This window comes from Desulfovibrio sp. ZJ200, assembly GCF_011039095.1.
In the GTDB taxonomy this organism is placed as follows: Bacteria; Desulfobacterota; Desulfovibrionia; order Desulfovibrionales; family Desulfovibrionaceae; genus Desulfovibrio.
This window is the reverse complement of record NZ_JAAKEH010000001.1, coordinates 57,672-114,488: the sequence shown is the minus strand read 5'-3', so window position 1 is coordinate 114,488 and position 56,817 is coordinate 57,672. Positions and strand designations below refer to the sequence as shown.

The window sequence follows — 56,817 nt, the reverse complement described above, 5'->3', positions numbered from 1 at the left end:
TTGCAGGTTTTCCGCCAGCAGCCGGGCTTTGAACAGGCCCACGCCCGGCAAAAGCAGGGCATAGCGTCCGGGCCCCAGACTGCCCAGGCTGTCGCAGGCCTCCAGACCTTCGTGCAGGGTTTCGGCCAGCAGGCTTTCCAGTCGCTTCAGCGTGCCCTCGCCCAAAGCCACGAGCAGCCGCTGGCGCTCGCACAGGGCCGCGCAGATCAGGGTCAGCTCCCCGCCGCTGCGGGTGAGCCGGAGGATCTCGCGGTTAAGCTGGGCTGTGAAGAGTTCCACTGCCAGCGCCCTGGCCAGACTGTCCGGCGGCAGATCCGGGGGCAGCGGCCCCTGAACGTCCGGGCGCAGATCCGCCACCCGGCTCAGCGCATGGTTTTCGGACAAGGGCAGGGCGCACCATTGGCTGGAGGGAAAGGATCGGCAGAATTCCTGCCAGCGGTTCCGGGACAGGCCCCGGACCAGCCGGACCACGAGCATGGCCTCGCGAGCCTGCGCTCCTGCGTCCTTGCAGGGCTCCTGACGCAGGGATTGCAGCTCGCGGGCCAGGGACTCGAATTCAGCGTTGCTGTTCATGGCGGTACAAAAGGTAGTCGTGTTGGAATTGATCTATCTGGCCGTCAAGGACTGCGTCCACGTCGCCGGTCTCGGAGCCGGTGCGGTGGTCTTTGACCAGGCGGTAGGGTTGCAGGGTATAGGTCCGAATCTGGCTGCCAAAGGCGATGGCGTCCTTGCCCGCGTACTGGGCCTGCCGCTCGGCTTCGCGCTTCTGCACTTCCAGATTGTAGAGGCGGGCCCGCAGCACGCGCAGCGCGGTCTCCTTGTTGTGATGCTGCGACTTTTCATTCTGGCACTGGGCGGAAATGCCGGTGGGCAGGTGGGTCACGCGCACCGCGGAGCTGGTGGTGTTTACGCTCTGGCCGCCGGGGCCGCTGGAGCGGAAAATGTCGACGCGCAGATCCGACTCCTTGATGTCCAGCTCAATATCCTTGCCCGCATCCGGGATCACGTCCACCGAGGCAAACGAGGTATGCCTCCGACCGGAAGAGTCAAAGGGGGAGATGCGGATCAGCCGGTGAATGCCGCGCTCGCTCTTCAAAAAGCCGAAGGCGTGCGGGCCCGCGATGCGCAGGGTGACGCTCTTTATGCCCGCCTCGTCGCCGGGCAGAAAGTCCATTTCCTCCACAGCGTATTTGCGCCGCGCGGCCCAGCGCGTATACAGGCGCAGGAGCATTTCGGCCCAGTCCTGTGACTCCGTGCCGCCGGCCCCGGGGTGGATTTCCAGGATGGCGTCCTGGCTGTCCTCCTCCGCGGAGAGCAGCATCACAAGCTCGGTCTCGTCCAGAAGCGCGGCGAGATCTTTCTGCTGCTGCTCCAGGGATTCCAGGGCTTCGGCTTCTTCGCTTTCCGAGGCCAGCGCCAGCCATTCCTGCATGTCGTCATGGCAGGTCCTGAGCCGGAGCAGGCGGTCGAGCTCATCTTCAAGACGGCTTTTTTCCTGCAGTACGGGGGTCAGGGCCTCGGGCTTGTCCCAGACGCCGGGGCGGGAAAGCTCCGCTTCGATCTCGCTCAGGCGTTTCTGGTCTGCGGCAGCGTCAAAGACGCCCCCAAAGGTTGTCAAAACGTTGCGACAGAGACTGGCAGGCAGCGCGCAAATCACTCAGGTGCAGCATAGCGGGTACAGTGGGTTAAAGGTGTATGCTTCAGGATTCCGTTACCGGCATAGAGCATTTTCTCTTTGAAAATGCTCTGCTGACGCGAAAGCGGCAGCCGCCGCAACGCGGCGTACATTCAGGCGAAAACCGCGTTTTTCGCCTGAATGCCACCTTTGACTTTCATAAAAAGTCAAAGGTAATCTGCTCTAGTTCGGGCCGGGCTGCGACCGTCAGCGCCGTCAGCCGTTCGCGCACAAGGGGGCGAAAGAGGCTTGAAGCGTTGCGGCGCAGGCTTGCGATGGCTGAAAATTCAAGAAAACAGCGTTTGAAGACCGTCGGCCACAGGCGGCATACAGGCAAAGCATCGGCCTTGTCCGCGCTCGCGCCCTGGAGCATTTTCAAAGAGAAAATGCTCTAAGGCGGCCAGGAGCGGCAGCGGCGGCTTCAAAAGACCATACCCCCTCTGAAACCGGTACAAGCCCATTCGTCCGCGCTTCAGTCGTTGCCGCGCGGAGCGTTTTTCGATCCCTTTGGACCGAAGACAAGCAGCGCAATACACAATAAAGCCGCAATGGGCAAAATCAAGGGCGCAATGCGATGATAGAGGCTCGGCGTTGCCACAAGCCCGGCTCTGGCCCACAGGGCTTCGGCCTGAAACTGGTTGCCGCGCATGGTCAGGCGGCCGCGCGGGTCCGCTACCGCGGAAATGCCGGTATTGGTGCCGCGCAGGAGCCAGCGGTTCTGCTCCACGCCGCGCAGCACGGTCAGGTACAGATGCTGCCGCGCTGCGGGGGTGCGACCGAACCAGCCGTCATTACTGATATCCACCAGTATTTCGGCTCCGTGCTCCACACGGGTCTGGGCAAGCCAAGGGAATATGCCTTCATAGCAAATCAACATGCCCAGGGCAAGATTTCCGTAGCGCAGCGGCGCGACGGCCGTGCCTGTCTCATAGACGCCCACGCCCTGCAACAGCGCGGAAAGAAAACCCCAGTTGAGCCAATCCGGCAGATATTCGCCGAAAGGCACCAGATGTTCCTTGTCATAGTGCGCCAGCGTGGCGCCGTCCGGGCCCAGCAAAAAGGCCCGGTTGAAGATTGCCGGTTCCCTGCCCGGCCTCTGCTCCATGCCCGGCGCGCCGAACAGCAGCGGACTTTGGGCGTCGGCCGCCAGTTCCCGGATACGCGGAGCGTGCAGCCGGTCGGTTTCAAAAAAGAACGGCAGAGCGGTTTCCGGCCAGATGATCAAGGGCTTTTGATCCGGGCGCTGCTCCAGAGCCTGTCGGGTGAGCCTCAGGTACAATTCCACTGTTTGCCGTTGAAAGGCGGGCAGCCATTTTTGATTTTGATCAATATTGCCTTCCACAAAGAGAACGGCGAGGCTTTTCTCGCCTGTGGGCTCGGCAATGCAGGCTTGTCCGTGCAGCCGCCAGCCGCCGTAGGCCAGCAGGAGCGCGGCCAGGCCCAGACCCGCGGCCGGGCACAGCCATTGCCGCGCGCCCGTCTCCGCGGCCTGCCTGTTTTGCCGCGTGCCGCGCGCGCCGGGCAAAGCCGGGAGGCAGAGAAGCACGGCCAGCACCCAGAGCCCGCCTGTAGCATAGGCTCCCACCAGATCCGCGGTCTGGATCAGCAAGGGCTGAACCGCCAGGGCGCCGGCCAGGGGCAGCCAGGGAAAACCCAGGGCCAGGGCGTATGCCGCTTCCAGCAGATACCAGATCAAGGCCAGCAGCACGGCGGCGCAGGGGGGGGGCCGATGCCGCAGCAGATGCGCGGCCAGCGAAAACAGGCCGCTTGCGCTGGCCAGGCACGCCGCAATGAACAAAGCGCAGGGCACGGCCAGCAGCCAGGGCAGGCCGCCCACATTGTGCACAGGCAAGGCCAGCCAGTAGAGGGCGGCCACGCCGCCCGCAAGGCTGGTGAACCAGCCCCAGCGCAATGCCGTCACGGGATCGGCGGCGCGCCGGCCCAGCAAGGCAAGCGATGCGGGCCAGAGCAGAACCAGCGGCGGAAGACTGAGAAAATCATTGGGAAAACCCAGCCAGACAGCCAAAGCTCCCATCAGGGCCAAAGGCCAGAGCAAGGGTTTTTCCCCGGGCAGGGCGCTCATGCCTCGGTAGCGTCCCCGCCGCCTCGCGCGCCGGAGAAGGTCTGTTCAGCCGCCCCGGCCCTGCCCGCCGGCTCCATGCGCAGGCGGCGGATCAGCTTTTTGTCCGCATCCAGCACAGTGAAGGTCCAGCCGTCCAGGGTGAAGCTTTCGTCCGGGGCCGGCACATGCCCGGCTTCCATGCTCAGATAGCCGCCGATGGTGTCCACCTCGTCGGAGCTGAGAGCAACGCCCAATTCTTCCAGGTCTTCCAGCAGGGCGCGACCGGTGAGCTCATAGACGCGATCCCCGAGGGGGCGGATGTCCTCCTGGCGGGGCGTATCGTGCTCGTCTTCAATGTCGCCCACGATCTCCTCCAGCACGTCCTCGATGGTGATCAGGCCCGAAGTGCCGCCGTATTCGTCCAGAGCGATGGCAATGTGCTGCTTGCGCGCGCGGAATTCCTGCAAAAGCGTGCGGATGGATTTGGTTTCCGGCACAAAAAAAGGTTCGCGCATGACCTGGGGCGCCGTTGGCGCGGCCACGGCAGGATCGATAAGGCAGCGCAAAAGGTCTTTGGCGTGCAGAATGCCCACCATATTGTCGCGGGTGTCCCTGTAGACCGGGATGCGGGAATGGCCCGATTCCACAATGACGCGGGCCACTTCGGGCAAGGGCATGTCGTCGGGCACGCAGTCAATGTCCGTGCGGGGGATCATGGTGTCCTGCACCTGTAAATTATTGAAGCGCAGAATGCCCAGCAGCATGGACTCCTCGTCCGGTTCCACCTCGCCTTCGGCCCTGGCCTCCTGGATGGCTTTTTCCAGTGATTCCTCATCGTCGTGCCCGAAAAATCTGCTCAGGCGCGACCAGATAGTACTGTGACTGTCTGAGCCTCCGTCCAAAATAACCTCCTTGAAAAGTGTATTTTTTTCATTTTGCCGATGCGAAAGCCGTGCGCCTTGCAGAGCCGCAGAGCAAACTCACAAAAGCTTTCGCTGTTCCAGATCCATGCGCATGACCCACTGCGCAAGGCCCCACGTCGCGCGCGGGCGGGCTGTGGAGCCGGTGGATCGCGGACTTGCCCTGCTCCGGCACGGCCCGGCTGGTAAATTCCACCCCCGGAATCAGCGCGGGCGGCGGATCTGCCTGACGACGGGCAGTGACCACTTCGCAGGCCACCAGAAAGTAATGAGCTTTTCGCTTTTGTCCATCGCACAGATGAGCAGACAAAGCAATCGGGAACCCGTGTTGAAGGATTCACTTTCAGAGCCACTCATATATAAATCCCTGGAGTGCTCTCACGATACATTAAAAATATGCTCTAAGTATCCGCAGATTTTCCGGCGCGTCGTCCACAATCAGCACGCGGCTTCGCGTTGGAGCAGCGTGCGCTGCGCTCATAATCGGCCCTTGATCAGCGGTGGCAACTTCTCGCTCAAATGCTCGGCCATGCGGCGCACCAGGCGACTTTCCGCATCGACCAGCCGCGTATAGGTCTTGCCCTGCACCATTTCCTCGGCTGCGTAAATGCCGCGGCCAAGAATCGCATCCCCCGCGCCCGTGAGAGTCCAGCGGGCCTCCAGCACGGCCTTGGCGTCGAAATTGGCGTCCAGGCGCTGCACGTCCAGCAGCAGGGTATAGTCGCCGCGCGCTTCATCGCCTTCAGGCAGCACAGCGACGCCCGCTGCGAGCAGGGGCGGGGTGAGCGTCTCCCGCGTGACGCGTCGCACGCCCTGGCTCAGCGGTTCGGCCCAGAGATGGAATTCGGCCACAATGATTCTGCTTTCTCCCTGCACCCGGCTGACGATGCCGTTGCGATCCAGATACTCGGGCACATTGACCTGAGCCACCCGCAGGCTTTTGCCCGGCAGGGATTGGGCCTCAAGCGGGGGCTGGCCGCTCTCCAGAAGGTAATAATTGCTGGGCGTGCTGCGGCCGCAGGCCACAAGCAGGCCCAGCAGCGCGATAGCCAGGTAAAGAAGTGGGCGTGACATCAGCGTGTTCCTTTTTTGCCCCGCAGCAGGGCTTCGGGATTGCGTTCCAGCATGGTGGCCAGCTCGCGCAGGGAGCGCGCCGTCGCGATGCTCTCCTTGAGCAGCCGCCGCACATCGTTCATGGTTGGCGAGTCGCGTCTCAGAACATTCTGGGCCGAAGCCGTGGCCAGGCGCAGTTGCTCGGCCGCCAGCCCCATATTTTGCATGGCCGTGCGGAAAGATGCAAGCGTGCCGGGCAGTTCGGTCTGGACGGCAGCGGCCGCGCTATCGATCCGTTGCAGCACGCTGTCCGCCGTGTCTCGCATTTCGGCGGCGTTCAGCAATATGTCGCGGGCTGCCTCAAAAGTTTCGTCAAAGGCGGCCAGGCCGCGTTCCAGCTTGCCGTCGCCCAGGGCCTTGGACACGCTTTCCAGAATGGTGCCCAGGGAATGCACCATCTGCTCCAGGGGCAGCCGCGCCAGGGTCCGTTGGATGGTGTCAATGGGCGAAGGAATGGTGGGGATTTCCCGATCCGGCGTGGAAGAGCGGAAATTGGCCGGCGTACCCGGATGAAAATCAAGCACCACGCGATATTGCCCGGTGATCAGGCTTTGCAGCTGGAGCTGCGCGCGCAGGCCGCGCTGGACCATGCGCCGGATGATTTCCTGTTGCAAAGCCTCGGAAGGATTGCCGCCGTTGGCGCGCACGATGCTTTTCTCATCTATGCGGATAAGCACGGGAATGGTCACGTTGGAATCACGCGCATTGGCCACCAGGCTGATCCGTGTGACGCTGCCCAGGGGCACGCCGCGAAAGACCACGGGCGCGCCGATGGAAAGACCGCTCACCGAGCCGTCAAAATAGAGCACGTACTCAATGTCGCTGTTGAACAGGCGGCCGCCGCCGAGCACGATGATGCCCAGGGCAAGAAGGGCAAGCCCCCCCAGCACAAAGGCGCCCACCGTGGTTTTGTATGCTTGCAGGTTCATAATGCCAAGTCCTTGTGCGCATCGTTTTGCCCGTCCGGCGCATGGCCGCGCGCGTCGTCCTTTTCGTCGCGGGGGCTGCCCCTGGTGAGGAAAAGCCGGGCGTGCTCTTCCGTATGCGGATCGCGGGCAAGCTCGCTGGGGTTTCCCTGAGCCGTGACCGAACGGCTTTGGGCGTCCAGAAATATGCTGTTGTCGGCAATGGCGAAAATGCTGGCCAGATCGTGCGAGACAATCACAACGGTGGTATGCAGCGTTTGCTGCAATTCCAGAATCAGATCATCCAGCAGCCGCCCGCTCACCGGGTCAAGCCCGGCCGAGGGCTCGTCCAGAAAGAGTATCTGGGGGTCCAGAGCCAGCGCGCGGGCCAGACCGGCCCGCTTGCGCATGCCGCCGCTGATCTCGGAGGGGTAATAGTCTTCAAAGCCCGCCAGCCCGGCCAGGGCCAGCTTGAGGGAGGCCTGCTCGCGAATTTCCCCGGCGTCCAGATCCGTGTATTGTTGCAGGGGCAGCCCCACGTTTTCAGCCAGAGTCATGGAGCTCCACAGAGCCCCGCCCTGAAAAAGCACCCCCGCATGACGCATGACCCGGCGGCGGGTCTGCTCGTCGCCGCCCCAGAAATCCACATCGCCGTAAAGGATCTGCCCGGCCTGGGGCGACTTGAGCCCCATAAGCACACGCAACAGCGTGCTTTTGCCCGAACCCGAGCCGCCCATGATCAAAAAGACCTCTCCGGCGCGCACGTCAAAGCTGACGTTGCGCATCAGCACAAATGAGCCGTAGCCCACAGTCAGATCCCGCACGCTGATCCGGATTTCGCGCGCATCGTCAGACCTGGCGGCGGGCTTTTCTTCCGGCAGGGAGGTGCCGGTATGTTTTTCAACGCCGCTCATCTCACACTTCCAGCACGTTGCAGATCACGGTAATGACGGCAGTGGCCACAATGATCCCCACAATGGCGTGCACGACGGCCGTGGTGGTGGCAAGACCCACGGCCTGCGCGCTGCGGCCGCAGCGCATACCCTGGTAGCAGCCGGCCACGGCAATGATCACCCCGAAGACCGTACCGTAAACCAGACCAATGAGCACATGCTGGAAGGGCACCATGCGGGTAGTGGCGTTGAGGTATTCCAGGGGGTTCAGATCCAGCATCAGGGTACCCACCAGATAGCCGCCCAGAATGCCCATGAGATCGGCATAGAGAGTGAGCAGCGGCACCATCAGCGTGAGCGCCAGCACGCGCGGCAGCACCAGAAAATCAACGGGCGATATGCCCAGGGTGGAAAGGGCATCCACCTCCTCATTGACCTGCATGGTGCCGATCAGGGCGGCGTATGCCGCGCCCACCCGGCCGGACATGACCACGCCCACCATGACCGCGCCCATGACCCGCAGCATGCCGATGCCCACCAGACCCGCCACATAGATTTGCGCGCCGAACTGGGTCAACTGCACCGCGCCCACAAAAGCCAGGATCAAACCGAAAAGCAGGCTGGTGACTGAAATGATCGGCAGGGCCTGCACGCCGCTTTCATACATGGCCGCCACAAAGTCCTGGCTGCGCATCTTGGCCCGGCCCAGGAAAAGATGCCAGACAGAGAGCGTGATCTCGCCGAGAAAGCTGAGAAAATCCGCCAGCTTGGGCGGAAGTTTCAGCACGCTTTCGCCCAGGTTCGATAAAAATGAAGTTTTTGCGCCCTTGCGCGCGGCGCCTTCCTGCGGGGGCACGGCGAAAGCAAGTTGCAACAGACGGGCCAGGCCGTCGGGCAGGTCCGCGTGCACCGGCACTTTGCGGGAACGAGCCGCCGTGACGATCTGCACGAGAAAAACCAGCAGACTGGTGTCCCACGGGCCGAGATCCGCAGCTCCCAGGCGCACTTCGCGCACGCGTTGGTCCGCAATGTCCGCCAGGGCGTCGTCGGCCTCCTCGGGCCAGGGGGTCTCCATGTGCCATTGGCCGCCCACGCTGATCTGCAAGAGCGATCCCTGAACTGAAGCTGTTACTTGCGGACTTGTTCCCATCACTATACTATACCCGCAGCCTGTCCACTGTGCAAGCCTGCCGCGCACCCTTAACCCATTTGCAGCCATGTCACTTAAAGAACGCCTGCGCCTTGACGCTGACCCCATATTTTTGATGGACGGTTCCGCCTTCATTTACCGGGGTTTTTTCGCCAACAAAAATATGCAGCGCACCGACGGTTTCCCGACCAATGCCCTGGTGGTGGTGACCCGCGTGCTGTTGCGCATTCTGCGCGAGGAGCGGCCCCGCTATTTCGCCTTTGTCAAGGACGGCAAAGGCAGGAACTTCCGGCACGAGATCTTTCCGCTCTACAAGGCCAATCGCGAGGCCATGCCCGAGGATCTCGCGCGTCAGATAGAGCCCATTCAGCGCATGGTCCGCGCTCTTGGCCTCCGGCTGGAGATTTCCGAGGGCTGCGAGGCCGATGACTGCATCGCTTCCCTGGCGGCCCGTTTCTCGCCCGATCATCCGGTGATTATCGTCAGCGGCGACAAGGATCTGAAGCAATGCCTGGGTCCCAATGTCTACATCTGGGATCCTGCGGCGCGCGAGGAGAAGCTGTTCGGCGAAGCCGAGTTCAGGGCCGAAAGCGGCGTCAGCCCTGCCCAGTGGCCGGACGTGCAGGCTCTGGTGGGCGACGCCAGCGACAATATACCGGGGGTGCCCGGCATCGGTCCCAAGACCGCGCGCCAGATATTCGAGATCTGCCCGAGCCTGGAAGATATCCGGGAACATTTCGCTTTGCTGCCGCCCAAAATTCAGGACAAGCTGCGCGACCATCTGGAAGCCATGTTCGTGTGGCGAAAGCTGACCACGCTTTGGCGCAAGGCCTGCGAGAGCCTGACGCTGGAGGATCTGGCGGTGGGGCCCCTTGACGCGCCGGAGTGCGCGGCTCTGGCTGAAGAGTTTGAACTCCATGCCGTGCGCAGGGAAATGGCGGCCCTCGTGCGCCGTCAGAACGAAACCGCGCCCCCGGCGCGCTCTGCGGCAGGGGACGGCGGCGCAGGCGATTCTGCAACGCAGGCCGCACCCGCGCCGCAGGCGGGCCGGGCCGTCGCAGGCGCTGCGCCAGCCCGGCTTGGCGTAGCGTCGCGGCCGTCCGCGCGCGCGGGGGAGCAGATGAGCCTTTTGGAGAGCCCGCAGGCGCCTGCGGCCCCTGAGCTGCGAGATCGCGAAAACCTGCCGGACTGCGCGGGCCGCGCAGCGGCCCTGATCTGGCCGCAGGGAATGTCCCGGCCCCCGCATCTGGCCGTGCAAGGCGGTGAGGAATATCTCTGGGCCGGGGGCCTGGATGCCCTCTGTGCCTGGCTGGAGCCCGCGCGTCGTCTGGTGACGGCCGATCTCAAGGGGCTCATCAGGTCGGGGCACTGCCGGAAGGATCTGCTGCTGGGCGAGACGCCGCCGCGCTGTTTTGATCTCGGTCTTGCCGCCTATCTGATTAATCCGGAGGAAAGCGATTACGGTTGGCCCCGACTGGCCGCGCGCTGGGGCGGGGCGCTGAAGATCGAAGGCCAGGGCCCGGCCCGCCAGGCTCTGGTCATGGCCCGGGCCCTGGAAGCCCGGATGACGCAGGACGGGCTTCTGGAGCTTTACAATACGCTGGAACTTCCTCTGACGCCGGTGCTGGCCGATATGGAGGAGCGCGGCGTGGCCATTGACGCCGCTGCCTTTGAAGCCTTTCTCTCCGATGTGCAGGGCGAGCTGGACAGGCTCACGGCCGAAGTTTACGCGGCCGCGGGCACGACTTTCAATATTCGCTCCGCGCAGCAGCTCGGCGACGTGCTTTTCAACACCCTGCGCCTTCCCTCGCCGCGCAAGACAAAAGGCGGCCAGGCTTCCACCAGCCAGCAGACCCTGGAAAAACTGGCAGGACGCCACGCAGTGGTGGACAGTATTCTGCACTACCGCAAACTGGAAAAAATGCGTTCCACCTATCTGGACCCCCTGCCGCGTCTGGTGGACGCGCAGGGCCGCATCCACACCACCTTTAATCAAAAGGCCACGGCCACAGGCCGGCTTTCCTCCAGCAATCCCAATCTGCAGAATATCCCGGTGCGCGGCCCGCTGGGCAAACGCATGCGGGCCTGTTTCATTGCCGGGCCGGGTCAATGCCTGGTTTCCGCGGATTATTCGCAGGTGGAGTTGCGCGTGCTGGCGCATATATCCCAGGATGCGGCTCTGCTGGACGCCTTCCGCCAGGGGGAGGATATTCACGCCCGCACGGCTGCCCTGATTTTTGATCTGCCGCCCGAACAGGTCAGCCCGGATCAGCGCCGCAACGCCAAGACCATCAATTTTGGCCTGATCTACGGCATGGGCGCGCAAAAACTGGCCCAGGAACTCAAGATCAGCACTGCCGAGGCCAAGGATTTCATTGGCCGCTACTTTGCGCGGCTCACGGGCCTGAAGGCTTTTTACGAAAATGTGGAAGCCACGGCAAAACGACAGGGTTTTGTGACCACCCTGGGCGGCCGCCGCCGTCTTTTGCCGGAGATCCTCTCAGCCAGCGGCCAGGCCTTTGCCCTGGCGCGCCGCCAGGCCATAAACACGGTTATTCAGGGTTCTGCCGCGGACATCATCAAACTGGCCATGCTGGCCGTGGCGCATGATCCCCAGTTGCGCGAGATGAACGCGCGTTTGCTCTTGCAGGTGCACGACGAATTGCTGCTGGAGGCCCCGGAAGACACGGCCAGAGCCGCGGGCGCGCGCGTGGCCGAACTGATGAGCGCGGTGGCCCCGGGCGGCGAGCGGCTTTCCGTGCCTTTGGCCGTGGATTGGGGCACCGGACATGACTGGGGCACGGCCCATTAGAGCGGTTTGCCAGAGCGGTTGCCGTTTTCAACAGCAAACCGCTCTATCTGCATCTCCGGCGAGGTTCTGCGGTCCCAGTCGCGCAGGACGATGTAGACCTGCCCGGCATTTTGTCCGGCCCCGATGAGCGAATAGCCCGCGACGGTGAGAATGTTGCGCACCACGTCCGCCTCTTCGGTCAGGATATAGGATCGGATGTCCGCGAGAACGACGTGTGAAGCGGAGCAGCCCGGAAGGCCTCAACGTCAATCGTCACTCTCTTCCCATGTCCACTGTCCCTGGGGCTGGCTATGGAGCTTCCAGTTCAGCTCAGCGACATGGGCGGCTTCCGGGGAGCGGGGGAAGACGGCCTTCGTGACGTTCACACTGGCGATATGCACATTCTGCTTTGCGAAGTCGGCAAAAAGCGCTTCGGTCATGTTGCGGATGCCCGCCTTCGCGACGCCGAGCGCCCGATATTCAGGAGCGGGGCGCAAGGCCAGACGCCCGCCCGTAAGCAGAATGGTGCCCGCTTTGCGGGCCAGCATGGCGGGCGCGAAGGCTTTGAGGGCGTAAAGACAGCCGGTGATGCCCACCAGCACGTCTTCGGCAAGATTGGCGTACTCCGCCTGGCTCAGGGATTGCCCGTGCACGATGGCCGCGTTGTAGTGCAGTACGTCGACAATGGCATACCGTTCCGCCAGTGCCACAAGTTGCCGGTGGTCGCCCGCGTCGAGTCTGACGGCCTCCGCCTCCTGCCCGGTGGCCTGCCGCACTTCGTCCGCCAGCCCCCGCAACCGCTCCGGATTGCGGGCGGTCAGAACGGGGTGAAAGCCTTCTTTGGCGAAACGAATGGCCGTGCTGAGGCCGATGCCGGGGCCGGTGCCGATGCTGAGAAAGATTTTTTTCATGACGTAGCTCCTTTGTGACAGGTTAGTTTTCCATGGTTGGCTTGATGAACCAATTCAAGACGAACAGGGCCAGCATGAGCATTGCGCCCGTAAGAGCCACGGCAAGCCAGCCAAAATGACTGAAGAGCCAGGGGCCAAGGGCCGCACCTGCCGCCCCTCCGCAAAAATTCATGCTGATGTTCAGCGAATTAGAGCATTTTCACTTTGAAAATGCTCTGCTGACGCGAAAGCGGCAGCCGCCGCAACGCGGCGTGCATTCAGGCGAAAACCGCGTTTTTCGCCTGAATGCCACCTTTGACTTTCATAAAAAGTCAAAGGTAATCTGCTCTAAGACGCCCCCGCGATTCCGGCGGGGAAGCAAGCACGCTCCGCTGAATGGTGAGCGTGCTGACACTCCCGGCAGGGTCGATGAGAAGCGCCGCCACGACAAAAAACACGGCGAAAGAGGGCAGCCACAAGGTTAAAAGCCAGGCGGACGCGGCCAGCGCAGTGACCATACCCAGCAGGCGAAAACTCCATCCTCTGTCGAGCAGTCGGCCGGCAAGCAATACGCATGGCGGCGTGATGAGCCCGGCCAGGGCGAAAAGCGCCATTCCCTCATGCGAGAAATGCAGATTGTCCAGCAAATGGATGGGCGCGGCACTCCAAAACATACTGAAACTGAAAAAGCCCCCTGCGGAAAGCATGACTCTTGGCACCATGCGCGGCACGCTGAATAGCAAGCCTCCCATGCCCCGCAGCATGACGCCATAGCGCACACGCAGCCCCGCCGGTCTGACAGCCGGTAAAAAGCGCAGGAGCGCCGCGCCGAACGCCAGCATGAGCGCCCCGGCCCCAACGTAGAGTGTGCGCCAGCCCGCTGCACCGGCGATAAGGCTGGAGGCCGGACGGGAAAGCGCGATGCCTAAAAAAATCCCGCACGCCAGTATGCCGAGCACGCGGCCACGTTCGCTGTCCGCCGCCAAACCGGTGGCAAAGACCACCAGAATCTGCGTGGCGACGGCAAAAAATCCGATCAGGAACGTGCCCGCGCAGGGAAAAAACGGCTGACATGGGATGATCTTGAGGGAGAATCGCTTATGCTGGTCAGGCGCGGCGTGTCGCCCGTGCTGGACAGGATGCGCGACGAGATAGACCGGCATCATGCAAACATCCGTCTCATCGACATGCCCAATATCTATGATGCTGAAGTGTTCAACCAGTGCGAACAGCTTGGCTGCCTCATGGAAACGCCGGAAATCTGAGCGGACGTGCATCCTTCACTGGTGACGCTGCCGATGGAATGGGAATATACCATGCCGTATGGAGTGGTGTATGCGAAAAATCCATCCGCAATTTTTAAGGAGTTTATAAAAGTAATAAAGAAATATATAAAATAGAGAAAATTACTCTATTTTCCGGTTGTGCAACTCGATTGATTCCCCCTTGCGTATGTTCCGCGCGCCGTTAGAAAAAATCGGAAACATGAGGGTATTGTTCAGCTCAGTCCAAGAAGGAGTAATCTGCCCAAGAGTATCCGGTAAATGGTCTGCCCATACCATTTTTGAAAGGTAGCTTTCAGTGTATCAAACTTTTTTCAAAAAATTTTATCTTATTATTTAAATGAAATACTATACAAAACGAGCGTCAACTACACACGCGTGGGGGTAAACCGCGACTCTGGCTGACCAGATGCGGGTCGCCAACGGCGTATTCCTTACCTCCGTGGGGGATGAACCGGGCTACGGCGTTATGGGCTCTTCCACCTTGGCGCATGCCCACACTTGGGAGGTTGTGCCGGATAGTTGCGCTTGTTTTTAGCCGCCTTTTTTACTATACTGGCTGGTATCGAAAATCATACTGTGCCTCATGCTTCGTCATGCCCCAGCAGCCAGCGGCAGGATTGGCGGTCAAAGAGCCGGGACGGGCTCGCGCCGCATGCCAACGCTCTTTGCGCGGGCTGACGCGCGGATGGCCGTGCGTCTGTGCGGCCCCTTTCTGCCGCTCGGCACAGCCTGAAATCCGCGCCTGCCTGAGCGCCGGTGCGGCAAATCTTTGCTTGCAGCAGTTTCTAAAAGGCGGCACCGCATGGAAGAACTGCGTTTCTGGGCAAAAACCGCGGCTGACGGGCAGCCGGGCATTTGTGTGGCCGAGCATCTGCGCAATGTGGCCCTGGTGGCGGCGGTGCTGGCCCAACGCTATGCCTGTGTGCTGGCGCGCCTGGGGCTGACGGCGGATCAGGCCGCCTTTCTGGCGGCGTGTCATGATGTGGGCAAGATCAGCCGAGATTTTCAAAGCAAATGCCGTCCCTGGCTGGCGGAGCGGGGTTGGCTGGAACTGGCCGCGGCCGGAGACTGGGCACGCCGTGCCCGCGCGCACGGCGAGCTGACCAACGAGAGTCTGGCGCGCTTCTTGACGGAACGGGCCGTTTGCGGGGATCAGGGCGCGTCTTCCTGGGCCGCGGCCATCGGTTCGCACCACGGAAGAACGGTGCGCCCCACTGAGCCCGGTTTGCCCCCGCCGCCGGAAAAAGCCGATTCCGACACGCAGGTGGATTGGGAAGCCGCCCGCCGCTGTACGCTGGAAGAGGCCTGGCAGGCCTGGCAATGCCCGCGTCTGCCGGATGCCGATCCGGCCTGGCCCGGACTCTGGTTTCTGGCCGGGCTGGTCAGCCTGGCGGACTGGCTGGGCTCGGACGAGCGCTTTTTTCCTCCTGATTGCTCTTTGCCTCGGGCTGAGGCCGCCTGCCGGGCCCGGCAGGCCGTGAGCGGGCTGGGCCTGGGGCCTCTGCCCGTGCGGCGGGGCCTGAGCTTTGAGGATTTATTCGGTTGCCCGCCCTATGCCGTGCAGCGTCTGGCAGGGGAGGTCATTACCGGCCCGGGCGTGTACGTGCTGGAAGCGCCTATGGGGCAGGGCAAGACCGAGGCCGCGCTGTACGCGGCCTACAGGCTGCTGGAGCAGGGCCGTTCCACGGGCATATATTTTGCCCTGCCCACCCAGGCCACCAGCAACCGCATGCATGAACGCCTGGAGCAGTTTTGCCGCCGCGCCTGCCCGCAGGAGGCCACGTTGCGGCACAGCCCGCAGTTGATCCATGCCTCCTCCTGGCTGCGCGAGGACTGCGCCCAACCCACAGGCGGCGAGGTGGATCGGGACGGCGAGCCGGACGCCAACCGGCGCTGGTTCGCCTCTTCCAAGCGCGCCTTGCTGGCCCCGCTGGGCGTAGGCACTGTGGATCAGGCTCTGCTTTCCGTGGTGGCGGCCAGGCATTTTTTCGTGCGGCGTTTCGCCCTGGCCGGAAAGGTGGTGATTCTGGATGAAGTGCATTCCTATGACGTGTACACCGGCACGCTGATCGAAAATTTGTGCCGAGAGCTGATCCCGCTGGGCTGCACGCTGATCATTCTTTCCGCCACGCTTACCCCCCAGGCGCGCGCCCGCCTGCTCGGCATCGCGCCGCCGGACGAGGCGGCCTCCGAGCCCTACCCCCTGCTTACCGCCAGGCCCGAGGGCGCTGCCGCGCCAGACGCGCATCCCGCGCCGCCGCCCAAAGGCAAAACCGTGCGCATAGCCTTTGCGCCGCGCGAAGAACTGCTGCGGCGCGCCCGCGAGGCCGCGGCGCAGGGCGCGGTCGTGCTCTGGGTCTGCGATACGGTGGAGAGCGCCCAGCAAACCCGGCAGGAGCTGGCCGCTGACGCGCCCGCCTTTCCTGTTGGCCTGCTGCATTCCCGCTTTCCGTATTTCAAGCGCCAGGAGCTGGAAAAGCATTGGCTGGATCGCCTGGGCAGGAGCGGCTCCGGGCCTCGCGGCGGCATTCTGGTCTCAACCCAGATTGTGGAGCAGAGCGTGGACATTGACGCGGATCTGCTGATCACCGAGCTCGCGCCCTCGGACATGCTTTTGCAACGCCTGGGCCGTCTGCAGCGGCATGAGCGCGGCCCGCGACGCTGGCCGCCGCGCTGTCTGCTGGTGGAGGAAGCGGCAAGCCTGAATGATCTGCGCGGATTTGATGAACGGAGCATTTTGGCCGCCCTGGGCCCCAAGGCTCATGTCTATGCGCCCTATGCCCTGTTGCGCAGCCTGGAAGTCTGGAACGCGCTTGACGAGCTGAGCCTGCCGTCGGACATCCGGGACATTCTGGCGCAAACCTGGGAGGACAAGGCCTTGCCCCCTGCCTGGGAGCGCCTGCGCGATGAGGCCGACGGCAGGGGCTTTGCCGCAAAACAGATGGCCGCCCTGCGCCACAATATCTGGAATCTCTCGCAGGAGGATCGGGAAGGTCCCCTGACCCGCAACAGCGAGTACGAAACCCGGGTCGTCGCCCTCTGCGCGCGCAGACAAGGCCAAACCTGCACGCTGCTCAACGGCGAAAGCGTGCGCCTGCCGGAGGGCAAAAGCCGGGCGCGCTTTGATCTGCGGGCGGCGCGCGCTCTGGCGCGCAACAGCCTGCGCTTGCCCGCCTATTGCCTGGATCTTGCTTCCGCGCCGTTTCTGCAGTGCAATCATGTGGATGCCCTGGCTCTGCTGGAGGAAAAGGGCGTGTTGTCCCTGCGGGGTTTGAAATCGGAGTATCGTCTGTTGTGGGAGCCTGATCTGGGTGTGCGCCTGTGCAAAAACGCCTGAGAGCGTTTTGCTAATGAAATTAGAGCAATTTCACTTTGAAATTGCTCTGGCGTCCGCTCCCGCGGCCGCCAGAGCGTTTAGCTAATTTTATTAGCAAAACGCTCTAATTGCTGTCTCCATCCGTAGCTTCCTTCGTCGCAACGGCTGAAGCCTGGACGCGAAATGATGGCAGCGAAGTGATTGAAAATGGATATTTTCAATCAAAAAATGCTCTAGAGCATTTTCTCTTTGAAAATGCTCTGCTGACGCGAAAGCGGCAGCCGCCGCAACGCGGCGTACATTCAGGCGAAAACCGCGTTTTTCGCCTGAATGCCACCTTTGACTTTCATAAAAAGTCAAAGGTAATCTGCTCTAGGAGGCCCTGGTGACGGAAAAACGCTTCAATTTGGTTGACGAGGCCTGGATTCCTGTTCTGGACATGGCCGGCAAAGCCAGACTTGTGGGACTGGGAGCGTGTTTTGCCGAAAGTGCGAAAATCCGCGACCTGGCCGTGCGGCCGCACGAGCGGGTGGCCTTGTTGCGCCTTTTGCTCTGCATTGCGCACGCCGCCCTGGACGGCCCAAAAAACGGCGCGGACTGGCGCGTGGCCCCGCAACGTCTGCCGGCGGCCGCACGCGACTATCTGGCTGCGTGGCGCGAGAGCTTCTGGCTGTTCCATCCGCAACAGCCTTTTCTGCAAATCGCGGTTTTGCGCAAAGAGGGCAAAAAAGGCACGGAACCGGAAACGGCCCTGGCCAAACTGGATTTCGCCAGAGCCAGCGGCAATAATCCGCTGCTTTTTGATCATCTGGGGCACGCCGGAGCGCCCGCGCCAGAGCAACTGGCCCTGGATCTGCTCACATTTCAGAATTTTCACACCGGGGGCCTGATTCCCCAGGTTGTCTGGAACGGCCACCAAACCAGCAAAAGCGCGTCCGACGCGCCCTGCGTCTGCGGCTCCATGCTGCATGCCTTTTTGCGCGGCGAAAATCTGCTGCAAACGCTCTGGGCCAATCTGCCCCTGCCCCGCATCCTGGAGCTCCATTACCAGGGGCGTGGCCCGGACTGGCGCGGCAGGCCCATCTGGGAAGCGCCGCCCCAAGGCCCGGCGGATAGCGCCGCCGCCAACGCGACAGGTACCTATCTGGGCAGGCTTGTGCCGCTTTCCCGCGCCGTGCTGCTGCGGGACAGGGGCATGTTCCTGGGCGAGGCCCTGCTCTATCCCAATTGCAATAACGAAAAGAAGCCCTTTGAGGCCGAACCCAGCGCCACGCTGGTTTTGTCCAGGGCGCGCGGCAAGGAGGAACAACCGACTTTGCTGGCCTTTCGGCCGGATCGGGCCGTGTGGCGGGATCTGGCGGCCATCCTGGTCAAGACCGGGGCCGAGGAGCAGAGCCGGGCGCGCGGGCCGCTGGCCTTGGCGGCCCTGCAACAGGGGCATCTGCCAGGCTGCTGGGATCTGGTCATCTGCGGTCTGGCCAGAAATCAGGCCAGCGTGCTGGACGTGCGGGAGTCCGTCTACCATCTGAGCCAGGGCTTCCGGGAGGATCAGGGCCGCAAAAACTATGAGAACGGCGTGCGCGACGCCGAAGACATGTGCCGGAAACTGGAGTGGGCTGTAAGCACGTTCCGGGGCAGCCTGGACGGCGGCTGGAGCGGACGTTTGCGCCATGCCGGGGCCAGGCGCGGCGATCTTCTGGCCCGGCTGCACGGCAAGGCCCTGCTGGCCTACTGGACAGCCGTGGAAAGCGATCTGCGGCTGCTTTTCGATCTGGCGGAAGCCCGGGACGGCGGCCCGGCCGGGATCTGGCGGCGTCGGCTTCTTGCTCACGCGCGCGGCGCCTATGATCTGGTCTGCGGCGAGCTTTCCGATCGCCAGCAAAAAGCCTTTGTGCTGGGGCGGATGCGTCTCTCCCCCTTGCGCCCGACCGGGGAATCGGCCGACAGCGCCCCGGATTCCGAAACTGCGGAGAAGGAGGAAGCATGAGCCCACTTTTGGATTTTTTACGCAGGCATGAGCGCGATCGCGGGCTGATGGCCGCCTTGCGCTGCGGTCTCAAGGAAAGTCAGGAGGCCCGGGCCTGGCCTGTGCTGGCCCGCTTCTGCGATCTGGCCTCGCACGGGGAAAAGGACAGGCATCGCTGCCGGGTGGTCAGAACCGTGGCCGGGCTTTTCGCCACTCACCCCGCAGCAGGCGGCCAAGGCGATATGGGCGCGCTTTGCCTGGCCCTTTGCCGCGAGGACGAGCGGGCAGGCTTGCGCTCCTGGCGTTCGGGCAACGAAGGCGAACGCAACGAGGGCCCCATGGCCGCGCGTCTGCGCTCTCTGCTGGCGGCCGGGCCCGAGGAGATCTGCGCCCGCGTGACGCGCGTGGCCCTGTATGCCAAATCGCGGGATCTGCCGGTGGATTACGCGCAACTGGAAAAGGATCTGCTGGCCTGGCCCCGGTCGCGCCGGGCCTGGGCCCAGCATTTCTGGGGTTCGGCCGGGGCAGGCGCGCCGGACGCTGCAAGCGATCCTGAAGCAGCGGAGGGCGCGTCATGATCTGGCTTGCGCGCGCGGAACCGGATATGGCGCACGCCTTGCGGCACGGCCTGCGCGACGCCTACGACTGGCACAAGGCGGCCTGGCAATGCTTTCCCCATGCGCCCGAGGCCCGGCGTGATTTTCTGACCCGCCTTGATCCGCCGCAGGCCGGGATGCGGCATTGCCGTTTCTGGCTGCTTTCCGGGCGTTGCCCGCAACGCCCGGACTGGTGCCCGCCGGAGAGCTGGGGGATAAAGCGCGTGGCGCCCGGCTTTCTGGGGCATGAGCTCTACCGTTTTGACCTGTTGGCCAACCCCTGCCGCAAGCTCAGGGCTGCGGAGGCGGACGGCAGGCGCGGAAAAAACAGCCGCCGCAAAGCCCTCACGCGCCGGGAAGAACAACTGGACTGGCTGCGGCGCAAAGCCGCGCAACACGGTTTTCAGCTCCTGGAAGAGCAGGAAGGCGCAAACGTCGAGATCTTTCCCGCTGAAAATCATCACTTCAACAAGGCCGGAGAGCACGGGCTGATTGTGGGCGTGCGCTTCAGAGGCTTGTTGCGCGTGGTGGAACAGCAGGCTTTTGCCGAGGCTTTTGCGCGCGGCATCGGCAGCGCCCGCGCCTTCGGCTTCGGCCTGCTGATGCTGGAACCTCTCCGCTAGAGCATTTTGCTTTTGAAATTATTCAATTTCAAAAGCGGCGCTGCCATCATTTCCCCGCAAGCGGGACAAGTCCCCGCAAGCGGGACAAGCGCCTGAAAAGCGTGGTTTTCAGGCTCATTCGGCGCGGGCGTCCGCTCCCGCGGCCGCCAGAGCGGTTGCCGTTTTCAACAGCAAACCGCTCTAATCCCTGTAACCCGAAGAAGGAGATCGTATGCGTCATCTGGAATTGCATATACTTCAATCCGTGCCTGTGGCCTGCCTGAACCGCGACGATCTGGGTTCGCCCAAAACAGCGTTTTTCGGCGGCGCGCAACGTGCCCGCGTTTCCAGCCAGTGCTGGAAGCGGGCCGTGCGCGAATATGCCCGCGAGCTTTGCCCGCAAGGCTTTGCCGGGGAGCGCACCAAATTGGTTGTGGAGCCCCTGCGCCGTGAGTTGCAAGCCCTGGGCCTCAACGCTGACCAAGCCGGGGACGGCGCGAAAGCCCTGGCCGAAGCCCTGGGCAAGTGGGATGCCGATGGGGAAAAAAAGGGCAAATTGCAGATAAAAACCCTGTTTTTCACCTCGCCCAACGAGCTGCAGGCTCTGGCCAGGGCCTATGTGGAGGCCGGGGAGGCCAGGGATGCCGCAAAAAAAGCCCTGAAAAGCCTGAAGCCCGAGGATTTGCGCGACGCGGCGGACATCAGCCTGTTCGGCCGCATGGTGGCCGACGATCATTCCCTGACCCTGGAGGGCGCGGCCATGTTCAGCCATGCGCTCTCCACGCACCGCGTGGATACTGAAATGGATTTTTACAGCGCGGTTGACGACAAGCAGCCTGAGGACGAGTCCGGCGCGGGCATGATGGGCACTTTGGAATTTCAGAGCGCCACATACTACCGCTTTGTGGCCCTGAATCTGGATTTGCTGGCCGATGCGGAGCATCTGGGAAGCCTGAGCGCGCAGCAGCGGCAGGAGGTGGTCCGAGTCTTTGTGGAGGCCTGCCTGAAGGCTCTGCCGAGCGCCCGCCAAAATTCCATGAACGCGGCCACGCTGCCCGGCTATGTGCTGGCCGTGGCGCGGGACAAGGGGCATCCGGTGCAGTTGATCAACGCCTTTGAAGCGCCCGTGGCAAGCCGGAGCGGGCTGCTGGAAGCGTCAATCAAGGCTCTGGACGCGGAGTATGAAACTCTCAAAAAAGTATGGGGTCTGGAAGCCGTGGCGGAATACCGCCTGCCGGAAATGGATTTTCAGGCTCTGCTGACAGGGGTGGCCGGCCATGTGCGCTGAGCAGGCCTGCCTGGCTCTGCGTCTTTTCGGCCCCATGCAGTCCTGGGGCACGGAAAGCCGCTTCAATCGCCGGGATACGGCCCTGCTGCCCTCCAAAAGCGCGCTGGCCGGCTTGATCTGCGCCGCCCTGGGCGCGCGGCGCGGCTCCCCGCAGGAAGCTGCGGCCTTGCGCGCCCTGCAAGCCATGCCCCTGCTGGTCGTGGCCGTGCCGCGTTTCCTGCCCGGGCACGGCGGCGCGCAGGCAAATGCCGCGGGCCGGGGCCGTCCTCTGATCCGGCGGCGTCTGGAGGATTTTCATACCGTGCTGGGCACAAAAACGGCTGAAGGCAAAAAACGCGCGGACGCGGTGCTGACCTTGCGCCAATATTTGCAGGACGCGGCGTTTCTGGCCTTGTTCAGCGGCCCGGCGAGCGAGCTTGGCGGCATGGCCGCGGCTCTGCGCAATCCGGTCTGGGGCTTGTGGCTGGGCCGCAAATCCTGCATCCCTTCCCGCCCTGTGTTCGGCGGCCTGTTTCCCGACGAGGCCACTGCCCTGGCCGAGCTGCTGCCCGTGCCCCTGGCCGGCTGCGTCTATGCGCGCGAAGCCGGGGATTTTGCTCAGGGCACGGATTCCCTGCCGGATCAGCCGCTCTGTTTCGGTATGGGACGGCGCGCTTTTGCCCCGCGCCGGGTGACATTCCACGAACCGGAAAAGGAAGCTGAGGTGGACATGTGGACGGCCCTGGATGGAGAGGAGGCGGAGGATGCGCAGGGGGCAGAGTGGACAGAGAAAACACAATCCCGGCTTGCGCCGGAGGCCTGAATGCGGCTGCCGTCAGATATAATCAGCATCAAGGAGCGCAATTCCATGCTGTTTTTGCGCTGCGGACGGCTGGATGTGGAGGGCGGGGCTCTTGTTTTGGTGGACGAGCAGGGTGTGCGCGTGCAGATACCTGTGGGCGGCGTGGCCTGTCTGCTGCTGGAGCCCGGCGTCACGCTCACGCACGCGGCCGTGGCCCTGGCCGCTGATTGCGGCACGCTGCTCCTCTGGGTGGGGGAGGCCGGGGTGCGCCTGTATTCCGCCGGGCAGCCCGGCGGGGCGCGTTCGGACAAACTGCTGTATCAGGCCCGGCTGGCCTTGGAGGACGGCCCGCGTTTGCAGGTGGTGCGGGCCATGTACCGCTTCCGCTTCGGGGAGGAGCCGCCGGCCCGCCGCAGCGTGGAGCAGCTCCGGGGCATTGAGGGCGCGCGGGTGCGCGCGCTGTATCAGCAATTGGCCAGACGCCACGGCCTTGAGTGGAAGCGGCGCAGTTATGATCCCAAAGACTGGGATGCGGCGGATCCCTTGAATCAGGCCGTCAGCGTGGCAAACCACTGCCTGTACGGCGTGTGCGAAGCTGCGGTGCTTGCCGCGGGCTATGCTCCGGCCATCGGTTTCATCCACACGGGCAAGCCGCTCTCCTTTGTCTATGATATCGCGGACCTTTTCAAGTTCGACACGGTTATTCCCGCGGCTTTTCAGGCCGCGTCCCGCCCGGGCGACAACCTGGCGCGCGACGTGCGCCTGCGTTGCCGGGATATGTTCCGGCAACAGAAATTGCTGACCCGGATTATTCCGGTCATTGAGGACGTGCTTTCGGCCGGGGGCCTCTCCTTGCCCACGGCTCCGCCCGAGGCCGTGCCAGTGGCCATACCTGAAACAAAGGGGCTGGGCGATGCTGGTCATCGTCACTGAGGCTGTGCCCGAGCGCCTGCGCGGCTACCTCTCCCGCTGGCTGCTGGAAGTGCGGGCCGGAGTGTATGCAGGCTCTTACTCAGTGCGGGTGCGCGAGCGCCTCTGGCGCGTGGTGTGCGCGGAATGCGGCCAGGGCAATGCCGTGCTGATCTGGAAGGCGGATCATGAGTCGGGCTTTGCGTTCGTCACTGTGGGCAAAAATGCGCGCAAGCCGGTGGACTGGGACGGCATCCCCCTGGTGGCCTATGATCCGGCCCCGGAGCCCGGCAGTTGCCAAGACGACGGAAAAAATGCGGGAGCGGACGCCCGCGCCGGCGGTAGCCGTTAGCAAGTTTTGCTTGCGCCAGCCGTTGGCGAGTCTGCGAGCCTTACGGATGGCGACAGCGGTTGCGTTGGCTGGCTGTCGCAGTAACCAGTTGCTGTCTTCATCCGTAGCTTCCTTCGTCGCAACGGCTGAAGCAATGAGCCTGAAAACCACGCTTTTCAGGCGCTTGTCCCGCTTGCGGGGACTTGTCCCGCTTGCGGGGAAATGAAGGCAGCGCCGCTTTTGAAATTGAATAATTTCAAAAGCAAAATGCTCTGGCTGTCACACTGGCAGCTCATTCAAATCCGCCCTGGCTTCCTTCCAGTGCGAATAATAACGCTCCAGAAGTTCATAAAAGCGTTTGCTGTGTCTGGGTTCCAGCAGGTGGCACAGCTCATGCACGACCACATATTCCAGTAAATCTTTCGGCTTTTTCACCAGCTCCAGATTGAAGCGCACATAGCCCTTGTGCGGGGTGCAGCTTCCCCATTTGGTTTTGAGCCTTTGCACGAAAAACGCCTTCACCGTGACCCCAAGTTCCGCCTCCCATTTTCGGATGAGCGGCCCCAGTTCCGCGCGGAGCAGGCTCCTGTGCCATGCGCAGATAGCGCGCTCTCTCTCCTTTTTTGTGGCCCTTGGGCGCACCGTCAGCACAAGCTCTCTGGGTAAGATTTCGATGCCGGGCCGCGCGCCCTCCCTGACCACGAGCAGATAGCGGCGTCCCCACAGGTAATGGCTTTCGCGGGTGATGAAGTCGAGTTCCGGCGCCCTGAGCTGGGCGGAAAATTCCGCCTGCCGGGCCTTGATCCACGCAAGCCGGGTGAGCACAAAGGCCCGGATGATTTCGGTTCGCCGCCCCACTGGCGCGGAAATGGTCACGGCCCCGTCAGGGGGATAGACGGCGATGTGGACGTGCTTGATGTTCTTGCGGCTCACGGGAATGCGCAAACCGCCGACCTCAAGGATCTCCTGCGGCTCACACATAGAAGGGCCCGGCCTTGATGATTTCAAAAAGCGCCCGCGTGGCCTTTTCATCCTTATGCAGGAGCGGGTAAAGCTCGCCGAGGATAATATTTTCCCGGCTGGCCACGCCGCGCCATTTGTCCGGGGCCTTTTTGTCCATGACTTCCGTGATTTGCAACGCCAGTGCCGCCTTTTCTTCCGGGTCAACAGGGCAGATGAAGCTCTCAGCCGGCAAGGAAGCCAGATTGTTGAACACGGTAACGGTAAAGGGCGATTTTTTCACCGCTTCGGGCGTATCCCCCTCGCTGGTATCCCCGCTTGCCACCCTGGCGGCCAGTTCCTCCATCTTTTTCAGGAACGCCTCATAGGCCAGCGCCCCGCGCTTCCGCGCCGCCAGAAGGTCGGTCAGCAGTTTTGAGATCTTCTCGTAAAATTTGGGGTCCGTCTCCTTTTTGTCGTTCACGGCCTTGCGGATATTGTTGACAATGCCCTCGGCCACGGACGCGCGCGAGGTCTTTTCGTTCCACTTGCGGGCGATGGCGTCGTGGATGCCCGTCTTGACGATAAGCTCAAGGAGCGAATACTCCTCCAGCGAACCCTGGGGCCGTGGCTCATCGGCGCGGATATACATGTCGATGAGGTGCCGCATGTCCCGCTCATAGGGCTTGAGGTCAAGCTCCTCGCCCGCATATTTTTTGACGGCATCCCGCAGCTCAGTGAAATAGCGGAGCTCGCCCTCGATGGCCCGCACGTCCTCCGGCGAATAGCCGGCGGGAAGCAGTTGCTGCGCTATATCCGAATACGCCCGCAAGAGCCGGGCCGTGAGCTTGTAGAGCGCATCGCGCGAGGAGGCCTTTGCTTCCAGGTCTTCCGGCTGCGAAGCATCGCCGCAGAAGAAGGCATAGAAATTTTCCATCTCGCGCGGCGGGGGCACAGGATCGCAAAGCTGCTTCAAGGCCTCGCGGGCCTCATCCAGCTTTTCGCGGCCGGCCTTCAGAAGATCCTGCAGAAAGACATTATCCTCCGCGGCGTCCCCGCCGGACGGCTCCAGTTCGTCCGAGCTGTACACGGCGATGGAATCCTGCACTGATTTGAATTGCTCCTTGTAATCCACCACATGCCCGTAATCCTTGTCTTCTCCGTTCAGGCGGTTGGTGCGGCAAATGGCCTGAAACAGGCTGTGATCCCGCAATTTTTTGTCCAGATAGATATAGCTGCATGTCGGCGCATCAAAACCCACCAGCAGCTTGCCCACCACGATGAGCAGCCTGCAATTGGCGGGCTCCTCCCTGAAGCGCCGCTTCATCTCTTCTTCATATCTCGCGGTGGTGGGCAGGGCCGGGCTCAGCACATGCTGCCTGTAGGTTGTGAATTTGTAATGCTCCTCGCCGTGTTCCGGCTCGCGGGAGATGTCCGCCGCAGCAGGCTCGTAGGAGGTGATGATGCCGCATTTGCCGCTGAGGGGCGTCCCGTTCTGGAACTCGCGGAAATACTGGCAGGCGTCATAGATGCTGTCGGCCACCAGCATGGCCGTGCCCCGCTCGCTGGCGAGGCGCGGCTTGAGGTCAAAATCCATGCAGATGTCCCTGACGATCCGGCCCTTGCGCTCGCGGGAGCTCAATATGCGCTCCATCGTGCCCCAGCGCCGGCGCAGGAGCGCCTTCTGGTAGTCCGACAGGCCCGTGGTCTTGCGGGTGAACCATGCATCCACCTTTTCCGGCGAGGCCAGCTCCTGCGGCACGGTGCGGGCCTCGTATTTCAGGTCCAGCACCACGCGGTCGGCAACGGCTTCGGGAAATTTGTAGGTGTGGATATTTGTACCGAACACCGCACGGGTGGACCTGGCATCGGCCCGCAGCAGGGGCGTGCCCGTAAAGCCGATGAAGATGGCGTTGGGCAGCCACTCCTTCATTTGCTTGTGCAGGTCGCCGCTCTGCGTGCGGTGACATTCGTCCACCAGAACGTAAAAATCGCCATGCGCGTCCGGCGGGGCTTCGCGCCCCAGGTCGAACTTGTGGATAAGCGCGCAGAGCAGGCGCGGGCCCGGCGCCTCAAGTTTGGCCCTGAAATCCTGCCGCGAGATCACGGTGGACTGATTTTTCACATAGCCTGAGACGCGGGCGCTCTGCATGACGCCCGCGATCTGCGCATCCAGCTCGGTGCGGTCCGTCACGATAAGAACACGGGCGTCGGGCTTGTGCTCAAGCAGCCACCGGGCCAGCATGACCATGAGGATGCTCTTGCCCGAGCCCTGGGTGTGCCAGATGACGCCGCCCTCGCGTCTGGCGATGCGTTCCTGCGCGGCTTTCAGGCCAAAATACTGATGCGGGCGGGGCACCTTCTTGATGCCGTTGTCGAAGATGACGCAATCATGAATCCAGTCGAGCAGGCGCTCTTTTCCGCACATCCGGGCCAGCGGCCCATCCAGATGACAGCCCGGCTCAATGGCCGTCCGCTCCGTTTTTTCCTTCCACTTCAGATAAAACTGTTCTTCGGCGCCCGTTGTGCCGTAGTGGAGGCCCTCGGTGTCGCTCCCCGCAAAGAGGAGTTGCGAGGCCACGAAAAAGTCGGGATTGCTCCGCTGGTTGCTGATGAGCTGCCGGATGCCGTCGCCCACCGTGACCGAGGCGCGCTTCAGCTCAATGATGCCCACGGCGAAGCCGTTGAGGTACAGCACCAGATCGGGGCGGCGCACATCGGCGCCGCCCGTGAGGGTCACTTCTTCGGCAAGGGCGAAATCGTTGTTTTCCGGATGATCCCAATCGATCAGATGCACTGTTTCGTGCGGCTGGCCGGGCCCGGTCAGCACCTGCACACCGTAGCGGAGCAGGCCATAGACATTGCGGTTGGCCTCGTAGAGCGTATGCCCCACAACGGCCACGGCCTGCGAAATTTTCAGCCACGCGGCATCGATCTGCTGCGGGGAAACGCCCTGACGCAGGAGGAAGGCCTGCAACAGATCGTACTCAACGGCCCGGTTTTTCTCCCGCGTTTTCCAGTTGCCGAGGCAGGCGTAGCCGAGCCTTTGGAACAGATCAATGACGCGGTTCTGGGTCACACGCTCGGGGCGGAGTTTTTCAGCCATGCTGGTCTCCTGTGGGTGCGAGTCTGGTCTTGCCGGTAAGGAGTTCCTGCATCATGCCCTGCTTGAGGGCCTGCACCTTGGCGCGGCGCGCCTCCAGGGCCGTGATTTCCGCGTCCATGTCGGAGAGGACGGCGGCGATGGCGGCTTGTTCGGTGGATGAGCTGGGAAGGCGCAGAGGAATTTCTCCCAGTTTTCGGGGGCTAATTTCCAAAAATGTCGAACCAGAGGCCTGTTTTACAAGCTCTTGTTGAATATTTTCCAATAGATAGTAGATAAACTCGCTATCAGTATCACTATTGACAATCAGGGATTGAAAACCCTGATTGGTTGTGGCAGGAACCGTCAAAATTGCCCGAAGCCCTATTGATGCCCTTGTTGTCAGCAAAATCGTCCCAACAGGCAGGAGCTTGGCCGAACTTTTTTTCAGGCCCTCTTCCGATATATTTCTTTCACTATGGGAAATATATTTACCGGCAGTGCTGATTTCGGCAGGCGTAAACCAAGGTATTGATCCATTCCAATAGGAAGATTCTGCCGTTGATGGAGTCCCTCCACCTACAATCATTGCGACTGTGGAAAGAGTTTTCTCTACCCACTCCCCACTGAAGCCCGGCAGCCTTCTCCGCCCTGTCAACAATTCCTGCATGGCGGCCGTTTTTATATCGCGCTTCTTGGCAATGAGCGCATCAAGGCTGGAAAGCAGAGCGTCAACGTCGGAGAGAGCGGAAGAAATGGCTTTTTGTTCGGCTATATGCGGACAAGGGAGGAGAAGCCCTCCATATTCCGCTCCGTTAATACCCGGTTGACCGCTACGCATGGACGTTTTTGCTACCCAATTCCAATATTGTGCAGTGTGCACAAAATAAAAAACATATGGAGGATAAAAAGTTATGGAATCAGGATGTACTTTAATAAGAAATCCTGCATATACCAATTCACCATCGCATTGGCAATATAAATAGGATTTCCCAACACTCGCCCCAGTCCTGGCAAAAACAATATCTCCTTGTTTTAGAAAATATTTTTCACTATCAGCAACATCGACATACATTTGTTTTGGTGGATTGTATACTCCTTCATCTGTAATATCAGTAATACGGATATAGGCAGGCAATCCCTTTGCATAAGTACACGCAGGGGCATTGATGCCATATGCTGGGGCCTCACTTAAGCCATCTCGCAATGGTTTGACTTCCCAATCCTCGGGAATCACCCCCACGTCCGTCAGCTTGTAGCCCGCCTTCAGTTCCACGCCAGCCCCATCCTCTTGAGATGCCCGGCAACCCTGGCGGAAAGCTCCTCCACCTCATGCGATAATTCCGCCAGCGGCGTGGCATAGCGGTCAGCCAGCACAAGCAGGCGATCTTCCATGCCGTTGATGGCCCGGCTCAGCTCCCCGGCAAGCCCGGCCCGCAGCGCGGGAAGCCATTTGTCATTGATGAGGATGTCCTTCACTTCCTCCTCGGACAGTGCGGCATATTGGGCTATGGCCCTGGCGTCCAATCCGGTCTCGGCGTTCTTGAGCTGCTTCTTCAGCTTGCCGGCGCGATCCTCAAGCGTGAGCCATTGCTTCAGAACAGCGGCATCGTCAGCCCGTTCTTTCTCCCCCTTGATTTCCTTGAGCAGTGCTTTCACGGGAGCTTTTTTCACGGCTTCCAGTTCATTGAAAATACCGTCTTCCCCGCTGTTTTCTTCAAGCAGGCTGTCCATTTCCTGTTGCGCGGCAGTGCACTTTTCATCCAGAGCGCGTATTTCCGCCTCTTCCCGGGAAAAATAGCGCGCCATGATCAACTGTTTTGGCAGGAGGTCGCAGTCCCAGACCTTCTTTTTATTTTTCTTTCCCCGCTCTTTCCACACAAGCTCAGCTTTCCAGCCGTCGGCGGCGATCTGGTAAAAATCATCCTGCATGGTGTCCGCCCAGAAGTTCATCAGGTTCTGATAGACCGCATAGGCATCCACCAGCGCGACATTCTGAAAAGCCGCAAGCATGGATTCGGAGAGGGCAACAATGAGCGCCCTGGGGCGGCCTTCCCGCGCGAAGCCGCGCAGCAGGGGGACATTCGTTTTCTGCCACTCCCGCATTGCATCATCCGCCGCACTGACCAGGCGCTTGTATTCCGCATCCTCCTGAATGGCGTCTTTCAGCTCGTCCCTGCCCACGGCAAGGCGCGACCTGTCCGTATGGGGGAGGGGCGTAAAGAGCCTGGCGCGCAGACTGGGCAGAGCGTTCCAGACTTCTCCCAGAGCATCAAGATCCCGGTTGGGAATACCGCCGTTGAGGTGCGCGTCAAGGCTGTGGATGTCTTCGGATTCGGCGCTGGCGATATAGCGCGGCAGGTTCAGGTTGCAGCTGTTCTTTGGGGAGGCGATCTCTTCCAGGGGAACCATGCGGGCATAGCCCGGCACGTCCCGCATGGCGGAAAAGACCGAGACGATCCTGTGGATGTCACGCTCGCGCAGGCGGTTCTTGTTGCCGTCCTTCATAAAATCGCGGGAGGCGTCCAGCATGAAGACGCCCCTGCGCGCGGCGGCGTTCTCCTTGTCCAGCACAAGGATGCAGGCCGGGATGCCCGTGCCGTAGAACAGATTGGGCGGCAGCCCGATGATGCCTTTCAGATAGCCGGATCGCACCAGCTGCTCGCGTATGACGGCTTCGGCATTGCCCCGGAACAGAACGCCGTGCGGCAGGATGCACGCGCCCTTGCCCGTGCTCTTCAGCGAGCGGATGATGTGAAGCAGGTAGGCATAATCACCCTGCTTGTTGGGCGGCGCGCCCCAGGTGAAACGGTGGTACGGGTCTGTCAGCACGCTCACGCCAAGAGTCCATTTTTTATCGGAAAATGGCGGATTGGCCACCACGAAGTCATAGGTGCGGAGGCGCCCGTTATCAATAAATTTGGGTTGGGAGAGCGTGTTGCCCGTTGCGATGACAGCATCGGAAACGCCATGCAGGAGCATGTTCATGCGGGCAAGGCCCGCCGTCATCACGTCCTTTTCCTGGCCTTCCAGCGTGATGGCCTGCCCGGCTTCCGCGGCCACCTTGAGCAGCAGGGAGCCTGAGCCGCAAGTGGGGTCATAGGCCGAGGTCGACTTGGTCACTTTGGCGGGGTCAATGCCAATGACCCTGGCAATGACCCGGCTCACCTCGGCGGGGGTGTAGAACTGCCCCTTGCTCTTGCCGCTCTCCGTGGCAAAGTGCCGCATGAGAAATTCATAGGCATCGCCGAGAAGGTCATCATTGTCGGCCCGGTTGCGGGAAAAATCGAGGTCCTTGTTTTCAAAAATCGTGATGAGGTCGGTGATCCTGTCCACCATTTCCTTGCCGGCGCCAAGCCTGGTGGCGTCGTTGAAATCCGGAAAGTCGGTTCGCGCCAGCGTGCCGCTGTTGGCGTCCACCAGGGGCTGGATGATCGTCTTGTTGATCCGGTCGCCAATGTCAGATTTGCCCTTGAGCCGGCGCATGTCGTCGAAGCCGGAACCCGCCGGCACCTTGAAGACCGAGAACGGCCCGGCATTGGCGAACTTGTCGGAAACGTACCTGATGAACAGCATGAACAGGACATAATCCTTGTACAGGCTGGCATCCATGCCGCCGCGCAGGTTGTTGCAGCTTTCCCAGATTGCCGAATATATTTCAGATTTTTTGACGGCCATGACAAGAACCCGGCAGGCTTAACATGAATGAGACTGCGGCAGCATAGGGGGATTAGCAAAAAAAGTCGATAGAAGCCGGGCAAGGGGAAGCGCCCTTGCGGCATGCGTTCGCTTTTTGCTTTGCTTTTTGGGGTGAAAAGAGTAAATATCCGCCTTGGCGGCGTTATGCTGTCGCCTTTTTGCAATGGTATGCAGACCTGACCGGCAGCGCCCGTTTGTGACGGCTGCAACGCGTTCCGCGGTGTCTTCCGGCAGGCCTTTTCTGTTCAGATCGCCGTGGAGGCTTTCGTATGCGCGTCTTTGTCGGTTCATGTCTTCTTGGCTTTCTCCTGGTTTTCAGCGGGCTGCCCGCGGCCCGGGCAGCCTCTGCGCCTGCCGAAAAAAAAGAGCCGGCCAAGGAAGCCCCCAGCAAATTTGAAGCCCTGAAGCGTTTCAGTCAGGTGCTTAATCTGGTTGAACGGTATTATGTGCGCGAAGTAACGCAGAATGACCTGATCAACGGGGCGGTCAAGGGGCTTTTGCAGGGCCTTGATCCGCATTCCACCTTCATGAACGCCGAAGAATACAAGGAAATGCAGGAAACCACTTCCGGAGAGTTTTACGGGGTGGGCATTGAAATTTCCATGGAAAACGGCCAGGTCACCGTGGTGACGCCCATTGAGGACACCCCGGCATACCGCGCGGGCCTGCAATCCGGCGACGTGATCCTTTCCATCAACGGCCAGGCCACCCAGGAACTCTCGCTGCAGGAAGTTGTTTCGCGCATCCGGGGCGCCAAGGGCAGCGAGGTGGAGCTGGCCATTTTGCGCACCGATGCCAAAACGCCGCAGACCGTCCGCATTGTGCGCGACGCTATCCCTTTGATCAGCATCAAGTCCAAAAAGCTTGAGGATGGGTATTACTGGGTGAGGCTGACCCGTTTTTCCGAACGCACCACCGAGGAACTCAAAGACGCTCTCAAGGAAGCGGAAAAGGAAAGCAAGGCGAGCGGCGGCCTCAAGGGCATTGTGCTTGATTTGCGCAACAACCCCGGGGGGCTGCTGGATCAGGCCGTCAGCGTCTCGGATGTTTTTCTGCAGAAGGGCGTGATTGTTTCCATTAAAGGCCGCGGCGAAACCACGGATCGCGTCTATGAGGCCAGAAAACAGCGTGACGACGTGCGCGTGCCCGTGGTGGCGCTGATCAACGCGGGTTCGGCCTCGGCCTCTGAAATCGTGGCGGGCGCGCTGCGCGATCAAAAACGCGCCCTGATCATTGGCGAGCGTTCCTTCGGCAAGGGCTCCGTGCAGAATATCATCCCGCTTTCCGACGGATCGGGCCTCAAGCTTACCGTGGCGCTGTACTATACGCCCAACGGCAGCTCCATTCAGGCCGAGGGCATTGTGCCTGATTTGGAAATCCCCTTTGAGCCGCCTCGCGCCGAAGATAAGGACAATCCGCGTTTTCTGCTGCGGGAGCAGGATTTGAACCGGCATCTGGAAAACAGCAAGGACAAGAAGGGCGGCAATGCCGCCAAAAGCAAGAAAGATGAGGGCAAGGAACAACTGGCCCGCGACAACCAGCTGCGCATGGCTCTCCAGATAGTGAAGACATTGCCCAAGATGCAGGAGATTAAAAACTAGACCCTTTCCCGGCGCGCCTGTTGCGCGCGTCGGGGCGGGAAGCATTTCGGCGTGCGCACAAAGAAAACAGATGCCGGCCCCCTGACTGATCCCCTTGGGAGCGGCGGGGGGCCGCGTGCGTCCACGCGTCTTGGCCTGGGCGGGCTGCTGTGGCTTTTGGCGTGTTTTGCTTTTTCCCTTTGGCTGGCCCCGCAGGCCGGTGCGCCGCTTGAGCCGCGAACTGCCGCGCCTGACCCCTCAAGAGCCGGTCAGGTTGTGCACGATCAAGGGGACGCGGCGGCCGCGCAGGCGCGGAGCCGGCTGGACGCCGCGGTGGCGCAGGCCTTGCCTCTGGCCCTGCCCGCGGCGCAGTGGCGTCTTGAGCTTACGGACGCGCAGGCCGGCCCGGCTGCTCAAAAGCCTGCGGGCAACGCACTGCCCCAAGACCCTTTGCCGCGTCGCTATCTGATTACCGGCCCTTGCGCGCCGCTGCGCCTGGGCGTGGCTCTGCTGCAACGCTTCTCTGCCGGGCAAGCCGCTTCATGGGCTGACAAGGCAGCCCGCAATCCGCGGCCGCAAGTGCTTTGGACAGAGCAGGGCGCATTGGAAATCCGCCTGGGTGGCCGCCTGAGCCATGTCTTCCGTTTTCCCGGCCGGGAAGCGGCATTGGCCGATCTGGCCCGGCCTCTGCCCAGGCCTGCCCTGGTTCTGGTCATTGATGATTTGGGGCAAAGCCTGGAAGCTGCCGAAGCCCTGGCGGCTCTGCCTTTTCCCGTGACGTTCGCCATTTGGCCGCGTTCGCCCGCGGCAGCTCAAACCGCTGCCCTGGCCGCGCAATGGAGGCTGGACAGCCTGCTTCATCTCCCCATGGAAGCTTTGCCCCGCGCCGACGGCTTCCGTCCCCGGCCCGGCCCGGGCGCGCTTCGGGTGGATATGCGCCTGCCGGCACTGCGAGCGGTGCTGGATGAGGATCTGAAGGCGCTGCCCACGGCGGTGGGCCTGAATAATCACATGGGCTCCCGCTTTACGGGCAATGCCGCGGCCTGCAGCCGGCTCTGCTCCCTGCTGGCCGATCGGGGCCTGTTTGTTCTGGACAGTGTGACCCGGGCCGATTCCGCTCTGGAGCGGGAAGCCCGCGCCGCGGGTTTGATCAGCGCTTCCCGAGCCCTTTTTCTGGATAGCCGCCGGGATGTCGCGGCCATTTCAGCCGCGCTGGACGCAGCGGCGCGCACGGCGCGGGAAAAGGGCTTTGCGGTGGCTGTCGGGCATCCGTACCCGGAGACGCTGCGTGCCTTGCGTTGCTGGCAGAATACGGCGGGCGTGGCTGTCGTGCCCCTGCGTCGCCTGATCTGGCATCTGGCGCAACAAGCCTGCCTGAGCCCGGCCGGAGCGGGCAGCGGCCCATGATCGCCCAGGGTCATGCGGGCTTCCCGCTCAGTGTGCCAGCGTGAGCTTGCAGCGCGATCAATGGCGACGGATCTGAAAAGGAAAGCATTTCACTTGAAAATACTCTAAAGGGAGAAATAATGCTGCAATCCACACTTGCAATCATCAAGCCTGATGCCGTGGCTCGTGGCCTGACCGGCGAAATTCTGGCCACTTGCCAGGCCGCCGGGCTGGCTGTGGCGGGCCTGAAAATGGTGCGCCTTTGCAAAGGGCAGGCCTCTGCCTTTTATGCCGTGCACAAGGAGCGCCCGTTTTTTGCAAGCCTTACGGAATACATGGCCTCAGGGCCGGTGGTCTGCGCCGTGCTGCGGGGCGAGAACGCCGTGGCCCGCTATCGCGCGTTGATGGGCGCCACAGACCCGGCCAGGGCCGAACCCGGCACATTGCGCCATGCCTACGGCCAAAGCCTGCAGGCCAATGCCGTGCACGGCTCCGACGCGCCGGAAACCGCGGCTGTTGAAATAGCTTTTTTCTTTAATGCGCTTGAAATAATGGAGTCGATATGAGCAAAACCATCGGCTGCATAGGCTGCGGCAACATGGGCGGGGCGATCATGGCCGGTTTGGCGGACAAATTGGCGGGCAGGGGCTACGGTTTCTGCGGCTATAACCGCACGCCCGCGCGCATGCGCCCCCTGGCGGAAAAAGGCGTGCAGCCCGAAGCCAGCGCCCTGGATGCGGCTCACAACGCCGATGTGCTGATCCTGGCGGTCAAACCCTATCAGGTGGCCGCTGTTCTGGAAGAAATACGCCCGGCGCTCTCGTCCGACAAAATCCTGGTGTCCGTGGCTGCGGGCGTGAGCCTGCAACGCCTGCGCGAGTACGCCGGCCGGGAATGCCCTGTGGCGCGTTGCATGCCCAATACGCCCGCCCTGGTGGGCGAGGGCGTGTTTGCGCTGTGCTTCGAGGATCAAAGCCTGCGCCCGGAAAGCAAGGCCGAACTGCTGGAAATTTTCGGCGTTCTCGGGCTTTGCCTTGTCCTGCCCGAAGCCCGCTTTACCGCTTTTTCAGCCTTGATCGGCGCGGGCCCGGCCTATGTTTTTCAGATCATGCAGGCTTTGGTCCAGGCCGGGGTAACCCTTGGCTTTCAGCATGCGGAGGCCCGGCGCATGGTGACGGCGCTTTTCGCCGGTTCGGCGCGCATGGCGGCAGAGAGCGCCGCGCCGCTCATGCAGTTGCGGGATGATGTCTGCTCCCCCGGCGGCCTGACCATTGCCGGCGTCAACCAGTTGGATCGCGCGGGCCTCACGGCGGCTTTGGTGGACGCGGTCATGGCTGCGGACGCGCGCGGCCGGGAAATGGAGCAGTAGCCTCTGCGCCGCAGGCGCAAGAGCTTTTGCCGGGTTTTACGGCAGCGGCTCGGTCAGAAGGCCCTTGCCGGTCAGGGCCGTGGGCCGCACAGGCAGCAGGGCGGATGCACTCCCGTTCGGGGGCCGGAAAAAACAGGGAACATAATACTCATTGATTCCCTTGCACAGCGCATGCGTTTGCCCGCTGCCGGCCTCCACTGCGGCTCGCCTGATGCTGTCGGGGACCACAAGCATGCGCGGCAGCGTCAATTGCGCCGCCCAAAAGGCGCGTCGCCGTCGCTCTATCGCTTCACGCACGCGCGCGGCGCGTTCCAGCTTCAGGGGGTGTGGCACCTGCCCGGCAAAGTTGCAGGCCGCGGTGCCCGGTCTGCGTGAATAGGGAAAGACATGGGCGTAGCTCAGAGGCAGGCGCTCAATGAGCTCCAGCAACAGGCGCAGATCGGCGTCGCTCTCGCCGGGAAAACCCGTGAGAATATCCGCGCCCAGACCCATAACCGGCCAGTGAGCCGCCAGACTTGCCACGGCTTTTTCAAGCATCAGGATAGAGTAGTGCCCCCGTCCCATGCGCCGCAGCACAGCCGGGCTGGCATGCTGCAAGGAAATATGCAGATGCGGGCAGAGCATGCGGCAGGCTGTCAGCGTTTCAATGCCGCGGGCATCCAGTTGCGAGGGCTCAAGAGAGCTGATCCTGAAACGCGCCCGTCCGGCAAACTCCGGAGCCAGGGCCTTGTCCAGGCTGCGCAGCAGATCCCAGAAATCGCCGCAGGCAGGATCATCCCGCCCGTATTGCCGCAGATTTATGCCGGAGAGCATAATTTCAGCGTGCCCGGCTTCCAGAAGACGCCGCGCCTCGGCCAGGATTTCTCCTGCCGGGCGGCTGCGGGGCTTGCCGCGGGTCAGCGGCACGATGCAGTAAGTGCAGCGGTGGCCGCAGCCATCCTGAATCTTAAGCACAGGCCGGGCCCGTTTGAAAGAGGCAATGCGGAAGGGCGGAAAGGCCGTATTTGTTGCGCCGGCGGTTTGGGCCGCAGGCAGCGGCGTATGCGGGGCGTCCGCTTGGGCGCAATCGGGTTCTGCCATGGCCCAGGGCCCGGCCAGCAGGCGGCTTTTTTCTTCCTGCGGGATCAGCAGATCGGGAGCGGCCCATTTTGCGCCGGGTCTTGGCCGGTAGTCGGCAAAAAGTCTGGCGGCGCAGCCGGTCAAAATCAATGTTGCGTCGGGCGCCTGGCGTCGCAGGCGAAAAACCGCGTTTCGCGCGTCGCGCTCCCCTTTGGCAGTGACCGCGCAACTGTTGACGCAGAGCACGTCAGCTTCAGCCGGGATCGCACATTCCGAGCCGCCGAGCCGCTGCCAGGCTTCACGCAGGGATTGGCTTTCGTACTGATTGACCTTGCAGCCAAAGGTCAGAATGAAGAATTTCCAGGCAGGCATGGCGCTGATCTACGCAAAAGCGCTTGCCTTGACAAGCCGGGGCCGCGTAGGTTTTGGACATGCGTCTGTTTTTGATTTTCTGCCTGTTCTGGATGTTCTGCGCGCCGCGCGCAACGTCAGCGCAATCCCGGCCGCTGGAACCGGCTGGGGTTGATGCGGTCAATATGTACTGCCTGCGCTCGTCCTACCCGCAAATTCGCGCGCTTGTCGCGGACGAGCAGGGGCGGCAATGGCTGCTTCTCGCCAACGGGAGCCGCGTACTCTACAGCGCCGCGCCACAATCTGCCGGGGACGGCAAGAGCGCAGGCACGCCGCGGGCGCATTCCGAAGCCTTCCCCGGATTGCCGCGTTTTTCCGGGGAGCAAGGGGAGGCGAACGTGCGCGAGAGCATGGAGCAACCCTACCCGCTGGAACCGCAGCGGCCTGCCACGCCCCCTGGCGTTGCGCCGGGCCGCAGGCGTTCCTCTGCGCTGTTGAAAGCGCTTTACGGCGCAAGCGAGGCTGAGGTGCGCAAGAACCTGCGCGTTGCAACGCTGCTGGGCCGGCCCTTGCGCCTTGTTTGCCCGGCGGCCCTGGGCCTGCAAAGGGCGGGGAACACCCTGGCCGCGGCCGTGCGCGGGCAATCTGCCCTGGCGGCCCTGCTCACGCCTGCCGGGGGCTTTTTGTGGCGGCGTATTGCCGGGGAACAGCGTTTGAGCCCGCATGCTTTCGGCATTGCGCTGGATGTAAGCCCGGAGCGCGCGCCCTATTGGCGCTGGACCAGGCAATGGCCGCATCCCATGCAGCAAAGCTACCCCACGGCCATTGTGGCTGCTTTTGAGGATCAGGGCTTCATCTGGGGCGGCAAATGGCATGAGTATGATCTCATGCACTTTGAATACCGACCGGAAATTATTTGCAAGGCGCGTTTACTGCGAGCCATTGAGAGAGCGGGGGAGCGGCTTGAGCCGGGCGGAGCGGTGCCGGAACGCAAAACAGGCCCTGAAGAAATGGACGCGGATGCGCAATGAAGTTTTCATGACGCATCTGGCGGCTTGCCGCCCGGCTTCGTGGCGCGGATGCGGAAGGCTCACGAGGGGCAGGAATCTCATTCAGGATTCCTGCCCCGGGAAAGAGCGCGCTACGCGGCAGTGAAGCCTTACTCGCCGTTGGCGGCGGCTTCATCCACCACCCAGATCAAATCGCCGATGCCGGGTCGCACCATCTGCGCGGGCAGAGTGGGTTCGGTCAACAGATTGAGGGCGCGCGAAAGCACATTGTGCTTTTCCGCGCCGGTCACCAGAAACATGCAGCAGCGGGCGTTATTGATCACAGGCAGGGTGAGCGTCAGCCGGTCGGCTTTGCGTTCGGGCACATACTGATCAATGACCAGACGTTTTTTTTCGGCCAGGGCCGGAGAATTGGGAAAAATGGAACCCGTATGCCCATCTTCGCCCATGCCCAAAAGCATGAAGTCGAAACGCGGCAGCTCCTGCGGCCCCAGGCCGAAGTCGCTGCGAAGCTGCTGCTCATACTTGACGGCAGCCTCTACCGGGTCCTCTTCTCCGCGCATGCGGAAAAAGTGCATGGCCGGAACGCGGCTCAACAGTTCCCGCCGGGCCAGGCCATAGTTGCTCTCCGGGTGTTCGGGCCCCACGCAGCGCTCGTCCACCCAAAAAAAGGTCATTTTGTCCCAGGGCAGGCGCTCAGCCCAGTCATCGGCGGCCAGCAGACGAAAGAGCGGGATCGGCGTCTGGCCGCCGGACAAGGCGATTTTGAATACGCCGCGCTCGGCCACGGCTTCTTCGCAGGCCCCGGCCAGAATATGCGCGGCGCGCTCGGCCATGGCCGCGGGGTCTTTATGGATATGCACGGAAAGGTGAATGGAACGGCTGCGCCCAAACATAAAAGGCTCCTTGCGAAGTTGACGCCGACAGGTCGTGCCGGCGGGTGCTGTCTTGCTGCACTGGCGGACGGAAACGAAAGCTGCCTTTGTTTTTGCGGGTTTGCGGCAGGCGCATGCCTGCTCCTGCAAGCCATAGCATCGCGGCCTTCACAGCGCGACCACGCTGCGGGCGGCGGCAGAAGGGCTGTCGCGGCAGTCAAGGGGCATACCCGCGGCGCCTCTGCATCGGCCCGAGTCGCGCTCCTGGCGCAAGCGGTTCCCATCACTTGCCCAGGCGGCACAATGCGTTGCCTTGCAAACAGCGTAAGTATGGCACACTTGCTCTGTGGAGAAAAGCCAAATTTTTGCAGCCGACGCGCGGGCAAAGTCTGCCCTGGCCTCAGCGTCGGAAGATGGGCATAAGGCACAGAGCCGCGGGATGTTTATGGCCGGATTTGTCACATTCTTTCATGGCGGTCGGGATGTCGGCAATATGCAGGACTTCTCCGCTGTTCAGGGTCATGGTCTTCCACTTCGCCGCGCAGGATATTTCTTTGGCAGCCAGCACGCTTTGGCCCAGCGGGCTTTGGCCGTCCAGCTCAATGGTCCAGCGCCAGTCAAGATCCTCGCCCGGGGCCACGGGCACGGCTGCATTAAGAAAGCGTTGCAGCAGCATTTTGCCGTCCGGCCCGGTAAACAACGCGTCCAGGTTGATATTCTTGATTGTAACGGCACTGGTATTGCGGGCCAGCACATGCGCCACAAGCAGGAGGGTTTTGCCGTCGGAAAGCAGGCCCGCGCTTGCGCTGCAGGATTGCAGGGGCAGGGTTGCATCCATGCGCCGCCGGGTGTTGTCATTTTTGCTCTTGAATAAATCCCGGCGCGCGGCAATGCGCGCCAGGAGCGCCTCGCGAAATTGCCTGACCAGATCATCGGCATTGAGCAGATTCCGAATCACCCAGCCTTCCGAACCGTTCTCCATGCGCAGGATTACAGGAAACGTCCGGTTCAGCAAAGGGTGACGGATGCTGGTTGAAATCAGCGCCGTGTCGCCCTGGGTGCGCTGCATGCCAAGCCCGCTCAGGAACTGGTGTAAAAAATCAGCCGGAAACAGGCTGAACGGCTGCTGTAAAAGTTTTTGGGGGTCAGTTTCAACCTCGCCGCTCGCTTTGGGCTCTTCCTTGCTCAACAGTTTTTTGAGCAAGCCCGTTTGAATCGTGATTTTGAGATCGTGGATCTGATCCGGGCCCTTTTTAAAAAAGGGGAAGGTCCTGGCCAAAGCTTGCGCCAGCTCCCCGGAAAGCGTGTTGAAATCCACCAGCAGAGCCAGCTTTTCGGGACTGGGCGGACGCAGGGCCTCTTGAAAACGCGCGTAGGCAAAGTCGGGGCTCTGGCGATATTGGTAGTATCGCCAGCCGTACCAGCCGCCCACGGCAAGGGCTGCCGCCAGCAGAGCCACGGCCAGCGCACGGACGCGCTTACGGACAAGAGCGCGTAAAAAAGGGATCAGAGGCAGCTTCATGCTGTTTTCCGGTTGGTATGGCTGGAATGGCCGAGCGCGTTTTTATGCCCGAATTCCAGGGCCGGCTCGGGTTGGCGGAGGCGCCGGCGGCCCAGCCGCAGAGGCAGAGGCGTCACCGGCTTGCGCGGCGCAAGATCCAGGCGGATGACACTCCAGGCTCCCAGGGGGAGAGTTTGCAGATACGCATTGCACGCAGCGGCCGCGCATTGCCTGCGCCAGGTGCAAAGCGGACCGGCCAGGGTGCTTTGACTTGTCAGACGGCCGACCCTGAGTCTTTTGAGCATGCGCCAGACGCGCCACCAGTTGTGCGCCGGCCCCGGCCACGGCATTTTGCCGCGCCCCATGCGGTGCAGGATATGCGGCAGGGATGCGGAATTCCAGAACGTGACCGCCAGGCCTCCGGCCGCCACGCGCAGCGCCTCGCGCGCGCTGGCAGCCAGACCTTCGGGAGTGGCGGCCTGGACGTGCAAAACGACCCAGTCAAAAGCATTGTCGTCAAAGGGCAGGTGATCGTCCGCCGCGGCCTCAACGTGGGCTCGTGGCCCGGCATTTTCCAAAGCCTGCGCGCGCAGGCCGGGCACAAGCTCGGTGCCGGTCACATCAAAACCGCATTCCCAGAGCAAGGGCAAAAACAGGCCGTTGCCGCAATTGATTTCCAAAAGGCTTTTGCCTCGGCGCGGCCAGGCCGCAAGGCTGGTCTGCAAAAGATTTGTCTGCAGACCGAGGGCAAAACGGCCGGGGGGGCTCGCGTACCATGTTTTTTCCATGTGCCGTGCCTTTCTTTGTATTTTTTGCCGCCGGCAACGATACTCTACTATTATTTTGCAAAGTGGAGAAAATGGCAAGTGGAAAAAGACATCCCCGGCGGTTCAGCGTCTTTTGCTTTCGGCTCACGTCACGTTTCAAGCCTGCCTTGCTGCAATGCAGTGTAACGCCTGTTGCGGCGCGGTATCGGCAGAGCCGCGCCCAAAAAGATCCCAAGGCGGTCTCAATTTTGGATCAGCCCTGGCGCAGCGTGATTTCGGTTATTTCAGCCGGTACGAAAAGCCGCAGTGGAAAGCCTTCCCAAAGGCCGGTGCCCGGACTCACATAGAGCGCAGTGCGGCCCACATGATACAGGCCGGACGAAAAACCGTCGTTAAAACGGGCCACGAGCCGGTTTGCGCCGATCAATTGCCCGCCGTGAGTATGGCCGGAAAGCTGCAGATCCACGTTTTCTTCGGCGCTTTTGCCGACCAGGCGCGGCCGGTGGGCCAGCATGATCCGCACGGCGTCGGCGGGTGCGCCGTGCAATGCCAGGCCGGGGTCCGGGCCGGGAAAGCCCAGGGACGGAGCGGTCTGATCCGTGACGCCGGCCAGAACCAGTTCTTGCCCGCGGGTGTGCACGATGACATGCGCATTGTTCAGGGGAGTAATGCCCACGCGGCGGGAGGCATCCATCCAGCCGTTGAAGCCCCAGTAATACTCATGATTGCCGGTGCAGGAAAATACGCCCAGGGGCGCGCGCAAGCCGGTAAGAGGAGCCAGATCCGCCATGCGCCGATCCGGCGGGCCGTCCCCCAGATCGCCCGTAATAACAATAAGCTCCGGCTTGAGGGCATTGACCTTTTGCACCACGGCCCGCACCCATGCGGCGGGAAAGGCGGGGCTGACGTGCAGATCCGAAAGCTGCACGATGCGCAGGCCGTTCAGTGCCGCGGGCAGGCGTGGCAGGGAAATGGTCACATGATGCACGTCCGGCACGCGCAGAGCCTGCCAGACTCCAAAAGCGCTCAGGAGCAGCGAGAGCGAGAGCAGACCCGAGGCCCACTGCCCGGGGGAAAAGCAAAGCGCCGGCAGGGAAGGAAAGAGCTTGCGGGCCAGCCAAAGCGCCAGAAAAAGCGCGTCGCGCAAAGCGCACAATATGATCAGCAGAATCACAAGGCTGTGCAGCACGCCTGCGCCGAGCAACGCCCATCGGGGGATATCCGGCATCATGGTGCCGAAAGCAAGGCGGAACAGAGAGAGTTTGAGCGCGCTCAACAGCACGAGCAGGCTGAGCAGCAACTTGAGCCACAGCGGCAGGCGCAACGGCAGAATCAGACGCGCAATGACGTAGAGGGAAAGGATTGTTGCGAGCAAGTGAAGCATATTCGGCGAGGGGGGAGAGTATAGTGTGAGGAAAGCGGGGCAGAGGGACAAAAAGCGGGCGGAGAAGCCGTGGGCGCTCCGCCCCGCAAAAACGTCAGTTGGCGGCAATGGCTTCAATTTCCACCTGCGCGCCCAGAGGCAGGGCGCTGACTTCCACGCAGGATCGAGCCGGGCAGGGGGCCGTGAAATATTGTTTGTACACCTCGTTCACCAGCGGGAATTTGCTCATGTCGGTAATGAATACCGTGGTTTTGAGCACATTGTCCGCGGTAAGCCCCTGGGATTCCAGGACAGCCAGAAGATTTTTGCAGGCTTGCGCGGCCTGGGCGGCTATGTCGCCCTCCACCAGCTTGCCCGTGGCCGGCTCCAAGGGCACCTGGCCTGAAAGAAAAAGCAGATTGCCCGCGCGCACGGCCTGGCTGTACGGGCCCACGGCAGCAGGAGCGTTTTTGGTGCTGATGACTTCCTTTTTCATTGCTGACTCCTTTTTTAACGATACATAGGTAAGAGATGCAACACAAAAAGCGTATGGCACAAGGCAACCAGAACGCCGTAGAGCAGCAGCATGGGCGTGAGCGTCCGCCCGCCGGGCGCGCTGTACCCCCGTCTGCCGAAGCGGCGGCGACCTGCGCGGAGCAGAAGAGCAGGCACAAGCACCGACCAGACGGAAGCCGCAAGACCGGCCCAGCCGATGGCGGGCAAAAAACCGTCGGGCCAGATCAGACCGCAGAACATGGGAGGAGCGAAAGTGATCAGCAGGGTTTTGGTGCGGCCCAGGCGGCTGTCGTCAAAATTGCACAGATCGGCCATGTAGTCAAAAAGACCCAGCCCGGCGCCCAGAAACGACGTGGCGACGGCCAGCAGCGAAAAGGCCTCCAGCAGCCGCAGGGTGAGCCCGCTGCCCAGATTGTTTCCCGCGGCGGCAACCAGATCGCCCACATTGCCTCCCGCGGCGATGACGGCTTTGAACTGCTCCCGGGGAATAGTGCCGTCAGCGGCCAGAATCCATAAAAGATAGCAGCTCAGGGCGATCAGCGTGCCGTAACGCAGGCAGGCGTTGATGGTGCGCGGCTCCTTGCCCAGGTATTTGACCAGGCTCGGTACCGAGGAGTGAAAGCAGAATGAGGTCAAATAGGTGGAAACGGCTCCCCAGACAAAGATCATTTGGCCGCCGCTGCCGTGGAGATCCAGAAGCGTTGCCGGGCGAATCCGGGTGATCATCTCACTGACGGAGAGCAAAAAGGAAAGGGCCATGCCGCCCATGAGCAGCACGGAGAGGCGATCCACCACCCTGGAACTCCACCAGACGCAGGCCGCGAGCAGCAGGGCGAAGATCAGGCTGGCCAGCAGGCGGGGCGGCGCGCTGCCCAAAACAGGCGCGAGACCCTGGCGCAGCACTGAACCGCCGCCGCTCACATAGGCATAGACAAGCGTATAGAGCACAAAAGCCACAGCCAGGCCGTTCAACGCGCTCCAAAAAGGGCCCAGAAGTTCACGCACCAGGGTATGAAAGCTGTTTCCGGGTTCAAAGTGCAGATTGATTTCCAAAAGAGCCTGGCTGGAACGCAGCATGCAAAACCATGAAACCAGCAGCAGCGCCACGGACCAGAAAAACCACATGCCCGCTGAAATCATGGGCAAGGCCAACATTCCCGCGCCGATGGCAGTGCCCGCCACCAGCATGGTGCCGCCCAGAACGGCGGGAAAACGGCTGTTCATGCCTGCTCCTCCTCTGAAGTGCGGCACAGAGGGCGCATGCGCGCCTGGCGCGCGGCTGTGGGGGGCAGCGTAGAGGCGGCAAGCTCTCCGCCCCTTGCGCTGTCGCTGTGGATACTGGCAGAGAGGGCTGCGGGAATCAAGGGCCTGGCGCGGGAAAAGGCGAAATGCGCGCGCCTTGAAAAAGGGGGCCGTCCCGGCTAGTATACCACATTGCGTGCACGTTGCCCGGCGTGGCCGAATATTTCGGCTCTTGTTTTGTGTCGGGAAGGTCAACCGCTTTTGAGGAGCTTATGAGTAACGAACCGGACAAGATTATCTATTCCATGATCCGCGTCTCCAAGCGCCACGGGCAAAAGGAAGTGCTGAAGGATATTTCGCTTTCCTACTTTTATGGAGCCAAAATCGGCGTGCTGGGCCTGAACGGCGCGGGCAAATCCAGCCTTCTGAAAATACTTGCCGGCGTGGATCAATCCTTTGAGGGCAAAACCGTGCTGGCCCCCGGCTATAGCATCGGCTATCTGGAGCAGGAGCCCCTGGCCCATGAAACGCGCACCGTGCGCGAGGTGGTCGAGGAAGGCGTCAGCGATCTTACGGCTATTGCCAAGGAATTTGAGGAAATCAACGCCAGATTCGCCGAGCCTCTGGAGCCGGAGGAGATGGATGCGCTGATCGCCAGACAGGCCGAGGTGCAGGAGCAGATGGACGCCAAAAATGTCTGGGATCTGGACTCCCGCCTGGAAATGGCTATGGACGCCTTGCGCTGCCCGCCGGGCGACATGCCGGTTTCGCGGGTGTCCGGCGGCGAGCGCCGCCGCGTGGCCCTTTGCCGCCTCCTGCTCCAAAATCCGGACATCCTGCTTCTGGACGAACCCACCAACCATCTGGATGCGGAATCCGTGGCCTGGCTGGAGCGCTATCTTTCCACCTTTCCGGGCACGGTCATCGCCGTGACGCACGACCGCTATTTTCTGGATAATGTGGCCGGCTGGATTCTGGAGCTGGATCGCGGCCGCGGCATCCCGTGGAAGGGCAATTATTCATCCTGGCTGGAGCAGAAACAGAAGCGGCTGGCCGGCGAAGAAAAAAGCGAGGCCGAGCGCCAGAAAACGCTGGCCCGCGAGCTGGAGTGGATCCGCATGTCGCCCAGGGGGCGTCATGCCAAGGGCAAGGCCAGAATCAACGCCTATGAGGCCATGCTCTCGCATGAAAGCGAAAAACGCGCCCCGGATCTGGAAATCTACATCCCGCCGGGGCCGCGCCTGGGCAAAAACGTCATTGAGCTCAAGGACGTGAGCAAGAGCATGGGTGATCGCCTGCTTATGGACAAGGCCAGCGCCCTGATCCCCGCCGGCGCCATTGTGGGCATCATCGGTCCCAACGGCGCGGGCAAGACGACGCTCTTCAAGATGCTGGCAGGCCAGGAAAAGCCTGACTCCGGCAGTCTTGCTGTGGGCGAGACCGTGCGCTTCGCCTATGTGGATCAGGGCCGCGAGTCCCTGACCCCGGGCAAGACGGTCTACGAGCTGATCAGCGACGGGCGCGAGACCATCAGGCTCGGCAACCGCGAGGTCAACGCGCGGGCCTATTGCACGCGCTTCAATTTTCACGGAGCGGATCAGCAAAAAAAGGTGGATGTGCTTTCCGGCGGGGAGCGCAACCGCCTGCATCTGGCCCGCATGCTCAAGTCCGGAGCCAATGTGCTGCTTCTGGACGAACCCACCAATGATATTGACGTGAATACCATGCGCGCCCTGGAGGACGCCCTGGACAATTTCGCCGGCTGCGTGCTGGTGATCAGCCATGACCGCTGGTTTCTGGATCGCGTGGCCACGCATATCATGGCCTTTGAAGGCGATTCGGAAGTGGCGTTTTTTGAAGGCAATTACTCGGAATACGAGGAAGATCGCAAAAAGCGGCTGGGCAAGGACGCCGAGTCGCCGCATCGGCCGAAATTCCGCAAACTGACACGATAACGGCTCGCGGGCGCTGACCGGTCAGGCCGGAAACGCCCGTGCAGGCCGTGGAGGCTGGATGAATATTCTCAAGAAAATGAAACCGCTGCGGCAGTGGCGCTCTGTCGTGCTGCTGAGCCTGCTGGCAGGCCCGTTATCCGTCATGACGCCGGGCGCAACGGCCTGGGCGGTTGATGCGGCGTTGGCCAATCCGGCTTCGGCCGTGCTTTCGCCAAGCGGCGGCCGCCTTGAAGTGGAGGAAATGGCCCCGGTCAGCACCAAAGACGGGATGAGTATCGTAACGTTCGTCATTCCCGGCGACGCCCGGAATCTGCAATTGTCGGTTCCGGGGCAGACTGTGGCCCGCTGGTCTATGACGCCGCAGGTTCTTGAGGCCAACGGCGAGCTCTCCCATCTGCGCGACGAGCTGATCAATGAACGCGCGCGCCTGCGCGGCCAGTTGGACGCGGTGAAGGCCCGGCTTGCGCTCTGGAAAGGCCTGCCGGACAGCATCACCTTGCAGGATCTGGAGCAGCGCGAAAAGCGGATGGAGACCGTGATACCCGGCCTGGGCATGGAACAGGCGGATTTGGAGCGCCGCGCAAACATAGTGCAGCAGGAGCTGCAACGCCTGCCTGTGAGCCCCGACCTGGGCCAGCTCGTGAGCGTGACGCTGCAAAAGCCCGTTTCCGGCATGTCCAGGCTGCCTGTGCGGTACAGCTATACGCTGCAAAGCTGCGGCTGGCAGCCCATCTACAGCTTTGACGCCCAACCGGATCAGGGCGAAGGCCACGAGATCGGCGTGCGCCTCATGGCCGAGGTCTGGCAGTTCACCGGCATGGATTGGCGCAACACCAGGCTGACCCTGGCTTCGCGCGGCACTGGGCCGCGGGAGCCCGCCCCTCTTGCGCGCTGGGTGGTGGATTCCACGTCCAGGCCGCAGCAGCCCAGGCCCGCGCCACATGCCTTGATGATGGCGCGCAAGGCCGCTCCGGCCGAGGCGGACGGGGAGTTAGCCGCGGCCAATGCGCCGGTGGAGCCGGACAACAGCGGCGTATATGCCACCTGGACCCTGGCCGTGCGCGGTCTTCCCGAAGGCCGCGCACGTCTGTTAATCGCCGCGGACGCCTGGAAAGCGCCCTTGCAATGGCTGGCCCGGCCCACCGCCAGCGACAGCCGGGTCTGGCTGTTGGCAAAATATGTCATGCCCCCGGAACAGGCCTGGCCTGAAGGCAGCGCGGAATTTACAGTGAACGGCCAGAACGTGGGCCAGGGTTTTTTCAGGCCGCGTAACGGCGAAGCCACGCTCTTCTTCGGCCCTGACCCGCGCGTCAATGTGACCACAGCGGAGAACAGCAGGCGGCGGGGCGAAAGCGGCTTTATTGATAAAAGCCGCAACTGGACCTGGGCCTGGACCTATACGCTGACCAACGGCCACAGCAAGCCCGTGACCGTGCGCCTGGAGCGCCCGGCCCCCATGATTGTGGACCAGGGCGTTACCGTGTCCAGTGACGACGCGCCGCCGTCCCAAAAGAACGAAAAAGAGCATATACTGTTCTGGGATGTCAAAGTGCCTGCGGGCGGCAAAGCCGAGGTGCATCACAAGCTGACCATCTCATCTCCCAAGGAGTTGCCGCTGGTGCCTGACGCGCCCTAGAGCATTTTGCTTTTGAAATTATTCAATTTCAAAAGCGGCGCTGCCATCATTTCGCGTCCAGAACGCGGTCTGGACGCTCATTCGGCGCGGGCGTCCGCTCCCGCGACCGCCAGAGCAATTTCAAAGTGAAATTGCTCTAGAGCAGATTACCTTTGACTTTTTATGAAGGTCAAAGGTGGCATTCAGGCGAAAAACGCGGTTTTCGCCTGAATGTACGCCGCATTGCGGCGGCTGCCGCTTTCGCGTCAGCAGAGCATTTTCAAAGAGAAAATGCTCTAAGCCGTGGCGGGCTTGCTTTCGGCTGCCGCGGCATGCTCTTTGCGCGGGCCGGAAAACAGGGGCTTGATCGCGTAGAGTTTGTCCGTTTTTCCGAAAAGATACACAATATCCTCCGGCTCAAAGCGGGTCTCCGGTCCCGGCGAGGCCTGTACTTCTCCGTGGCGGTGAATGGCCACGACAGTTACGCCGTATTTCTGGCGCAATCGGCTCTGGAGCAAGGTCTGCGAGCAGAGCGGCGATGCGGCGGCCAGGCGCATGGCCTGCACGCCCATGTCCGGCAGGCGGCTGACCAGCTCGTCAAGAGGATCAACCGCATTGCTCAGACGGCGGATCATCCGGTAGTTTTCCTGCCGGATGCGCGCCGCAAAGGTGTCGATATCCTGCCGCGGCACAAGGTACTGGGTAAGGACGCGGCTGAAAACCTCAATGGAGGTTTCAAATTCCTCGGCGATCACATCGTTGGCTCCCAGACGGCGCAGCGGGGCCACTTCCGTCACAAAGCGCGTGCGGGCCACGATGTACAGATTGGGGTTGAAGCGCCGCGCTTCAATGGTGATGGCCCGCACCGCGGCAGGATCTGAAATGATAATCGCCAGCACGCGGGCCTTTTCCACGCCGAGATGTTCCAGCACCACGGGCTGCGAGGCGTCACCGTGGGCAATGGGTTCCTTGTCTTTATAGCGGGTTACGGTTTCCGGGTTCATTTCCAGAACAGTGTACGGAATGCGCGACTCGCGCGCCACATGGGCCAGATGTTTGCCGCTGATGCCGAAGCCGATGATGATCAGATGATCCTCCAGCGTGCAGGCCTGAGTTTCTGCCTTTTCCTCTTCCCGCTCCAATTGCTTTTCGTTGCGCCAGCCCGCCACCAGGTCGGCCAGGCGCGGGGCCGCGGCTATCAGGCCCGGCGTGAGCATCATGGTCAGCACGCTCATGGCCAGAAAATTCTGATAGGCCTCCATGTCGAAAAGTCCGGCAGCCAGGCCCGAAGCGGCCAGCACAAAGGAAAACTCGCCCACCTGCGCCAGGGAAAGCGAGGTGAGAATGCCCGTGCGCAACGGATAGCCCTGAACCAGCACGGCCGGCAGGGTCAAGAGACTCTTAATGACAATAAAAAGAAGCGTATTGAAAATGATTTGAAGGAAATGCTGCCCGAAAAAATTCACGTCCAGCATCATGCCCACAGAGATGAAAAAAAGACTCATAAATACGTCGCGATAGGGCAGAATGCCGGAAATGACGCTCATGCTGTATTGGGAACGGGCCAGCAGCAGCCCGGCCAGAAAGGCTCCCAGGGAGAGCGAAAGCCCCAGGGCGCTGGTGAGCAGAGCCATGCCCATGCATAAGCCCAGAGTGGTCAGCAGAAGGATCTCCCGGGTGCGGGTGCGCACCACGGCTTCCATGAGTTTGTTGAGGCCGAGGCGGGCAAAGAGCAGCACGCCGCCCAGCACCAGCGCCACCCAGAGTATGGAAAAGAACATGTTTGTCAGTGAAAGCTCCAGCTTGCCGGCCAGCAGAGGCACGCACAGCAGCATGGGAGCCACCATGATGTCCTGAAAAACCAGAATGGCCAGGGAAAGGTGGCCGTTGGGGGTGTTGGTGGTGCCACGCTCCTGCATGATCCGCAGCACAATGGCCGAAGAAGAAAGCGCCACCAGACAGCCCCAGAATACGCCCGTCTGCCACGCGCCGCCTTGCAGCAGAGTGAGGCTTGTGACCGCCAGCACTGTCAGACCGATTTGCAGGCTGCCGCCCAGAAAGACCGGGCGTTTGAGACGGTTCAGGGCTTCGCCTGAAAGTTCCATGCCGATGGTGAACAACAGCATGGCCACGCCGATTTCCGCCACATGATCAATGGCCTCCCGGTTGCTGACAATGCCCAGAAGGGAAGGCCCGCAAAGCACGCCGGTAAGCAAAAATCCCACAGTTGCGGGAAGCTTGAGCCTGTTGCAGATAATAGTGACCACAATGGAGAGCAGAAAAATGATCACTATCTCATAAAGCAAGGGAACTTCCATGCAGCCTCCGTAACTTGCAAAACTAGGGGCAGCCCTCATGAAAACACCGTCCGCGAAAAGCCGAATTTTTTCGGCCGGCAAGGCGCAAGGCCAACATTGGGCGAAGCTGTATTGAACATACCGCAAGGTCAATGTTGGCCTTGCAACGCCGCCGGACGGGAAAAGGCGGCTTTGCAGCAGGTGGCTTAATGAGGGCTGACCCTAGCACTGACAGAAGCGTTTCGCAAGGTTGCGGCGGGCCTGGACGCGAGCGCCGCCCTGTTGTTTTTTTCTTCCCCCGGGCCTACATTTGTGGCATCAAGGACTTTTGGCAACAGGAGAATGCTATGGATATTTTTGAAGCCCTGTTCACGCGGCGCAGCATACGCAAATATACGCAGGAGCCTGTGGCTGACGAGGATGTGAAGCTTTTGCTCAAGGCAGCCATGCTGGCCCCCAGCGCCAGCAACCGCCAGCCCTGGCATTTTGTGGTGGTGCGGGACGCCAGGGTGCGCTCGGCCATAGCCGAGCGCCATCCCTATGCCAAAATGGCTGCGGACGCGCCCGTGCTCATCGTTGTCTGCGCGGATTTGAACGAGGAAAAGACGCCGGGCTTTTGGGTGCAGGATTGTTCCGCGGCCACGCAAAACATTATGCTGGCCGCGCGCGGCAAGAATCTGGGCAGCGTCTGGTGCGGCCTGCATCCGGTGGAGGATCGCATGCGCATCGTGCGCGAGATCCTGAATCTGCCCGATAATGTCATGCCCCTGGGCCTTATCTGCCTCGGCCATCCGGCCCAGCCCTTCAGCCAGGCGGATCGTTTCAGGGAGGACAGAATCCATTACGAGTGCTGGTAGGCAACAGGCCACGCAGCAAACTGCAAAGAGCTGCACGGCAAACACATGCGCCGTGCAGCTCTTTGCAGTTTGTCAGGTTCAGGGCGGTTCAAGGCCGCGTTGCGGCGGCTGCCGCTTTCGCGTCAGCAGAGCATTTTCAAAGAGAAAATGCTCTAGCCGATGCCCTGGGCGAGCATGGCCTCGGCCACTTTGCGGAAGCCCGCAATATTGGCGCCCATCACAAGGTTGCCGGGTTCGTTGTATTCCTTGGCCGTGGCCGCGGCATTTTTGTAGATGTTGTGCATGATTTGCTTGAGCCGGGCGTCCACTGTTTCAAAATCCCAGCTCTGCATGCTGGCGTTCTGGGCCATTTCAAGCTGGCTTGTGGCCACGCCCCCGGCATTGGAAGCCTTGGCCGGGGCATAGGCGATGCCCGCCTTGAGAAAGGCATGCACAGCGTCAAGGGTTGAAGGCATATTGGCCCCCTCGGTCACGCATTGGCAGCCGTTGGCAAGCAGCGTTTCAGCGTCCGCCAGATTGAGCTCGTTCTGGGTGGCGCAGGGGAAGGCCGCAAAGCAGGGCACGGACCATACGCCATTGCGACCTTGGGGATAGTCGCTCGTCGGAGTGTACTTGGCCGAAGGCACGAGCTCGGCATAGCGGGTCAGAGAGGCGCGCTCCACTTCCTTGACTTGCTTAAGCACATCCAGCCTGATCCCGTGGGGATCATGGATCATGCCGCGTGAATCCGACACCGTCACGGGCTTTGCGCCCACTTGCAGCAGCTTTTCGCAGCAATAGATGGCCACATTGCCCGCGCCGGACACCACGCAGGTTTTGCCTTCCAGGCTTTCCTTGCGATCCTCAAGCATGCTCTGGGCGAAATAGACAGCGCCGTAGCCTGTGGCTTCCGTGCGGGCCAGCGAACCGCCGAAGAGAAGGTTTTTGCCGGTAAGCACGCCCTCGTAACGGTGGGTCAGGCGTTTGTATTGCCCGAAAAGATAGCCGATTTCACGGCCGCCCACGCCGATGTCGCCCGCAGGCACGTCCATCGTGGGGCCGATGTGCCGATAGAGCTCATTCATGAACGCCTGGCAGAAGCGCATCACTTCCATTTCGGATTTCCCCTTGGGATCAAAATCCGAACCGCCTTTGCCACCGCCAATGGCAAGGCCGGTGAGCGCATTTTTGAAAATCTGCTCAAATCCGAGGAATTTGAGGATGCCCTGATTTACGCTGGGGTGCAGGCGCAGGCCGCCCTTGTACGGGCCGATGGCGGAGTTGTACTGGACGCGGTAGCCGCGATTGACCTGAACCTGCCCCTTGTCGTCCACCCATTCCACACGAAAGGAAATAATCCGCTCAGGCTCTGTGATGCGCTCAAGAATTTTGTATTCTTCGTAGCGGGGGTTTTTGTCCAGCAGCGGCTGCAATGTTTGCAGCACTTCCTGCACAGCCTGCAGAAAGACAGGCTCATACGCATATTTTTCCTTCAGACTGTCCATGACCCGCTGCACGTACGACATTTTTCGCTCCTTGTAGAGGGGGATAAGCAATTCACTGTGTCAGGGAATTAACGGCATTTTTTTATCCAAGTTCCCGCTTTCTGACAAGCTGTTTCGGGCAACGCGCGGAACATGGACGGAACATGGGCTGTCAGCGTTGCCGCGGAAAGAACCTCAAAGCGGCACGGCCCGCAGGAGCGTCCGATACTGCTCCCGGGGCCGTGCCGTTTTGTCGGGAAGTTGCGGGAAATAGCGCGATCTTGAAATAGCGCGATCTTAGAGCAGATTACCTTTGACTTTTTATAAAAGTCAAAGGTGGCATTCAGGCGAAAAACGCGGTTTTCGCCTGAATGTACGCCGCGTTGCGGCGGCTGCCGCTTTCGCATCAGCAGAGCATTTTCAAAGAGAAAATGCTCTAGAGCAGATTACCTTTGACTTTTTATAAAAGTTAAAGGTGGCATTCAGGCTGCCGGCTCTCGCGGAGCCTGGATGGCCACGCCCAGAGCTTCGTCCAATGTGGGATGGGCAAACATGAATTCGTGCAGTTTTTCGCCGCTGTAGTGTCCGAGCAAAAGCAACTGGGCAGCTGTAACAAGGTGCGAAACGCCATGCCCCAGAGCTGCGATGCCAACCATGCGATTTTTTTGCCAGACCACTTTCACAAAACCGGAAGCATCGCCGCCGGCCTGGGCAATGGCATTGCCCGTGAGCAACGCGCGTGAAACCGCAACACCGTCGCCTTCTGCCTGAGCTTCTTTGGCGGTTTTACCCACGCGCATGACCTCCAGCGCGCCGTAAATGCAGGATGGCACGGGGCCCGGCTCGTAGGCTCCCTCAGCAGCGCCCAGGATTTGCCGGGCCACATACGCCCCCTGATGCTCGGCGGCATGCGCCAGAAGGGTTTTGCCGTTCACGTCGCCGATGGCGTACACCGTCGGCGAGGCCCGCAAGTGCTCATCCACTGTGACAAAGCCGCGCTTATCCAATGCGCAGCCTGCCTTATCAACGTCAAGCCCGGTTGTATTCGGCGCGCGGCCGACGGCAACCAACGCTTTATCCGCCGTCAGTTCCCGGCCGTCTTCCAGCCGCAAAACGGCCTTGCCCTCTCTGGTCAACAGCGAAGAAGCCTTGACGCCGGTCAGGCACACGCGCCCGGCCTTGCCGAGAAGTTTTTGCAATTCCCGGGCAATGTCCGCATCTTCAGTGGGGGCCAGTTGCGGCGCGGCTTCAACCAGTGTGACCATGCAGCCCATGGCGCTGAAAAAATCAGCCATTTCAAGCCCGATGGCCCCTGCCCCCACAATAATCAGACTTTCCGGCACAGCCGGAATGGCCAGCAAGTCGGTGCTGTCCAGAATGGCGTCATGATCCGGAGCAAGCCCGGGAAAAGAGGCTGAACGGGAGCCGCAGGCAAGAATAATGGCGGCCGCGCTCAAAAACGCGGTTTCGCTGCCGTCAGGCCCCAGCACCCGGACGCTGTGAGGGTCGGCGCAAACCCCGCGGTCGTTGAACAGGGTCACGCCCGCGTCTTCCAGACCTTTGGCCAGAGTCTGGCTGGCGGCTCTCGTATAGCGTTGGATTCTTTTCTGCAAAGCCTCATACTCCACGTCAACGGCGCCTTTGGCCACGCGTTGGCGTTCCAGGCCCCGCAGCAGGGCTTTGGGAGCCGTGGCGCCCAGAAGCATTTTCGTGGGTATGCAGCCGCAATTAAGGCAAACGCCGCCCCAATGCGCTTTTTCCACCAGGGCCACGCTTTTTCCCCCCACGGCCAGAGTCCGGGCCGCTTTGGCCCCGCCGGGTCCGCCCCCGATGATAATCGCGTCAAATCTCTCCATATACCACCTCCCGCTTATGCAAAATGTTATAGGCCCGTCGTGGCGCATTGCGCGTGCCTGTCGTTTCCGTCAGGCGAGACGGATGGCGGATCGTGCACAATCTTTGCGGATGCGCTCCGCTGCCGCCGGGGCCGCCTCTCCCGGCTCGCGCCCCTTGTGCCGGGAGAAGGCGCGGCACTCATAGAGCCTGATTTGCTGGATATTTTCAAGTCAAAAGATGTCGCAGGGCAGGGCAGACGCATAAGATGCGGCAGCCCCGTGTCGTATGGGCCTTGGGTCAGCCCTCAGTACATTGCTTGCTGCAAAGCAGCCTTTTTCTCTGCGGAGATAATATGATAACCTATTATTTTATTAATAACTTTATATATGTATTGCTATTTTTAAAAAAAGCTTCTAGATTCCATTTTGAGACTGGTCAGCATCTTGTCTGATTGCCATCAGAGCTTTGCATAGCGCTGCCAGGTGGTTCAAGAGAGAATAAAAAGCAGCGCATGGCAAACTCATTGGAATACTATGCCATGATCACTGCGATTGAGGCCGCCGAACCGTCTTCGGAAGGAAATCATACGGTTATGGATTTTCAAGTATACAAAAAATAGAAAGGCACTCTCATGAGTAATGAAAACAGAGCTCCTCAAATCGAAAAAAAGCCATTGAGCCTGATTGTCAACGGCAAGAAGGTCGGCCCGCTCAATGTGCCGGTCGGGATGCCGATGATCGATTTTTTACACCAGTATCTTCATTTGACGGGCACGCATTTCGGCTGCGGGCAAGGCGTCTGCCATGCCTGCACGGTGGTGGAAGTCCGGCCGGACGGAAGCCTTGTCGATACCCGGACCTGCATTGCCAACGCCCATTCCTTTGACGGCAAGACGATCATTACCATTGAAGGCCAGGCCAAAACAGACGCGGCCGGAAAGGTGACGGAACTGACGCCGATCCAGCAGGCTTTCATCGAAAAATTTTCCTTCCAATGCGGCTATTGCACCTCCGGCTTTGTTGCAGGCGCCACCGCTTTCATCGATCGGCTGAAGCGCGAGCCGGTCAAGCGGGACGAACTGGAGAGCGCCATTGAGGAGGCGCTCAACGACCATATTTGCCGCTGCACGGGCTATGTGCGGTATTACGAAGCCGTGCGCGACGTGGCGCTTGCCACGCCGGGCTGCGTGCTCGATTCGAAGGATCGGCCATGAAACGCACGACGTTGCGCAATTCACTGCTCGTCGTTATCGCCGTGCTTCTTGTGGTGGCGATTCTCATTCTGGCCGGGCTGTTTCGCTCCTCCAGCGTGGCCCCGCAGGCGCGGCAAAGCCTTTCGCCCGACCAGATGCGGGCGCTGGTCCCGCGCGGTCGCGAACTGGCCCTGGCCGGAGACTGCTTCGGCTGCCACTCCCTGCCGCAAGGGCCCATGGGCGCAGGCGGCCTGGCCATAGCTACGCCCTTCGGCACGTTGTATTCGACCAACATCACGCCAAACAAACAGTACGGCATCGGCAACTATACGCGCGCCGATTATCACCGCGTCATGCGGGACGGCATTGCGCCTGGCAACCGCAATCTCTACCCGGCCATGCCCTTTGTCTTCACGCATATCATGACGCCCGAGGACATCGACGCGCTCTATGCCTACAACATGAGCATTGGGGACATGCCGGCGCCCAACAAGGCCAATACCGGCGTATTCGTGCTGCCTGTGCGCTCCTTCATGAATTTCTGGGCGCTCGTGAACTTCCCGGACCGCAAAGCGCCGCAGAATGAACAACGCTCCGCCGCCTGGAACCGGGGCGCTTATCTCGTCGAAGGGCTGGCGCATTGCGGCGCCTGCCATTCCCCCCGCAACTTCACGATGGGCGTCGAATTCTCCCGCGCCTTGCAGGGCGGCGAGGTGGATGGCGTGGCGGTTCCCGCTATTACCGCCACGGCGCTTGCCGAGCGCGGCTTCGATGTTCCCACGCTGAGCGCCTATCTCGCCACAGGCATTGCCCCCCAGGGCACCTCGTTCGACGGCATGTACACGGTCACGCACTTCTCGACCAGCGCCATGGAGCCAAAGGACGTCAAGGCGACCGCCGTCTATCTGCTCACCGGCAAGGACGGCAGGACGCTCGCTCCGGCAGCGCCTCCCGCGCCGCTGCCGCAAGCCGATGCGACAAGCGGCACGCCCCTGGCCGCAGGCCGTCTGGCCTATAGTGAGTCCTGCGCGGACTGCCACGGGATGAGCGGTCAGGGCATTCCCCATGTGGGGCCGGCCATGAAAGACAATGCCACTCTGGCCATGGCCGATCCGCAGACGCTCATCAAAGTCGTTCTCAACGGTATTCCCACGCAGATCTTCAAGAATGGCGAGCGCATGTACGCCATGCCGCCCTTTGCGCACCGCATGGATGACGCCAGGATCGCCGAGCTTGTGAGCTGGATACGGGCGGAATGGGGCGGCCAGGCCGCGCCGGTGACAGCCGGGCAGGTGAGCGCGCAGGAAACCGCTGTAAAATGAATGAAATGACGCAGGGGTCCGCGCAAGGCGGCCGCGTCGTTTTTCCTGACCTTTGCCGTCTTCGACG

The 56,817-nt window shown here is 61.6% G+C and carries 50 protein-coding genes (1 of these 50 cut by a window edge); 23 read left to right on the top strand and 27 right to left on the bottom strand.

Annotation, left to right across the window (positions count from 1 at the left end):
* On the bottom strand, positions 1–573 hold the 5' portion of the coding sequence (locus G7Y52_RS00450) for a GGDEF domain-containing protein (RefSeq protein WP_165064407.1). Its footprint begins 270 nt before the window's first position; the window shows 573 of its 843 coding nt (coding positions 1–573); the start codon lies at positions 571–573; the stop codon falls past the left edge of the window.
* A protein-coding gene (prfB, locus tag G7Y52_RS00445) for a peptide chain release factor 2 (RefSeq protein WP_165064405.1) occupies positions 557–1,670 on the bottom strand; the annotation gives its coding sequence in 2 pieces (ribosomal slippage) (positions 557–1,594 and positions 1,596–1,670; 1,113 coding nt in all). Before prfB ends, G7Y52_RS00450 begins: the two co-directional genes overlap by 17 nt.
* 25 nt (positions 1,671–1,695) lie before the next feature.
* Here prfB and G7Y52_RS00440 point away from each other — a divergent pair.
* A complete protein-coding gene (locus tag G7Y52_RS00440; protein WP_165064403.1) occupies positions 1,696–2,070 on the top strand; it encodes a hypothetical protein in 375 nt (124 codons plus the stop codon).
* 77 nt (positions 2,071–2,147) lie between these two features.
* Here the strand turns inward: G7Y52_RS00440 and lnt are convergent, their stop codons facing one another.
* From lnt to G7Y52_RS00405, 7 genes are all read right to left on the bottom strand, one after another.
* Positions 2,148–3,758, bottom strand: coding sequence for an apolipoprotein N-acyltransferase (gene lnt / locus G7Y52_RS00435; protein ID WP_165064401.1), 1,611 nt, complete (start codon positions 3,756–3,758; stop codon positions 2,148–2,150).
* The gene (locus G7Y52_RS00430) at positions 3,755–4,639 is read right to left on the bottom strand and encodes a hemolysin family protein (protein WP_165064399.1); all 885 of its coding nucleotides are present in this window, start codon (positions 4,637–4,639) and stop codon (positions 3,755–3,757) included. Before G7Y52_RS00430 ends, lnt begins: the two co-directional genes overlap by 4 nt.
* Before the next feature lie 28 nt (positions 4,640–4,667).
* Positions 4,668–4,967: a hypothetical protein gene (locus tag G7Y52_RS00425; RefSeq protein ID WP_165064397.1), complete on the bottom strand. Its 300-nt coding sequence runs from the start codon at positions 4,965–4,967 to the stop codon at positions 4,668–4,670.
* A 167-nt stretch (positions 4,968–5,134) separates the two neighbouring features.
* Positions 5,135–5,731 (bottom strand): PqiC family protein, encoded by a 597-nt coding sequence (locus tag G7Y52_RS00420; protein ID WP_165064395.1) that lies wholly within the window; start codon positions 5,729–5,731, stop codon positions 5,135–5,137.
* Positions 5,731–6,699: an MlaD family protein gene (locus G7Y52_RS00415; protein WP_165064393.1), complete on the bottom strand. Its 969-nt coding sequence runs from the start codon at positions 6,697–6,699 to the stop codon at positions 5,731–5,733. Before G7Y52_RS00415 ends, G7Y52_RS00420 begins: the two co-directional genes overlap by 1 nt.
* Positions 6,696–7,589, bottom strand: a complete 894-nt coding sequence (locus G7Y52_RS00410) for an ATP-binding cassette domain-containing protein (RefSeq protein WP_165064392.1) — start codon at positions 7,587–7,589, stop codon at positions 6,696–6,698. The genes G7Y52_RS00415 and G7Y52_RS00410 overlap by 4 nt, the downstream gene beginning before the upstream one ends.
* A gap of 1 nt (position 7,590) precedes the next feature.
* Positions 7,591–8,673 carry an ABC transporter permease gene (locus G7Y52_RS00405; protein WP_241159541.1) on the bottom strand — a complete coding sequence of 361 codons (1,083 nt, stop codon included), beginning with the start codon at positions 8,671–8,673 and terminating at the stop codon, positions 7,591–7,593.
* Positions 8,674–8,785: 112 nt separating this feature from the next.
* On the opposite strand from G7Y52_RS00405, the gene polA reads away from it, so the two are divergent.
* Complete coding sequence (gene polA, locus G7Y52_RS00400; protein WP_165064388.1) at positions 8,786–11,530, top strand: DNA polymerase I; 2,745 nt, start codon at positions 8,786–8,788, stop codon at positions 11,528–11,530.
* On the opposite strand, the gene G7Y52_RS00395 is transcribed toward polA, so the two are convergent.
* From G7Y52_RS00395 to G7Y52_RS14810, 3 genes are all read right to left on the bottom strand, one after another.
* Positions 11,527–11,694, bottom strand: coding sequence for a hypothetical protein (locus G7Y52_RS00395; protein ID WP_165064386.1), 168 nt, complete (start codon positions 11,692–11,694; stop codon positions 11,527–11,529). The genes polA and G7Y52_RS00395 overlap by 4 nt on opposite strands.
* Before the next feature lie 81 nt (positions 11,695–11,775).
* Positions 11,776–12,420: an SDR family NAD(P)-dependent oxidoreductase gene (locus G7Y52_RS00390; protein WP_165064384.1), complete on the bottom strand. Its 645-nt coding sequence runs from the start codon at positions 12,418–12,420 to the stop codon at positions 11,776–11,778.
* 22 nt (positions 12,421–12,442) lie between these two features.
* Positions 12,443–12,592 (bottom strand): hypothetical protein, encoded by a 150-nt coding sequence (locus G7Y52_RS14810; RefSeq protein WP_206215147.1) that lies wholly within the window; start codon positions 12,590–12,592, stop codon positions 12,443–12,445.
* On the opposite strand from G7Y52_RS14810, the gene G7Y52_RS15165 reads away from it, so the two are divergent.
* The 11 genes from G7Y52_RS15165 to cas2e all read left to right on the top strand — a co-directional run bounded on the left by G7Y52_RS15165 (position 12,591) and on the right by cas2e (position 23,495).
* The gene (locus G7Y52_RS15165) at positions 12,591–12,884 is read left to right on the top strand and encodes a hypothetical protein (protein ID WP_241159540.1); all 294 of its coding nucleotides are present in this window, start codon (positions 12,591–12,593) and stop codon (positions 12,882–12,884) included. The genes G7Y52_RS14810 and G7Y52_RS15165 overlap by 2 nt on opposite strands.
* A 615-nt stretch (positions 12,885–13,499) precedes the next feature.
* Complete coding sequence (locus tag G7Y52_RS15160; RefSeq protein WP_241159539.1) at positions 13,500–13,664, top strand: hypothetical protein; 165 nt, start codon at positions 13,500–13,502, stop codon at positions 13,662–13,664.
* 823 nt (positions 13,665–14,487) lie between these two features.
* On the top strand, positions 14,488–17,022 hold the full coding sequence (cas3, locus tag G7Y52_RS00380) for a CRISPR-associated helicase Cas3' (protein WP_165064380.1): 2,535 nt from the start codon (positions 14,488–14,490) through the stop codon (positions 17,020–17,022).
* 107 nt (positions 17,023–17,129) lie between these two features.
* Positions 17,130–17,390: a hypothetical protein gene (locus tag G7Y52_RS00375; RefSeq protein WP_206215146.1), complete on the top strand. Its 261-nt coding sequence runs from the start codon at positions 17,130–17,132 to the stop codon at positions 17,388–17,390.
* Positions 17,387–18,988 (top strand): type I-E CRISPR-associated protein Cse1/CasA, encoded by a 1,602-nt coding sequence (gene casA, locus G7Y52_RS00370; RefSeq protein ID WP_165064374.1) that lies wholly within the window; start codon positions 17,387–17,389, stop codon positions 18,986–18,988. The genes G7Y52_RS00375 and casA overlap by 4 nt, the downstream gene beginning before the upstream one ends.
* A complete protein-coding gene (gene casB, locus G7Y52_RS00365; protein WP_165064371.1) occupies positions 18,985–19,545 on the top strand; it encodes a type I-E CRISPR-associated protein Cse2/CasB in 561 nt (186 codons plus the stop codon). Before casA ends, casB begins: the two co-directional genes overlap by 4 nt.
* On the top strand, positions 19,542–20,186 hold the full coding sequence (cas6e, locus tag G7Y52_RS00360) for a type I-E CRISPR-associated protein Cas6/Cse3/CasE (RefSeq protein WP_165064368.1): 645 nt from the start codon (positions 19,542–19,544) through the stop codon (positions 20,184–20,186). Before casB ends, cas6e begins: the two co-directional genes overlap by 4 nt.
* A gap of 211 nt (positions 20,187–20,397) precedes the next feature.
* Positions 20,398–21,453, top strand: a complete 1,056-nt coding sequence (gene cas7e / locus G7Y52_RS00355; RefSeq protein WP_165064366.1) for a type I-E CRISPR-associated protein Cas7/Cse4/CasC — start codon at positions 20,398–20,400, stop codon at positions 21,451–21,453.
* Positions 21,443–22,255 (top strand): type I-E CRISPR-associated protein Cas5/CasD, encoded by an 813-nt coding sequence (cas5e, locus tag G7Y52_RS00350; RefSeq protein ID WP_165064363.1) that lies wholly within the window; start codon positions 21,443–21,445, stop codon positions 22,253–22,255. Before cas7e ends, cas5e begins: the two co-directional genes overlap by 11 nt.
* Complete coding sequence (gene cas1e / locus G7Y52_RS00345; protein ID WP_165064360.1) at positions 22,256–23,167, top strand: type I-E CRISPR-associated endonuclease Cas1e; 912 nt, start codon at positions 22,256–22,258, stop codon at positions 23,165–23,167.
* The gene (gene cas2e / locus G7Y52_RS00340) at positions 23,148–23,495 is read left to right on the top strand and encodes a type I-E CRISPR-associated endoribonuclease Cas2e (RefSeq protein WP_165064357.1); all 348 of its coding nucleotides are present in this window, start codon (positions 23,148–23,150) and stop codon (positions 23,493–23,495) included. Before cas1e ends, cas2e begins: the two co-directional genes overlap by 20 nt.
* Before the next feature lie 258 nt (positions 23,496–23,753).
* Here the strand turns inward: cas2e and G7Y52_RS00335 are convergent, their stop codons facing one another.
* From G7Y52_RS00335 to G7Y52_RS00320, 4 genes are read right to left on the bottom strand one after another with little or no spacing between them, the layout of a single operon-like run.
* A complete protein-coding gene (locus tag G7Y52_RS00335; RefSeq protein WP_165064354.1) occupies positions 23,754–24,455 on the bottom strand; it encodes a SprT family zinc-dependent metalloprotease in 702 nt (233 codons plus the stop codon).
* Positions 24,448–27,519 carry a type I restriction endonuclease subunit R gene (locus G7Y52_RS00330; RefSeq protein ID WP_165064351.1) on the bottom strand — a complete coding sequence of 1,024 codons (3,072 nt, stop codon included), beginning with the start codon at positions 27,517–27,519 and terminating at the stop codon, positions 24,448–24,450. The genes G7Y52_RS00335 and G7Y52_RS00330 overlap by 8 nt, the downstream gene beginning before the upstream one ends.
* A complete protein-coding gene (locus tag G7Y52_RS00325; RefSeq protein ID WP_165064348.1) occupies positions 27,512–28,771 on the bottom strand; it encodes a restriction endonuclease subunit S in 1,260 nt (419 codons plus the stop codon). Before G7Y52_RS00325 ends, G7Y52_RS00330 begins: the two co-directional genes overlap by 8 nt.
* Entirely contained in the window at positions 28,762–31,173 is a 2,412-nt protein-coding gene (locus G7Y52_RS00320; protein ID WP_165064345.1) for a class I SAM-dependent DNA methyltransferase, read from the bottom strand. Before G7Y52_RS00320 ends, G7Y52_RS00325 begins: the two co-directional genes overlap by 10 nt.
* A gap of 290 nt (positions 31,174–31,463) precedes the next feature.
* Here G7Y52_RS00320 and G7Y52_RS00315 point away from each other — a divergent pair, with 290 nt between their 5' ends.
* The 4 genes from G7Y52_RS00315 to proC all read left to right on the top strand — a co-directional run bounded on the left by G7Y52_RS00315 (position 31,464) and on the right by proC (position 35,529).
* The gene (locus G7Y52_RS00315; RefSeq protein ID WP_165064342.1) at positions 31,464–32,795 is read left to right on the top strand and encodes a S41 family peptidase; all 1,332 of its coding nucleotides are present in this window, start codon (positions 31,464–31,466) and stop codon (positions 32,793–32,795) included.
* Positions 32,796–33,050: 255 nt separating this feature from the next.
* Positions 33,051–34,181, top strand: coding sequence for a divergent polysaccharide deacetylase family protein (locus G7Y52_RS00310; RefSeq protein ID WP_241159538.1), 1,131 nt, complete (start codon positions 33,051–33,053; stop codon positions 34,179–34,181).
* Between the two features lie 119 nt (positions 34,182–34,300).
* The gene (gene ndk / locus G7Y52_RS00305) at positions 34,301–34,726 is read left to right on the top strand and encodes a nucleoside-diphosphate kinase (RefSeq protein ID WP_165064336.1); all 426 of its coding nucleotides are present in this window, start codon (positions 34,301–34,303) and stop codon (positions 34,724–34,726) included.
* Positions 34,723–35,529 (top strand): pyrroline-5-carboxylate reductase, encoded by an 807-nt coding sequence (gene proC / locus G7Y52_RS00300; RefSeq protein WP_165064333.1) that lies wholly within the window; start codon positions 34,723–34,725, stop codon positions 35,527–35,529. Before ndk ends, proC begins: the two co-directional genes overlap by 4 nt.
* A gap of 36 nt (positions 35,530–35,565) precedes the next feature.
* On the opposite strand, the gene G7Y52_RS00295 is transcribed toward proC, so the two are convergent.
* Positions 35,566–36,960, bottom strand: coding sequence for a MiaB/RimO family radical SAM methylthiotransferase (locus G7Y52_RS00295; protein ID WP_165064330.1), 1,395 nt, complete (start codon positions 36,958–36,960; stop codon positions 35,566–35,568).
* A 59-nt stretch (positions 36,961–37,019) separates the two neighbouring features.
* Here G7Y52_RS00295 and G7Y52_RS00290 point away from each other — a divergent pair, with 59 nt between their 5' ends.
* On the top strand, positions 37,020–37,970 hold the full coding sequence (locus tag G7Y52_RS00290) for a M15 family metallopeptidase (protein WP_165064327.1): 951 nt from the start codon (positions 37,020–37,022) through the stop codon (positions 37,968–37,970).
* A 128-nt stretch (positions 37,971–38,098) separates the two neighbouring features.
* Here G7Y52_RS00290 and pgl read toward each other — a convergent pair whose 3' ends face one another.
* The 6 genes from pgl to G7Y52_RS00260 form a co-directional block, all read right to left on the bottom strand.
* On the bottom strand, positions 38,099–38,845 hold the full coding sequence (gene pgl, locus G7Y52_RS00285; RefSeq protein ID WP_165064324.1) for a 6-phosphogluconolactonase: 747 nt from the start codon (positions 38,843–38,845) through the stop codon (positions 38,099–38,101).
* Positions 38,846–39,224: 379 nt separating this feature from the next.
* Positions 39,225–40,346 (bottom strand): translation initiation factor IF-2, encoded by a 1,122-nt coding sequence (locus G7Y52_RS00280; RefSeq protein WP_165064321.1) that lies wholly within the window; start codon positions 40,344–40,346, stop codon positions 39,225–39,227.
* Complete coding sequence (locus G7Y52_RS00275) at positions 40,343–41,113, bottom strand: class I SAM-dependent methyltransferase (protein WP_165064319.1); 771 nt, start codon at positions 41,111–41,113, stop codon at positions 40,343–40,345. Before G7Y52_RS00275 ends, G7Y52_RS00280 begins: the two co-directional genes overlap by 4 nt.
* Positions 41,114–41,345: 232 nt before the next feature.
* Positions 41,346–42,476, bottom strand: coding sequence for a metallophosphoesterase (locus G7Y52_RS00270; RefSeq protein WP_165064316.1), 1,131 nt, complete (start codon positions 42,474–42,476; stop codon positions 41,346–41,348).
* Positions 42,477–42,570: 94 nt separating this feature from the next.
* On the bottom strand, positions 42,571–42,951 hold the full coding sequence (locus G7Y52_RS00265; RefSeq protein WP_165064314.1) for a RidA family protein: 381 nt from the start codon (positions 42,949–42,951) through the stop codon (positions 42,571–42,573).
* A 14-nt stretch (positions 42,952–42,965) separates the two neighbouring features.
* The gene (locus G7Y52_RS00260; protein WP_165064311.1) at positions 42,966–44,195 is read right to left on the bottom strand and encodes an aromatic amino acid transport family protein; all 1,230 of its coding nucleotides are present in this window, start codon (positions 44,193–44,195) and stop codon (positions 42,966–42,968) included.
* Positions 44,196–44,485: 290 nt separating this feature from the next.
* On the opposite strand from G7Y52_RS00260, the gene ettA reads away from it, so the two are divergent.
* Positions 44,486–46,168 (top strand): energy-dependent translational throttle protein EttA, encoded by a 1,683-nt coding sequence (ettA, locus tag G7Y52_RS00255; RefSeq protein ID WP_165064308.1) that lies wholly within the window; start codon positions 44,486–44,488, stop codon positions 46,166–46,168.
* Positions 46,169–46,226: 58 nt separating this feature from the next.
* Positions 46,227–47,804 (top strand): DUF4139 domain-containing protein, encoded by a 1,578-nt coding sequence (locus tag G7Y52_RS00250; protein ID WP_165064306.1) that lies wholly within the window; start codon positions 46,227–46,229, stop codon positions 47,802–47,804.
* A gap of 275 nt (positions 47,805–48,079) precedes the next feature.
* Here G7Y52_RS00250 and G7Y52_RS00245 read toward each other — a convergent pair whose 3' ends face one another.
* Positions 48,080–50,101 carry a cation:proton antiporter gene (locus G7Y52_RS00245; RefSeq protein WP_165064303.1) on the bottom strand — a complete coding sequence of 674 codons (2,022 nt, stop codon included), beginning with the start codon at positions 50,099–50,101 and terminating at the stop codon, positions 48,080–48,082.
* 326 nt (positions 50,102–50,427) lie between these two features.
* Here G7Y52_RS00245 and G7Y52_RS00240 point away from each other — a divergent pair, with 326 nt between their 5' ends.
* The gene (locus G7Y52_RS00240; protein ID WP_165064300.1) at positions 50,428–50,937 is read left to right on the top strand and encodes a nitroreductase family protein; all 510 of its coding nucleotides are present in this window, start codon (positions 50,428–50,430) and stop codon (positions 50,935–50,937) included.
* Positions 50,938–51,089: 152 nt separating this feature from the next.
* Here the strand turns inward: G7Y52_RS00240 and gdhA are convergent, their stop codons facing one another.
* The 3 genes from gdhA to G7Y52_RS00225 all read right to left on the bottom strand — a co-directional run bounded on the left by gdhA (position 51,090) and on the right by G7Y52_RS00225 (position 54,256).
* Positions 51,090–52,442, bottom strand: a complete 1,353-nt coding sequence (gene gdhA / locus G7Y52_RS00235) for an NADP-specific glutamate dehydrogenase (protein WP_165064297.1) — start codon at positions 52,440–52,442, stop codon at positions 51,090–51,092.
* Between the two features lie 47 nt (positions 52,443–52,489).
* Entirely contained in the window at positions 52,490–52,807 is a 318-nt protein-coding gene (locus G7Y52_RS00230) for a hypothetical protein (RefSeq protein ID WP_165064294.1), read from the bottom strand.
* Positions 52,808–52,882: 75 nt separating this feature from the next.
* Positions 52,883–54,256 (bottom strand): NAD(P)/FAD-dependent oxidoreductase, encoded by a 1,374-nt coding sequence (locus tag G7Y52_RS00225; RefSeq protein ID WP_165064291.1) that lies wholly within the window; start codon positions 54,254–54,256, stop codon positions 52,883–52,885.
* A 653-nt stretch (positions 54,257–54,909) separates the two neighbouring features.
* Here G7Y52_RS00225 and G7Y52_RS00220 point away from each other — a divergent pair.
* Both G7Y52_RS00220 and G7Y52_RS00215 read left to right on the top strand, forming a co-directional pair.
* Positions 54,910–55,449 carry a (2Fe-2S)-binding protein gene (locus G7Y52_RS00220; protein ID WP_241159537.1) on the top strand — a complete coding sequence of 180 codons (540 nt, stop codon included), beginning with the start codon at positions 54,910–54,912 and terminating at the stop codon, positions 55,447–55,449.
* Positions 55,446–56,750, top strand: coding sequence for a cytochrome c (locus G7Y52_RS00215; RefSeq protein ID WP_165064285.1), 1,305 nt, complete (start codon positions 55,446–55,448; stop codon positions 56,748–56,750). Before G7Y52_RS00220 ends, G7Y52_RS00215 begins: the two co-directional genes overlap by 4 nt.
* Positions 56,751–56,817 lie beyond the last annotated feature (67 nt).

Coding starts and splice junctions, on each gene's coding strand:
- cas7e (WP_165064366.1), top strand. CDS start 20,398: ATGCGTCATCTGGAATTGCATATACTTCAATCCGTGCCTGTGGCCTGC.
- G7Y52_RS00215 (WP_165064285.1), top strand. CDS start 55,446: ATGAAACGCACGACGTTGCGCAATTCACTGCTCGTCGTTATCGCCGTG.
- G7Y52_RS00230 (WP_165064294.1), bottom strand. CDS start 52,807: ATGCGAAAGCGGCAGCCGCCGCAACGCGGCGTACATTCAGGCGAAAAC.
- cas1e (WP_165064360.1), top strand. CDS start 22,256: ATGCGGCTGCCGTCAGATATAATCAGCATCAAGGAGCGCAATTCCATG.
- G7Y52_RS00410 (WP_165064392.1), bottom strand. CDS start 7,589: ATGAGCGGCGTTGAAAAACATACCGGCACCTCCCTGCCGGAAGAAAAG.
- ettA (WP_165064308.1), top strand. CDS start 44,486: ATGAGTAACGAACCGGACAAGATTATCTATTCCATGATCCGCGTCTCC.
- G7Y52_RS00270 (WP_165064316.1), bottom strand. CDS start 42,476: ATGCTTCACTTGCTCGCAACAATCCTTTCCCTCTACGTCATTGCGCGT.
- G7Y52_RS00280 (WP_165064321.1), bottom strand. CDS start 40,346: ATGAAGCTGCCTCTGATCCCTTTTTTACGCGCTCTTGTCCGTAAGCGC.
- G7Y52_RS00260 (WP_165064311.1), bottom strand. CDS start 44,195: ATGAACAGCCGTTTTCCCGCCGTTCTGGGCGGCACCATGCTGGTGGCG.
- G7Y52_RS00265 (WP_165064314.1), bottom strand. CDS start 42,951: ATGAAAAAGGAAGTCATCAGCACCAAAAACGCTCCTGCTGCCGTGGGC.
- casB (WP_165064371.1), top strand. CDS start 18,985: ATGAGCCCACTTTTGGATTTTTTACGCAGGCATGAGCGCGATCGCGGG.
- cas2e (WP_165064357.1), top strand. CDS start 23,148: ATGCTGGTCATCGTCACTGAGGCTGTGCCCGAGCGCCTGCGCGGCTAC.
- gdhA (WP_165064297.1), bottom strand. CDS start 52,442: ATGTCGTACGTGCAGCGGGTCATGGACAGTCTGAAGGAAAAATATGCG.
- lnt (WP_165064401.1), bottom strand. CDS start 3,758: ATGAGCGCCCTGCCCGGGGAAAAACCCTTGCTCTGGCCTTTGGCCCTG.
- G7Y52_RS00440 (WP_165064403.1), top strand. CDS start 1,696: ATGCTTCAGGATTCCGTTACCGGCATAGAGCATTTTCTCTTTGAAAAT.
- G7Y52_RS15165 (WP_241159540.1), top strand. CDS start 12,591: ATGCTGATGTTCAGCGAATTAGAGCATTTTCACTTTGAAAATGCTCTG.
- G7Y52_RS00295 (WP_165064330.1), bottom strand. CDS start 36,960: ATGCCTGCCTGGAAATTCTTCATTCTGACCTTTGGCTGCAAGGTCAAT.
- G7Y52_RS00250 (WP_165064306.1), top strand. CDS start 46,227: ATGAATATTCTCAAGAAAATGAAACCGCTGCGGCAGTGGCGCTCTGTC.
- G7Y52_RS00275 (WP_165064319.1), bottom strand. CDS start 41,113: ATGGAAAAAACATGGTACGCGAGCCCCCCCGGCCGTTTTGCCCTCGGT.
- cas5e (WP_165064363.1), top strand. CDS start 21,443: ATGTGCGCTGAGCAGGCCTGCCTGGCTCTGCGTCTTTTCGGCCCCATG.
- proC (WP_165064333.1), top strand. CDS start 34,723: ATGAGCAAAACCATCGGCTGCATAGGCTGCGGCAACATGGGCGGGGCG.
- G7Y52_RS15160 (WP_241159539.1), top strand. CDS start 13,500: ATGCTGGTCAGGCGCGGCGTGTCGCCCGTGCTGGACAGGATGCGCGAC.
- G7Y52_RS00390 (WP_165064384.1), bottom strand. CDS start 12,420: ATGAAAAAAATCTTTCTCAGCATCGGCACCGGCCCCGGCATCGGCCTC.
- G7Y52_RS14810 (WP_206215147.1), bottom strand. CDS start 12,592: ATGAATTTTTGCGGAGGGGCGGCAGGTGCGGCCCTTGGCCCCTGGCTC.
- cas6e (WP_165064368.1), top strand. CDS start 19,542: ATGATCTGGCTTGCGCGCGCGGAACCGGATATGGCGCACGCCTTGCGG.
- G7Y52_RS00330 (WP_165064351.1), bottom strand. CDS start 27,519: ATGGCTGAAAAACTCCGCCCCGAGCGTGTGACCCAGAACCGCGTCATT.
- G7Y52_RS00240 (WP_165064300.1), top strand. CDS start 50,428: ATGGATATTTTTGAAGCCCTGTTCACGCGGCGCAGCATACGCAAATAT.
- G7Y52_RS00225 (WP_165064291.1), bottom strand. CDS start 54,256: ATGGAGAGATTTGACGCGATTATCATCGGGGGCGGACCCGGCGGGGCC.
- ndk (WP_165064336.1), top strand. CDS start 34,301: ATGCTGCAATCCACACTTGCAATCATCAAGCCTGATGCCGTGGCTCGT.
- G7Y52_RS00415 (WP_165064393.1), bottom strand. CDS start 6,699: ATGAACCTGCAAGCATACAAAACCACGGTGGGCGCCTTTGTGCTGGGG.
- G7Y52_RS00420 (WP_165064395.1), bottom strand. CDS start 5,731: ATGTCACGCCCACTTCTTTACCTGGCTATCGCGCTGCTGGGCCTGCTT.
- polA (WP_165064388.1), top strand. CDS start 8,786: ATGTCACTTAAAGAACGCCTGCGCCTTGACGCTGACCCCATATTTTTG.
- cas3 (WP_165064380.1), top strand. CDS start 14,488: ATGGAAGAACTGCGTTTCTGGGCAAAAACCGCGGCTGACGGGCAGCCG.
- G7Y52_RS00335 (WP_165064354.1), bottom strand. CDS start 24,455: ATGTGTGAGCCGCAGGAGATCCTTGAGGTCGGCGGTTTGCGCATTCCC.
- pgl (WP_165064324.1), bottom strand. CDS start 38,845: ATGTTTGGGCGCAGCCGTTCCATTCACCTTTCCGTGCATATCCATAAA.
- G7Y52_RS00315 (WP_165064342.1), top strand. CDS start 31,464: ATGCGCGTCTTTGTCGGTTCATGTCTTCTTGGCTTTCTCCTGGTTTTC.
- G7Y52_RS00320 (WP_165064345.1), bottom strand. CDS start 31,173: ATGGCCGTCAAAAAATCTGAAATATATTCGGCAATCTGGGAAAGCTGC.
- G7Y52_RS00245 (WP_165064303.1), bottom strand. CDS start 50,101: ATGGAAGTTCCCTTGCTTTATGAGATAGTGATCATTTTTCTGCTCTCC.
- G7Y52_RS00290 (WP_165064327.1), top strand. CDS start 37,020: ATGCGTCTGTTTTTGATTTTCTGCCTGTTCTGGATGTTCTGCGCGCCG.